This is a genomic window from Glaciimonas sp. PCH181 (assembly GCF_003056055.1).
Taxonomy (GTDB): Bacteria; Pseudomonadota; Gammaproteobacteria; order Burkholderiales; family Burkholderiaceae_D; genus Glaciimonas.
The window spans coordinates 2306727-2364397 of sequence record NZ_PYFP01000001.1 but is presented as its reverse complement, the minus strand read 5'-3'; the positions used below and the strand labels follow the sequence as shown (position 1 = coordinate 2364397).

Annotated in this window: 49 protein-coding genes (2 of these 49 cut by a window edge); 16 read left to right on the top strand and 33 right to left on the bottom strand. The window is 51.1% G+C overall.

Going from position 1 to position 57671, the window contains the following annotated elements:
• Positions 1 to 2155, top strand: partial view of a heavy metal translocating P-type ATPase gene (locus C7W93_RS10805; RefSeq protein WP_108440008.1) — the 3' portion only. It extends 266 nt beyond the left edge of the window; only the last 2155 of its 2421 coding nucleotides appear in the window; its start codon lies beyond the left edge, outside the window; it ends in the stop codon at positions 2153 to 2155.
• A 94-nt stretch (positions 2156 to 2249) separates the two neighbouring features.
• Here the strand turns inward: C7W93_RS10805 and C7W93_RS10800 are convergent, their stop codons facing one another.
• From C7W93_RS10800 to C7W93_RS10790, 3 genes are all read right to left on the bottom strand, one after another.
• A complete protein-coding gene (locus C7W93_RS10800; protein WP_108440007.1) occupies positions 2250 to 2480 on the bottom strand; it encodes an RNA-binding S4 domain-containing protein in 231 nt (76 codons plus the stop codon).
• A 53-nt stretch (positions 2481 to 2533) separates the two neighbouring features.
• Positions 2534 to 2926 carry an MAPEG family protein gene (locus C7W93_RS10795; RefSeq protein WP_108440006.1) on the bottom strand — a complete coding sequence of 131 codons (393 nt, stop codon included), beginning with the start codon at positions 2924 to 2926 and terminating at the stop codon, positions 2534 to 2536.
• A gap of 108 nt (positions 2927 to 3034) precedes the next feature.
• A complete protein-coding gene (locus C7W93_RS10790; RefSeq protein WP_108440005.1) occupies positions 3035 to 3916 on the bottom strand; it encodes a neutral zinc metallopeptidase in 882 nt (293 codons plus the stop codon).
• Between the two features lie 608 nt (positions 3917 to 4524).
• On the opposite strand from C7W93_RS10790, the gene C7W93_RS10780 reads away from it, so the two are divergent.
• Positions 4525 to 7044 (top strand): acyl-CoA dehydrogenase, encoded by a 2520-nt coding sequence (locus C7W93_RS10780; RefSeq protein ID WP_108440003.1) that lies wholly within the window; start codon positions 4525 to 4527, stop codon positions 7042 to 7044.
• Between the two features lie 125 nt (positions 7045 to 7169).
• Entirely contained in the window at positions 7170 to 7706 is a 537-nt protein-coding gene (gene speG / locus C7W93_RS10775) for a spermidine N1-acetyltransferase (protein WP_108440002.1), read from the top strand.
• A 168-nt stretch (positions 7707 to 7874) separates the two neighbouring features.
• On the opposite strand, the gene sbcB is transcribed toward speG, so the two are convergent.
• On the bottom strand, positions 7875 to 9308 hold the full coding sequence (gene sbcB, locus C7W93_RS10770) for an exodeoxyribonuclease I (RefSeq protein WP_108440001.1): 1434 nt from the start codon (positions 9306 to 9308) through the stop codon (positions 7875 to 7877).
• 253 nt (positions 9309 to 9561) lie between these two features.
• Here sbcB and C7W93_RS10765 point away from each other — a divergent pair, with 253 nt between their 5' ends.
• A complete protein-coding gene (locus C7W93_RS10765; RefSeq protein ID WP_108440000.1) occupies positions 9562 to 9798 on the top strand; it encodes a DUF3563 family protein in 237 nt (78 codons plus the stop codon).
• Between the two features lie 156 nt (positions 9799 to 9954).
• Here C7W93_RS10765 and C7W93_RS10760 read toward each other — a convergent pair whose 3' ends face one another.
• Positions 9955 to 10257 (bottom strand): antibiotic biosynthesis monooxygenase, encoded by a 303-nt coding sequence (locus C7W93_RS10760; RefSeq protein WP_108439999.1) that lies wholly within the window; start codon positions 10255 to 10257, stop codon positions 9955 to 9957.
• Positions 10258 to 10529: 272 nt separating this feature from the next.
• Between C7W93_RS10760 and C7W93_RS10755 the strand changes: the two genes are divergently transcribed.
• The 3 genes from C7W93_RS10755 (at position 10530) to C7W93_RS10745 (ending at position 13348) form a co-directional block, all read left to right on the top strand.
• Positions 10530 to 11171: an FMN-binding negative transcriptional regulator gene (locus C7W93_RS10755; RefSeq protein ID WP_108439998.1), complete on the top strand. Its 642-nt coding sequence runs from the start codon at positions 10530 to 10532 to the stop codon at positions 11169 to 11171.
• A gap of 111 nt (positions 11172 to 11282) precedes the next feature.
• The gene (locus C7W93_RS10750; RefSeq protein ID WP_108439997.1) at positions 11283 to 11801 is read left to right on the top strand and encodes a DUF1269 domain-containing protein; all 519 of its coding nucleotides are present in this window, start codon (positions 11283 to 11285) and stop codon (positions 11799 to 11801) included.
• Positions 11802 to 12049: 248 nt separating this feature from the next.
• Complete coding sequence (locus C7W93_RS10745; RefSeq protein WP_108439996.1) at positions 12050 to 13348, top strand: solute carrier family 23 protein; 1299 nt, start codon at positions 12050 to 12052, stop codon at positions 13346 to 13348.
• 183 nt (positions 13349 to 13531) lie between these two features.
• Here the strand turns inward: C7W93_RS10745 and C7W93_RS10740 are convergent, their stop codons facing one another.
• The 6 genes from C7W93_RS10740 to C7W93_RS10710 all read right to left on the bottom strand — a co-directional run bounded on the left by C7W93_RS10740 (position 13532) and on the right by C7W93_RS10710 (position 20233).
• Positions 13532 to 14752 (bottom strand): ABC transporter substrate-binding protein, encoded by a 1221-nt coding sequence (locus tag C7W93_RS10740; protein ID WP_108439995.1) that lies wholly within the window; start codon positions 14750 to 14752, stop codon positions 13532 to 13534.
• A gap of 225 nt (positions 14753 to 14977) precedes the next feature.
• Entirely contained in the window at positions 14978 to 15769 is a 792-nt protein-coding gene (locus C7W93_RS10735) for an SDR family NAD(P)-dependent oxidoreductase (RefSeq protein WP_108439994.1), read from the bottom strand.
• On the bottom strand, positions 15770 to 16939 hold the full coding sequence (locus C7W93_RS10730; protein WP_108439993.1) for an acyl-CoA dehydrogenase family protein: 1170 nt from the start codon (positions 16937 to 16939) through the stop codon (positions 15770 to 15772).
• 39 nt (positions 16940 to 16978) lie between these two features.
• The gene (locus C7W93_RS10725; RefSeq protein ID WP_108439992.1) at positions 16979 to 17374 is read right to left on the bottom strand and encodes a DUF6285 domain-containing protein; all 396 of its coding nucleotides are present in this window, start codon (positions 17372 to 17374) and stop codon (positions 16979 to 16981) included.
• Positions 17367 to 18431, bottom strand: a complete 1065-nt coding sequence (locus C7W93_RS10720; RefSeq protein WP_201747189.1) for a phosphotransferase family protein — start codon at positions 18429 to 18431, stop codon at positions 17367 to 17369. Before C7W93_RS10720 ends, C7W93_RS10725 begins: the two co-directional genes overlap by 8 nt.
• Before the next feature lie 356 nt (positions 18432 to 18787).
• Positions 18788 to 20233 carry a chitinase gene (locus C7W93_RS10710; protein ID WP_108439989.1) on the bottom strand — a complete coding sequence of 482 codons (1446 nt, stop codon included), beginning with the start codon at positions 20231 to 20233 and terminating at the stop codon, positions 18788 to 18790.
• Between the two features lie 445 nt (positions 20234 to 20678).
• Between C7W93_RS10710 and C7W93_RS10705 the strand changes: the two genes are divergently transcribed.
• The 8 genes from C7W93_RS10705 (at position 20679) to C7W93_RS10670 (ending at position 31409) form a co-directional block, all read left to right on the top strand.
• Entirely contained in the window at positions 20679 to 22505 is a 1827-nt protein-coding gene (locus C7W93_RS10705; protein ID WP_108439988.1) for a CHASE domain-containing protein, read from the top strand.
• 4 nt (positions 22506 to 22509) lie between these two features.
• Entirely contained in the window at positions 22510 to 23151 is a 642-nt protein-coding gene (locus tag C7W93_RS10700) for a response regulator transcription factor (protein ID WP_108439987.1), read from the top strand.
• Between the two features lie 331 nt (positions 23152 to 23482).
• A complete protein-coding gene (phaP, locus tag C7W93_RS10695) occupies positions 23483 to 24037 on the top strand; it encodes a TIGR01841 family phasin (RefSeq protein WP_108439986.1) in 555 nt (184 codons plus the stop codon).
• A gap of 132 nt (positions 24038 to 24169) precedes the next feature.
• On the top strand, positions 24170 to 24910 hold the full coding sequence (gene phbB / locus C7W93_RS10690) for an acetoacetyl-CoA reductase (RefSeq protein WP_108439985.1): 741 nt from the start codon (positions 24170 to 24172) through the stop codon (positions 24908 to 24910).
• A 151-nt stretch (positions 24911 to 25061) separates the two neighbouring features.
• Entirely contained in the window at positions 25062 to 25430 is a 369-nt protein-coding gene (locus C7W93_RS10685; RefSeq protein ID WP_146177546.1) for a hypothetical protein, read from the top strand.
• Positions 25431 to 25784: 354 nt separating this feature from the next.
• Positions 25785 to 28292 (top strand): EAL domain-containing protein, encoded by a 2508-nt coding sequence (locus tag C7W93_RS10680; RefSeq protein ID WP_108439983.1) that lies wholly within the window; start codon positions 25785 to 25787, stop codon positions 28290 to 28292.
• Positions 28293 to 28305: 13 nt separating this feature from the next.
• On the top strand, positions 28306 to 29178 hold the full coding sequence (locus C7W93_RS10675; protein WP_108439982.1) for a phosphate ABC transporter substrate-binding protein: 873 nt from the start codon (positions 28306 to 28308) through the stop codon (positions 29176 to 29178).
• The gene (locus C7W93_RS10670) at positions 29175 to 31409 is read left to right on the top strand and encodes a diguanylate cyclase domain-containing protein (RefSeq protein WP_108439981.1); all 2235 of its coding nucleotides are present in this window, start codon (positions 29175 to 29177) and stop codon (positions 31407 to 31409) included. Before C7W93_RS10675 ends, C7W93_RS10670 begins: the two co-directional genes overlap by 4 nt.
• 109 nt (positions 31410 to 31518) lie before the next feature.
• Here the strand turns inward: C7W93_RS10670 and C7W93_RS10665 are convergent, their stop codons facing one another.
• The 20 genes from C7W93_RS10665 to C7W93_RS10565 all read right to left on the bottom strand — a co-directional run bounded on the left by C7W93_RS10665 (position 31519) and on the right by C7W93_RS10565 (position 52824).
• Complete coding sequence (locus tag C7W93_RS10665; RefSeq protein ID WP_108439980.1) at positions 31519 to 32190, bottom strand: DUF2076 family protein; 672 nt, start codon at positions 32188 to 32190, stop codon at positions 31519 to 31521.
• 1180 nt (positions 32191 to 33370) lie between these two features.
• Positions 33371 to 33886 (bottom strand): type II secretion system protein N, encoded by a 516-nt coding sequence (locus tag C7W93_RS10655; protein WP_108439978.1) that lies wholly within the window; start codon positions 33884 to 33886, stop codon positions 33371 to 33373.
• Positions 33887 to 33919: 33 nt separating this feature from the next.
• Positions 33920 to 35140 carry a type II secretion system inner membrane protein GspF gene (gene gspF, locus C7W93_RS10650; RefSeq protein ID WP_108439977.1) on the bottom strand — a complete coding sequence of 407 codons (1221 nt, stop codon included), beginning with the start codon at positions 35138 to 35140 and terminating at the stop codon, positions 33920 to 33922.
• 4 nt (positions 35141 to 35144) lie between these two features.
• Positions 35145 to 36590 carry a type II secretion system ATPase GspE gene (gspE, locus tag C7W93_RS10645; protein ID WP_108439976.1) on the bottom strand — a complete coding sequence of 482 codons (1446 nt, stop codon included), beginning with the start codon at positions 36588 to 36590 and terminating at the stop codon, positions 35145 to 35147.
• Positions 36587 to 38734, bottom strand: a complete 2148-nt coding sequence (gene gspD, locus C7W93_RS10640; RefSeq protein ID WP_108439975.1) for a type II secretion system secretin GspD — start codon at positions 38732 to 38734, stop codon at positions 36587 to 36589. The genes gspE and gspD overlap by 4 nt, the downstream gene beginning before the upstream one ends.
• Positions 38731 to 39516, bottom strand: coding sequence for a type II secretion system protein N (locus C7W93_RS10635; protein ID WP_108439974.1), 786 nt, complete (start codon positions 39514 to 39516; stop codon positions 38731 to 38733). The genes gspD and C7W93_RS10635 overlap by 4 nt, the downstream gene beginning before the upstream one ends.
• A 90-nt stretch (positions 39517 to 39606) precedes the next feature.
• Positions 39607 to 40125, bottom strand: a complete 519-nt coding sequence (gene gspM, locus C7W93_RS10630; protein WP_108439973.1) for a type II secretion system protein GspM — start codon at positions 40123 to 40125, stop codon at positions 39607 to 39609.
• A complete protein-coding gene (gspL, locus tag C7W93_RS10625) occupies positions 40122 to 41447 on the bottom strand; it encodes a type II secretion system protein GspL (protein WP_108439972.1) in 1326 nt (441 codons plus the stop codon). The genes gspM and gspL overlap by 4 nt, the downstream gene beginning before the upstream one ends.
• A 14-nt stretch (positions 41448 to 41461) precedes the next feature.
• Positions 41462 to 42433 (bottom strand): type II secretion system minor pseudopilin GspK, encoded by a 972-nt coding sequence (gene gspK / locus C7W93_RS10620; protein WP_108439971.1) that lies wholly within the window; start codon positions 42431 to 42433, stop codon positions 41462 to 41464.
• Positions 42430 to 43098, bottom strand: a complete 669-nt coding sequence (locus C7W93_RS10615; protein WP_108439970.1) for a type II secretion system protein J — start codon at positions 43096 to 43098, stop codon at positions 42430 to 42432. Before C7W93_RS10615 ends, gspK begins: the two co-directional genes overlap by 4 nt.
• Positions 43088 to 43489, bottom strand: a complete 402-nt coding sequence (gene gspI / locus C7W93_RS10610; protein ID WP_201747188.1) for a type II secretion system minor pseudopilin GspI — start codon at positions 43487 to 43489, stop codon at positions 43088 to 43090. Before gspI ends, C7W93_RS10615 begins: the two co-directional genes overlap by 11 nt.
• Positions 43490 to 43963 carry a GspH/FimT family pseudopilin gene (locus C7W93_RS10605; protein ID WP_225869804.1) on the bottom strand — a complete coding sequence of 158 codons (474 nt, stop codon included), beginning with the start codon at positions 43961 to 43963 and terminating at the stop codon, positions 43490 to 43492.
• 62 nt (positions 43964 to 44025) lie between these two features.
• Positions 44026 to 44469: a type II secretion system major pseudopilin GspG gene (gene gspG, locus C7W93_RS10600; RefSeq protein WP_108439968.1), complete on the bottom strand. Its 444-nt coding sequence runs from the start codon at positions 44467 to 44469 to the stop codon at positions 44026 to 44028.
• A gap of 45 nt (positions 44470 to 44514) precedes the next feature.
• Positions 44515 to 45609 carry a hypothetical protein gene (locus C7W93_RS10595; protein ID WP_108439967.1) on the bottom strand — a complete coding sequence of 365 codons (1095 nt, stop codon included), beginning with the start codon at positions 45607 to 45609 and terminating at the stop codon, positions 44515 to 44517.
• Between the two features lie 108 nt (positions 45610 to 45717).
• A complete protein-coding gene (locus tag C7W93_RS10590) occupies positions 45718 to 47463 on the bottom strand; it encodes a hypothetical protein (protein ID WP_108439966.1) in 1746 nt (581 codons plus the stop codon).
• 819 nt (positions 47464 to 48282) lie between these two features.
• Positions 48283 to 49881, bottom strand: coding sequence for an alkyl hydroperoxide reductase subunit F (gene ahpF, locus C7W93_RS10585; RefSeq protein WP_108439965.1), 1599 nt, complete (start codon positions 49879 to 49881; stop codon positions 48283 to 48285).
• An 88-nt stretch (positions 49882 to 49969) separates the two neighbouring features.
• The gene (ahpC, locus tag C7W93_RS10580; protein ID WP_108439964.1) at positions 49970 to 50533 is read right to left on the bottom strand and encodes an alkyl hydroperoxide reductase subunit C; all 564 of its coding nucleotides are present in this window, start codon (positions 50531 to 50533) and stop codon (positions 49970 to 49972) included.
• A gap of 298 nt (positions 50534 to 50831) precedes the next feature.
• Complete coding sequence (locus tag C7W93_RS10575) at positions 50832 to 51308, bottom strand: nuclear transport factor 2 family protein (protein WP_108439963.1); 477 nt, start codon at positions 51306 to 51308, stop codon at positions 50832 to 50834.
• A gap of 38 nt (positions 51309 to 51346) precedes the next feature.
• The gene (locus C7W93_RS10570; RefSeq protein WP_108439962.1) at positions 51347 to 52033 is read right to left on the bottom strand and encodes a glutathione S-transferase family protein; all 687 of its coding nucleotides are present in this window, start codon (positions 52031 to 52033) and stop codon (positions 51347 to 51349) included.
• A 167-nt stretch (positions 52034 to 52200) separates the two neighbouring features.
• Positions 52201 to 52824, bottom strand: coding sequence for a flavin reductase family protein (locus C7W93_RS10565; RefSeq protein ID WP_108439961.1), 624 nt, complete (start codon positions 52822 to 52824; stop codon positions 52201 to 52203).
• 211 nt (positions 52825 to 53035) lie between these two features.
• Here C7W93_RS10565 and C7W93_RS10560 point away from each other — a divergent pair, with 211 nt between their 5' ends.
• Positions 53036 to 53749 carry a haloacid dehalogenase type II gene (locus C7W93_RS10560; protein WP_108439960.1) on the top strand — a complete coding sequence of 238 codons (714 nt, stop codon included), beginning with the start codon at positions 53036 to 53038 and terminating at the stop codon, positions 53747 to 53749.
• Between the two features lie 7 nt (positions 53750 to 53756).
• On the opposite strand, the gene C7W93_RS10555 is transcribed toward C7W93_RS10560, so the two are convergent.
• Both C7W93_RS10555 and C7W93_RS10550 read right to left on the bottom strand, forming a co-directional pair.
• On the bottom strand, positions 53757 to 57008 hold the full coding sequence (locus C7W93_RS10555) for an EAL domain-containing protein (RefSeq protein ID WP_161539918.1): 3252 nt from the start codon (positions 57006 to 57008) through the stop codon (positions 53757 to 53759).
• Between the two features lie 587 nt (positions 57009 to 57595).
• Positions 57596 to 57671: the 3' end of a DUF1993 family protein gene (locus tag C7W93_RS10550; protein WP_108439958.1), read on the bottom strand. Its footprint extends 434 nt past the window's final position; only the last 76 of its 510 coding nucleotides appear in the window; its start codon lies beyond the right edge, outside the window; its stop codon occupies positions 57596 to 57598.

Here is a 57671-nt window from a genome sequence, read left to right as displayed (position 1 = left end):
CAGCGCTGAAGCCGTATTTTTGATTCAAAAGATGGATTGTCCGACAGAAGAAAAGCTGATCCGTGATCGCTTTAAAAACATGGCCGGAATTGTCGGGATGCAATTCAATCTGATTCAGCGTGAACTGACCGTACAGCATCATCTGAATTCTGTAGAAACGATCATCAGTTCGCTAAAAGCGCTGGATCTTGATCCTGCATTGAAGTCAGATTCGCTGACCGGCGTGGTCGGTTTGAGTGCTGAAAACGGCGACGGTGCTTTCAAAATTGCGCGCAGCAAATGGCTGTTGATAGGCTTATCCGGTCTGGCTGCCATTGCCTCAGAAATCGTGGCGTGGACCAGCGGTAATGAAACGTCGTGGCTGGTGATTGGGTTAGCATTGCTGGCAATCGCTACAGGTGGTCTGGATACGCTTAAAAAGGGTTGGATTGCACTACGTAATTTCTCCCTCAACATGAATTTTTTGATGTCGTTGGCCGTCATCGGCGCAGCGATTATCGGCCAATGGCCGGAAGCGGCGGTGGTGATTTTTCTGTTCGCTTTGGCAGAAATGATCGAAGCGCTATCGCTGGATCGCGCACGCAATGCGATCAAGGGATTAATGGCAATGGCACCGGATCAGGCGACTGTGCAAAAGGCGACAGGAGAATGGCGTGAAATCCCCACGGCGCAAGTTGTTCTGGCGGCGTTGGTGCGTGTCAAACCGGGCGAACGGGTGCCATTAGATGGCGTTGTCGTGACCGGCCAGACAACGATTAATCAGGCCCCGATTACTGGCGAAAGCATGCCGGTGGTGAAGCAGCCTGGCGATCAGGTGTTCGCTGGCACGATCAATGAACGCAGCGCATTTGACTATAAAGTCACGGCTTTGCAAGCCAATTCGACCTTGTCGCGGATCATCAAAAGCGTACAACAAGCGCAGGGCCAACGCGCCCCGACGCAGCGCTTCGTCGACGAATTTGCGCGCTACTATATTCCGGCAGTTGTATTGATGGCGGCGCTGGTGGCAGTCTTGCCACCGTTGATAATGGGCACGGCATTTTATCCCTGGCTTTACAAGGCGTTGGTGTTGTTAGTCATTGCTTGCCCTTGCGCCTTAGTCATTTCGACGCCGGTCACAGTGGTCAGCGGACTTGCCGCAGCGGCGAAGCATGGCTTGTTGATTAAAGGTGGCGTCTATCTGGAAATGGGCCGGAAGATAAAAGCGTTAGCGCTGGATAAAACCGGAACGTTGACGATAGGCAAGCCGGTTGTTACTGATATGCAATTAGTTGAACCGGAAGAGGCAGCAGGAAATTTATTGCCATACCAGCGTTACGCAGCCAGTCTCGCGCATCGCTCAGATCATCCCGTATCCACCGCAGTGGCCGCAGATTGGCAAGCGACTAAACAGCTCGGCGATTTACGCGATATCAGTGATTTTGAGGCGTTGACAGGTCTTGGCGTAAAGGGCCGCATCGACGGCGTACTTTTTTACCTTGGCAATCACCGCATGGTCCACGATATGGGCATTTGCAGCGAATCGCTGGAAGCTCGTCTGGACGCGTTAGAAATACAAGGAAAGACCACCATCGTATTATGTTCAGCCACGGCGCCGTTACTGATTTTGGCGGTTGCTGACACAGTGCGCGATACCAGCGTTGAAGCGATTGCGCAATTGCAAGCGATGGGTATCGCAGCGGTGATTCTGAGCGGCGATAATCCTCACACAGCGCAGGCGATTGCCGACAAAGTCGGTGTGACCGATGCGCGTGGCAATCTGTTGCCAGAGGATAAACTTACCGCAGTCGATGATTTGATTCGGCGCTATGGCTACGTCGGCATGGTGGGCGATGGCATTAACGATGCCCCGGCATTGGCTAAAGCGAATATCGGTTTCGCCATGGGCGCAGCAGGTACCGATACCGCGCTAGAAACTGCCGACGTGGCGTTGATGGATGATGACTTGCGCAAGATCCCGGATTTCATCCGACTCAGCAAAAAGACCCACAACGTGCTGATGCAAAACATCACGCTGGCGCTTGGTATCAAAGCAGTATTTTTGGTGTTGGCATTGACCGGCGAAGCAACCTTGTGGATGGCTGTATTTGCCGATATGGGGGCGAGTTTACTGGTGGTGTTTAATGGCTTGCGTTTGTTGCGGGCATTGCGCTAGGAATTATTTTAAGAGCAGCATAATTATATTAAGATGCAATATCCGCCTCACAGAATCATGCTGATTGCAGTTTCGGTGAAGCGGATTGCGCAAATCAGGATGCGTTCTCTGGACCCGATACCCGGATTTTTACGTCGCCCAGTGTGACGACTTGGCCAGCGCGGATTTTGCAGGTTTTGCGTAGCTCTGTTTTGCCGTCCACTTTCACTGCGCCGCTGGCGACGATGGCTTTGCCTGCGCCACCGCTATCACAAACCCCCGTAAGTTTAAGTAGTTGGTTCAGTTCGACGTATTCGCCGTCAATATTAAATTCAAGTTGTTGCATTCAGCATTCCGATACTAAAAAAATTAAAAATTGTGTGGCAAGTCTTCAACGCATCAATGCGCTATCGGCGTAATTGCCGCGAGCACAAACAGCGCGATAACGGCGACATAGCCGATGATCCATGCCATCGAGCGAAACGATGGTTTGTTGGCCAGATAACAAAAGGTATATAGCAGACGTGCTGCAATGAACACCAGCGCCAGTGTGTTCAATGTAGTTTGCGCGGCATGCACCTGATGCGCAATGATGACGGCAGCGGCAAAAAAAGGCAGCGCTTCAAAATGGTTGCGATGCGCATAGTCGGCGCGACGGCTTAAACCTGATTGCTTATCGAGCCACGCGCGTGGTTCGCTATTGTCGTAGTCACGCTTTCCCCATTTGGCGACGGCGATAGTCATATAAGGCAATAATCCTGCAATTAGTACGCACCAGTAAGCAAGTGTCATGGGTGTTCCATCATCAAGTGAGAGTGTTAAATAGTTCGAGTTGCGTGGTCGTTATCGTTGGCGATTAAGATCACCAATACAGCTACATTCAAATACGTCTGCGGCAGGTTACAGCATTTGCGCATCAAAAGTATTGCAGGCGGCAACCTGCCCGTTGGCAATACCCTGTTTGAACCAGCGTACGCGTTGCGCCGAGGTGCCATGCGTGAATGAGTCCGGCACCACGCTGCCTTGCGCTTGCCGCTGGAGCGTGTCGTCACCGATGGCATTGGCGGCATTTAGTGCTGCCTCAACATCGCCTTGCTCCAGAATTTTTCGCGCCTGATTGGCATGAAATGCCCATACGCCCGCCAGACAATCAGCCTGCAATTCCAATTTGACGGACAAGGCATTCGCTTGCGTTTCTGATGCGCGTCGTCGGGCTTTATCCACCTTGGCCATGATTCCCAGCTGGTTCTGGACGTGATGGCCGACTTCATGCGCGATAACGTAAGCCTGAGCAAAATCGCCCGAGACGTTAAAGCGCTGCTTCATCATCTGGAAAAAAGACAAATCGATGTAAACCTTTTGATCGCCGGGGCAATAAAACGGTCCTGACGCTGTTTGCCCGGTGCCGCAAGCGGTTGGTGTTGCGCCAGAAAATAGCACTAGTTTTGGCACGACATAGGTCTTACCACTTGCGCGGAAAAGATCGGTCCAGACATCTTCGGTATCGGCCAATACGGTCGAGACAAATCTGGCGGTTTGATCATTCGCGGGCGGCGCGTGGGATGGGGGTTGTTGCTGAGTTTGCAGCGGCGCACCACCGCCACTTAGCAAATTGATCACAGTCATGGGATTGACGCCAAAAAAATACGACGCCACCAGTGCAATGACGATAGTGCCCAAGCCGATTGCGCCACCGCCCCCAAATCCACCACCGCCACCGCCACCGCCTTCACCGCGACGGTCCTCGACATTGTCACTTTCCCGATTGCCGTCCCATTTCATCGCATCTTCCCCCGGTTGAATATGCCGTCGATTCTAACGGAATACGGGTAGATCGAGGGTCAGAAAAAGGATGATGATTCCTTTTTAGTAATGTTTATTTACAATCTAATCGTTTTGCCGTGCTGGCAGGAAATGTCGTAGTGGGGGAGTTATTAAACCGGACGATGTCGATATTTTTAACGTCATAAATGCCCCAAACTATCTCACTACCAGCTCCTATGCGCAAAATTTGAAGCCAGTGCCGCTCTAGAAACGTAGTGAAAAGCGCATGATGAAAGGCAATTGGAAAAACCAAGACTAGAAGAAACCTTATCTTTTCTGCATTTAATAGCGTTTTCGACTTATCCGTCGTAACGTAGCTATTATCGTGAATTAGAGGAACATAGTTTGTTTTTGTTGAACTTTTGCCTATCAGCAAGAGACCAATGTCTATAGCAATGCAGTGGCTGGAGCCCCCCATTCCGCTACTAATTGGAACTTGTTACAGTGCCGAAAGTGACGTTGCCGCTAAGTGTTATAGCCACAGCATCGCCTTGATTTCATCAGCGCGGTGCCTATAACAGCATCAGACGTCAGGCAGGTTCTTAGAACATCAACTAGGAGAAAGTATGTTTTATTGGATCGCAGCGCTCATCATCGGTGGTGTCGGCCTGATGACCTTGCGCGTTAACGCCTGGGTTTGGCTGGTCGCATTCACGTTATGGATAGCAGCCGGTTTTCAGTTAGCGGGGATCGGCGCATTGGCAACTATTTTGCTAGCGTTGCTGCTGTTGCTACCCGCGTTAATCGTCGCCATCAAACCATTAAGAATGCGCTTATTAAGCAAGCCGATTCTGGCCATTTTTAAACGTATTCTCCCGCGCATGTCACAGACCGAGCGCGATGCGATTGAAGCCGGAACGACTTGGTGGGATGCTGAATTATTTTCGGGTAAGCCGGATTGGCGCAAATTGTTGTCGCTGGCACCCCCAACGTTAAGCGAAGAAGAGCAGTCGTTTCTAGACAACGAAGTGGAACAGTTGTGTGGCTTGATTACCGATTGGGAAACGACTGAAGTCTGGCAGGATTTGCCGCCGCATGCGTGGCAGTTCATCAAGGATAAGGGATTCCTAGGCATGATCATTCCCAAGCAATATGGCGGCAAGTCGTTTTCAGCTTATATGCATTCGCAAGTAATCATGAAACTGTCGTCACATTGTTCGGCGGCCGCGATTTCGGTGATGGTGCCAAATTCGTTAGGACCGGCCGAACTATTGTTGGAATACGGCACCGATGCGCAAAAAGATCATTACTTACCGCGTCTGGCGGCAGGGCAAGACATTCCGTGTTTTGCATTGACTAGTCCGTATGCCGGTTCCGATGCCGCGGCGATTCCCGATGTTGGCGTGGTATGCCGAGATGTCTATGAGGGGCAGGAAACACTGGGATTTCGCGTCACGTGGGACAAGCGTTACATTACGCTGGGACCCATTGCAACCGTGCTAGGTTTGGCGTTTCGTGTGCATGATCCCGATGGATTACTTTCTAGTGACGGCACGTTTGAGGTGCACGGCGAGGGCGACCTCGGCATTACTTGTGCATTGATTCCAACCAACCATCCCGGCGTGATAACCGGGCGTCGGCATTGGCCGCTGGATGCGGTTTTTCAAAATGGTCCAACCTCCGGTAAAGATGTTTTTATTCCGCTCGATTGGGTCATCGGCGGGCGGGCGCAGATTGGCAAGGGCTGGCATATGTTGATGGAATGTCTGGCCGCTGGTCGCGCCATTTCATTGCCATCGTCGACCGTTGGTTTTTCCAAAATGGCAGTGCGTGGCACCAGTGCCTACGCCGCCATGCGGCATCAATTCAAGATCCCCATCGGTAAGTTTGAGGGGATACATGAAATGCTGGCGCGGATGGGCGGCAATCTGTATCTGATCGACGCCACCCGCAGACTATCTGCGATGGCGGTTGATAGCGGCGAGAAGCCGTCGGTTATTTCGGCAATCTCAAAATATCACGTGACCGAACGTGGCCGGATAATTGTCAACGCTGGCATGGATATTCTTGGTGGTAAGGGAATCTGCATGGGGCCGAATAATTTTCTGGCGCGGACTTACCAGCAAGTGCCGATTGCGATTACTGTCGAAGGCGCAAATATACTCACGCGTTGCCTGATTATTTTCGGTCAGGGCGCGATACGCTGCCATCCGTATGTGCTGAAAGAAATGACCGCAGCCGCTGAAGAAGACAATACCAAAGCGCTGCATGATTTCGATCAGGCATTTTTTGGTCATGTCAGTTTTATCTTCGCCAATATTGCCCGGACCTTATTAGGCGGTATCTCGGCAGGATCGTTATTAGCCGCACCCAAAGCCGCACCGGTTGAGTTGCGGCATTTTTATCGCGCTGTAAATCGCCTATCGACGGCATTTGCGTTGCTTAGTGATGTGTCAATGTTTGTGCTGGGCGGTTCGCTTAAATTTCGTGAGCGGATTTCGGCAAGACTTGGCGATGTACTGTCGCAGTTGTATTTGATATCGAGTGTGCTGAAGCGCTATGAAGATGATGGTCGTCAAGCGGACGATTTGCCGTATGTGCATTGGGCTGCGCAAGACGCGTTGCATCAGGCGCAAGAAGCTTATCTTGCGGTGTTGGCGAATTTTCCAAATCGACCTTTGGCCTTTTTGCTGCGGCTGCTGGCATTTCCATTTGGGCTGTCGTATCACAAACCGTCCGATGCCCTCGACAGCACGTTGGCGCGCGCGATGCAGACGGATGGTGCCAGTCGTGATCGGTTAATTGCCGATATCTATCTTGCCAGTCATACGCTTGCGCCCACTGCCTACGGCGAAATTGCGTTCAAGCTTATCCCGCAGGTGAATGCGATTGAAGCGCGTCTGAAGCCAGCGATTAAAGATGGCAGTTTGCCGCCGATTCCGCAAAGTCTGATTGAAATGCAGCACTGGATCGCCGCCGCGCTGGCTGCTGGCATGATCACCGCGGAAGAAAATCAAGTTCTCAGCGATTTTGCCCATTGTGGTGATATCAGCGTGCAGGTCGATGATTTTCCGCAGGATTTGAACCGGCAGGAGGCGTTGCAGAAAAGACGCCAAATGGATCAGTTACAACAATATTATCAGTAACAACATCCAGTTATATGGCAATACAAACGAAGGGATCATAATACTAAAACCGGCATCATCGATGCAAAGATACGATCAGAGGAAACACAACAGAAAGCACCTTCAGGATTTTTGAATAGAAAACTATGACTACACTTACCAAGCCAGGCGTTAGATTACGTCCATTAGAACGCGACGACCTGCATTTCGTCCATAAACTCGACAACAACAGTCACATCATGCGGTACTGGTTTGAAGAACCGTATGAAGCTTATGTCGAACTGGTGCAACTCTACGATCAACACGTTCACGATCAGGGCGAACGGCGATTTATTCTGGAGAGCGATGCGGGCGAAATGGTGGGATTGGTTGAGTTGGTCGAAATTAACTACATCCACCGACGTGCAGAATTTCAGATTATTGTCGCGCCGATTGCACAGGGTAAAGGCTATGCCGAGCTGGCTTCACGCTTGGCGATTGAATATGCGTTTTGTGTACTCAATCTCTATAAGCTTTATCTGTATGTCGACAAAGAGAACCACAAAGCCATCCATATCTACGACAAATGTGGGTTTGCCTTAGAGAGCGAATTGCGCAGCGAATTTTTCGTCAACGGTGTGTATCGTGATGCGATTCGTATGTGCATGTTTCAACCGGAATATCTGGCGAATCTCAAAAATTGATGTGGTCAATGCATCGATAAATAAGCACGTAAAAACAGCGGCAATTGCCGCTGTTTTTACGTGTTTTTTATTGCGGGGGATACTTGCAGAAAATCCATCAAGATTGATAGCCTGTGGTTGTCTGCGGGGTTTGTCCCATCACTTTTTGCATACTAATTTTTAATCACTTTAATCACGTTGCGGTGCGATCATTTCCACATACTCATACAACTCCCCCAGAATTTCCTCGCCGCGCTCATCTGCCGTTTCAGACAGCGCATCAATCGATGCAAAGAAATCGTCGATATTGCGGGCACCGCCCAAACCGTCAAACAGACGCGCTGCGCGGTGATCTTCCCAGCGTTGATTTTCTTGTTCGGACAAGGTTTGCGGAAAATTGCGCGCACGATAACGGAACAGCAATTCTTCTAATCGTGTATCTGCGAAAGCAGGGCGTGCATCGCTGAGTTGTTGCGGCGACATGGCGCGCAAGTCAGCCAATGTGCGGCGGTCGTCATTGCTGACAAAACCGCCATACAGATCCTCATCCACATCGATCGGTCCCTCCGCCGGACGCTGGAATACTTGCCGCCATAACGTCGTCAGATCGGGTGCTTGCGCCGCGATGTCGGCGTGTTTCAGCGCCAATTCACGGTCCAGGCCCCATTTTGCTGCCATCTCGGGCGCTAAGGTTTTGAGGTTGCCGATCACCATCGGCGATTTGTTCAGATGAATTGATTTCAACGGTAAGCGTGTCATCCCTTCCGGCAGATCGGCCGTTTTGCTAAACAAACGAGTACGGACGGTTTCTGGTGTCAGAGCAAATAACTCGCTCGGGTCAAACGCAAGGTTCCATGCCAATATCTCGTTTTTATTCGTTGGATGTACGGCTAACGGCCACATCAACGCGATACAGCCTTGTTCAGCGGGGAACATGCCGGAAATATGCAGAAACGGTTTTTTTGCGGGCAAGCCTAACTCGACCGTGACGCGCTCTTTTTTATGTAATGCCAGGCAAAAATCGAACAGTTTAGGTTGCTGCTGGCGGATCAATCGGGCCAGCGCGATGGTGGCGCGTACGTCCGACAGCGCATCATGCGCCGCCTCGTGGCTGAGGCCGTTAGCGGCCGTCAGATGTTCAAGTCGGAAACTTGGACGCCCTTCGTCGTTAGTCGGCCACTGTATGCCGTCAGGACGCAGCGCATACGCGGTACGCACCACATCGAGAATATCCCAGCGGCCGCAGCGATTTTGCCATTCGCGTGCATACGGATCGATCAGATTGCGCCAAAACATGAAGCGCGTGATTTCGTCATCGAAGCGAATCGTGTTGTAACCGACGCCGATAGTGCCTTCTTGAGAGAAGGCTCGTTCTATTTCAGCCGCAAATTGATATTCGGGTATACCGCGCGCCAGACATTGCTGCGGCGTAATGTGGGTAATTAAACAAGACTGCGGGTCTGGCAAAAAATCGGGTGCGGGTTGGCAATACAACATGATTGGCGCGCCGATTTCATTCAATTCTGCATCGGTGCGGATGGCCGCAAATTGCGCCGGGCGGTCGCGTCGCGGTTGCGCGCCAAAAGTTTCGTAGTCGTGCCAGAGAAAGGTGTGATTGGACATCGATAGCGTCGTTATGGAAGGAGGGTTGATCCGAAATGGTGCAGTTTATCGCTATATTTCAGTGCGGTATTCAGTTTTTGCACAACTGAGGAGCGCTACTAAAAAGGTCAAAAAAGGGTCTTAGCCCCCGGAATTCATCAAACTAATAACTGCTATGGGGATTCGAAATTGGTACTTTTTCCTAGAAAAGCTATTCTGATTGTGCGCCGCAGCAATGTACCTCAAAGCGGTAATTATTGAATAGGAAAATATCATGTCTACATTGACACTTAATAGCAATACCCGTACCGCCGCTAATACTCAATCTGCCGGTTTTTTCAGCACAGTTTCATCTTTTTTCAAACGCATTGGCAACGCCTACGAAATGTCGGAAGCCGCACGTAAAGAAGCGTATCTGGCCGAAGCAGCTGACTTGTATGATCTGGAATATCGTATTCGTCAATTGGATCGTGAAACAGTTCAGTCCGCAGCATGGATGAAGGGCTATTAATTTAGCGATGTTGCAAGTGTAGTTCAATTGTTGTTTCACGACAGTCGATCGCGACTGCGCACCCCAGCATCGGATTTGGATGCATTTATTGGGGCACGCTGCTGCTGACCGCCATCGCAATAGCGATGTTTACATCGTGATGTTTTACGCTAGACTTTAGTTTGATTGTGCCAACAGCGAGAAATGCTCGACTGTTGGCGGGACGGCAAAAAATGGTCCCACGATGCCACGCCACTCGGCAAACGCAGCAGATTCACGAAAATCGCCAGTGTGATTTTCCAGTGTTTCCCACAAAATCGTCAGCACATAACGCTCTGGCGACTCAATTCCCTTATGTATCTTAAAACCGGCAAAGCCCTTGGCTGTGCTGATTGCTTCTGCAATGCCGCGTTGAATCGCTACATCAAATTCAGCTTGTTTACCGGGTTGAATGCGAATGTCTGCTAGTTCGAGAATCATGTTGGTTCCGTTTGGTAAGTGTGATCAGGCCGTAATTGTCGCATTGGATGGACAATCTTGGAGGAAAGCTGGCGTTGTATTCAGGTGAATTACTTAAGTCTGCTAATGCCGGCTGTTTCACCTGAATGACGACTCAGCATAATAGCTGCTTACGGCTTAATCTGCCCTGGCACGCTTACTTCCGACCACCGGCAAAAAGTCAGCGATTATCTGACAATCACCCTAGCAAGCTGCATAATTGGTGATATTCCATCTTTTATCAGGCAATTCTTATGTATCTCCCCAAGCACTTCGACGAGCCGCGGATTGACGTCATGCATGATCTGATTCGGGCCCATCCACTGGCGACACTGATTACCACGACCACCGACGGTATCGAAGCCAATCACATTCCTTTATTGCTAGCCGATCAACCGGCACCTTTCGGGACGCTCTTCGGCCATGTTGCAAGGACCAATCCGCTATGGCGCGAGGCGCAAAAAGACAGCGAAGTGCTGGCAGTATTTAGTGGCCCGAACACCTATATTTCGCCTAATTGGTATGCGACCAAAAAGCAGCATGGCAAAGCCGTTCCCACCTGGAATTATGCCGTCACGCACGCTTACGGCAAGTTGCGCGTTATTGATGATCCGGTGTGGTTGCGGCAGCATTTGGGTGCGCTAACCGCCCATAATGAATCAAATCAGCCCGCTCCGTGGGCGGTAACCGATGCTCCGCCCGACTATATTGACAAGATGATTACGGCGATTGTCGGCATCGAAATTACGATTACACGCTTGATCGGGAAATGGAAAGTAAGCCAGAACCAGCCTGCCGAAAATCGGGCCAGCGTGGTGCAAGCCCTGAATGCGCGTGGCGAAATGCAGGATGCTGCGATGGTAAATTTAGTGCTTGGCGGCAATAAAACAGACTAGCCGGCATTCTGTGCCGCCCGAAATCCCTAGCGTCCAGCAAAACATAAACTTTGTCTAATCCTGCTGCATTGTCTATGCTGTATTTAATCAGCATAGATGGAGGAGATTGTTATGTTAGCCCGACAAAGACTATATTTCATGTTGCCCGACGTCGTCAGTGCGCGCGGCATGCTGGACGAGCTGTTGCTGGCCCGCATTGACATTGGGCACATGCATTTTTGGGCGGCCGATGGGACTTTGCCTGATGATATGCCCGACGCGAATATCTGGCACAAAACCGATCTGACCCACGGTGCGCAAAACGGCATGATTATGGGCGGCGTGATGGGCTTTATCGGGGGTATCTGGCTAGTGTATTTTCCACCTGAATGGATACATCTGAATATGCTGGCAATCGTGGTTGCCACCGTTGCCGGGATTATCCTCGGCGGCTGGATGTCCGGTATGGCGGCAGCGGCACTGCCTAATTCGCGACTTGAAAATTTTCAGAGCGATATCGCCAACGGCAAAGTGTTACTGCTAGTCGATGTACCGTTCAAAAGGGTGCAAGCGATTGAAGCATTAATCGAAAAGCGCCATCCTGAGGCAAAATTCGGCGGCGTCGAGTCGCATATTCCCGTCTTTCCTTAGGGCTGCGATATAGCTTCGTTGAAGAATGCGATAGAAAAATCCCGGACACAGCTCCGGGATTTTTTTTGCCTTACCAGCATTCAGAATTATCTGTAGCGAAATGACGAATGTCGATTGTTATTTCCGGTTGGTCTTCGTACACTACTCCCCAATCAAAATTCAAATAATGCAACGGTTTTCTGCACGCGTTTTAGCCCAACTAGCGAATAACGCCCAATGTAGGAAACCGAACTTTCAGGGAGAAATACATGGCAGGTTCTTATTTCCCGCAGTGGCGCTTGCGTGCTGCTGCGGTTGGCGGGCAGGGTCAAATTATCTCTACCGATGAACGCTTGCCTTGGCCGCAGACGATGGCGATGGGTGTGCAGCACGTGGTCGCCATGTTTGGTTCGACCGTGTTAGCGCCATTGTTGATGGGTTTCGATCCCAATTTAGCCATTTTTATGTCCGGCATAGGAACGCTGCTGTTTTTCGTGCTGGTCGGTGGCCGCGTTCCCAGCTATCTAGGTTCCAGCTTCTCCTTCATCGGGCTGGTTATCGCCGTCAGCGGCTATAGCGGCACCGGACACAACGCCAATCTCGGGGTTGCGCTGGGCGGCATTATCGCCTGCGGTGTGGTCTATACCTTGATCGGTTTTTTGGTCATGTTAGTCGGCACGCGCTGGATTGAAAAATGCATGCCGCCGGTCGTCACCGGTGCGGTGGTCGCTGTTATCGGGCTAAATCTGGCACCGATAGCTGTCAAGGGTGTGAGCGGTAACAGTTTCGACGCCTGGATGGCGCTGGGCACCGTGTTATGTGTGGGCGCGGTCGCGGTGTTTGGACGTGGCATGGTGCAACGCTTGCTGATTTTAGTTGGCCTGCTGCTGGCCTACGTGATTTATGCGGTGCTCACCAACGGTGCAGGTCTGGGCAAGCCAATCGATTTTTCGATCGTCGCCAATGCTGCTTGGTTCGGCATTCCGCATTTTTCGGCCCCTGTATTTCAACTAAACGCGATGGCTTTACTGGCCCCGATTGCGATTATTCTGGTGGCAGAAAACCTCGGTCATATCAAAGCGGTCAGCGCCATGACGGGTCAAAATCTGGATAAATATATGGGCCGCGCGTTTGTCGGCGATGGATTGGCGACGATTCTCTCCGGCAGCGTCGGCGGTACTGGCGTGACCACTTATGCAGAAAATATCGGCGTGATGGCGGTGACTAAAATTTACTCTACATTGGTGTTCGTGGTTGCAGCTTGCATCGCGCTGATATTGGGTTTTTCGCCCAAGTTTGGTGCGGTTATTCAGACGATTCCAGCGGCAGTATTGGGCGGTGTATCGATCGTTGTGTTTGGTTTGATTGCCATTTCCGGTGCCCGTATCTGGGTTGAAAACAAAGTTGATTTTTCTAACAATCGTAATCTGATTGTCGCCGCAGTGACCTTGGTTTTAGGTGCGGGTGATTTCACCTTAAAGCTGGGCCAATTTTCGTTAGGCGGTATCGGTACAGCCACTTTCGGTGCGATTATTTTGTACGCGCTGCTCGGATTAAAGAAGTCGTAATTGGTCGCCGGTGGAAAGGCTTGCACCCACCAACATTGATCGTGTCGTAATTGCCCGGTCCGCGCCACGTAGTGCAACGCGACGTCGGAACAAAAAAAAGCGACGTGCAATTGCACGTCGCTTCTGTAAGAAATCTTAAAACGTTTTCAGTATTTACATCCTATTTGACAATGCAGTGGTGGCCTATTTCCAAAGTGCGCATTTGGATTCGGCCTTGGTGGTATACGCCTGATCGCCAGGAATCGTTGTTACAACTTTATAGTAATCCCACGGATATTTTGACTCTGCCGGTGTCTTGACTTGCATCAAATACATATCGTGCACCATCCGGCCATCTGGGCGGATGGTGCCATCTTTTGCGAAGAAATCGTTGACCTTGGTTTTCTTCATTTGCGCCATTACCTTTTCGCCATCATCCGTGCCTGCCGCTTTCACCGCATTCAGGTAAAACATCGTCGCGGAATAATCTGCCGCTTGCAGCGATGAAGGTTCTTTTTTCTGTTTGGCAAAGTATTTTTTAGCCCATGCACGGGTCTCTGGATTTTGATCCCAATACCAACTATCGGTCAGATACATGCCTTGCGTCAGATTCAATCCTAACGCATGCACGTCGTTGATAAACATCAACAGCCCAGCCAGTTTCATGGTTTTTGTCAGACCGAATTCGTTCGCGGCCTTGATCGAATTAACCGTATCGCCACCAGCATTCGCAATACCTAAAATTTGTGCCTTGGAGGCTTGCGCCTGCAACATAAAGGAGGAAAAATCGGATGCCGATAGCGGATGTCTGACTTCACCCAATACCGTGCCGCCACTGGCCTTGATGACCGCTGCCGCGTCTTTTTCCATTGATGCCCCGAACGCATAATCCGCTGTCAGGAAATACCACGTTTTGCCGCCTTGCTTGACGATTGCTGATCCCGTGCCCTTTGCCAGTGCCACTGTGTCATACGCGTAATGGATCGTGTACGGTGTGCAATCTTCATTGGTCAGGCGTGCGGTGCCTGCGCCGATGGCGATGAACGGTTTTTTCTTTTCAGCAGCAATTTTAGTCATTGCCAGACTGGTCGCAGAATTAGTGCCGCCCAGCAGCATATCTACGCCTTGCTGGTCAAACCATTCGCGTGCTTTACTGGCGGCGATATCGGCTTTGTTTTGATGATCAGCTATCACCAGTTCGATTTTTTTGCCATTCAGCGTACCGCCGAAATCGGCAATCGCCATGCGCACTGCCTCAACCCCGCCAGCACCGTCAATATCGGCATAGACGCCCGACAAATCGGTAATAAAGCCAATTTTTACGACATCACCTGAAATTTGCGCTGAGGCCGTTTGGTACAACCCCGTTGCCGTCAGTGTAATGATGGCAGCGGTCAGCGTTTTTATTGTTGTATTGATTTTCATGTCTTCTCCATTGGATGCAAAAACAGAATAATGCGAGGAATGCTGGTAAAAATGTTTGCTTGTTAGTCTTGTTTTTATACCCGCAAGACAGTGTGTAACAGCAGACTCCCCGGCGTCAACTGCGCCGTAGAAAACGCCTGAAAACTGTCGTAATTTCGGGAGGGCGGGTTTGAACGTGACCTATAAGCCATGCTATAAACCGCGCTATGGGTCCGCTGTAGGCTGCTATAGGCTGCTACATAAATGGCCGCCATCCACTACGATTTCTGCGCCCGTCATATACCGTCCTGCATCCGAAGCTAGCAATAACAATGCCCCATCCAGACTGGCAGCTTCACCAAAAGACCGCGAAGGGATGCGGGACTTCAATTGATCCCCGGCGGCGCTGCCCAGAAACTCTTCATTTAACTCGGTGACGATATAGCCCGGCGCTATCGCATTCACACGGATGGCGTAGCGCGCTAGTTCCAAGGCCATCGAGCGCGTCAGGTGACTTAACCCGGCCTTTGCTGCAGAGTAAGGGCCGACGCCGCCAGTCACGCGCCGGGCCAGAATCGAGCTGACGTTGATGATGCTGCCGCCGCGATCAAACGTCAGCATGCGTTGGGCCGCCTCTTGCGTCATCATCCAGGCGCCTTTTAAGTTGGTATCGAGAATCGCATCCCAATCGTCATCGTTATACTTCAACACGTTTTTAGTGTCGCTGATACCGGCATTGTTGACGATAATATCCAGGCTGCCGCAGGTCTGAATTGCCGCATCCAGGCAAGTCTGGATGGCGGTGCGCTGGGTCACATCAAGCGCCATCGCGTGGGCTTTGCCGCCGCTAGCATGGATTTCTGCCACTAATGCATGTAAGCGATCGACGCGGCGGGCAGTGACCACGACTTCTGCGCCTGCCGCTGCCAATGTCAGGGCAAAATGGCGACCGATACCGCTGGATGCGCCAGTCACTAGCGCCGTGCGGCCCGTCAGGTCGAAGATGGTGAACGCAGGATTATGCGAAGGGGAGGACATTTACATCTTCTTGGTGCGTGCCATGATTTTTTTAGCCAGACTCATCCGATGGATTTCGCTCGGACCGTCATAAATACGAAACGCACGCACATCGCGAAAAATACGCTCCACGATGGTTTCGCCGGTCACCCCCTGACCGCCCAATATTTGTACGCAGCGATCTACCACGCGCCAGATCGCCTCAGAACTCAGCACTTTTGTCATGCTGGATTCGACATTGCCGTAGCCGCCTTGATCGAGAATGTCAGCGCAATGCCAGATCGCTAACCGGGTGGTATGCATGTCCATTTCGTTGTCAGCCAGCATGAAACCGACGCCTTGGTGATCGCCTAGCAATTTGCCAAAAGACTGGCGGCTGCGAGCATAGTCGCAAGCAATATCGTGGGCGCGCCGCGCCGCGCCCAGCCAGCGCATGCAATGGGTCAACCGGGCCGGGGCAAGACGTATCTGGGCATAGCGAAAGCCCTTGCCGATCTCACCCAGAACATCGGTCGCCGGGATGCGCAGATTCTCAAACCGCAACACTTGATGGCCGCCGTTAAAACAACTATCCAGCGAGTCCATATTGCGCTCAATGATAAAGCCGGGACGATTGGTATCAGTCAAAAACATGGTGGCCGAACCGTCTTCCATTTTTGCCATAATGATCGCAAAACTGGCCCCATCAGCGCCCGTGATAAACCATTTTCTGCCGTTGATAACGTAGTCGTCACCGTCGCGCACGGCGATGGTCGCCAGCATTTGCGGGTCTGAGCCAGCGCCGTTATCTGGCTCGGTCATCGCAAAGCAAGAGCGTGTCCGGCCTTGCACCAATGGCACCAGCCAGCGCTCTTTTTGCGCTGCTGTCGCGACCACCTCCATCAAATGGACATTGCCTTCATCCGGCGCATGAATATTTAAAGCGACCGGGCCTAGCGGTGAATAACCGGCTTCTTCAAACACAATCGCTTTAGCGACATGCGACAGGCCAAGGCCGCCCATCTCAGTGGAGGCGTGCGGCGTGACTAAGCCTTGCACGCGCGCTTTGGCGATCAACGCTTGGCGCAGTTCTTCGCTGGGACCGTGCGCCGATTGGCGAGGATCGCGCTCCATTGGAATCACTTCGTCGGCGATAAAGCGCCGTGTCTTTTTCTGTAAGGCCAGCAAATCGTCGGGAATGGTGAAATTCATCGAAATAACCTTATCTAAAATGCGGGAAAAGTGCCTGCCTCAGACGGAAGGAATGGCGCGTGGATTGGAGATCGCTAGTTGGCGACGCGTGATCTCGGTCAGCGCTGCGAATAGCGCTTTTTGTTGTGCGCCCGCAGCATCGAATTCACCATCCCGTATGGCGATGCTGAGGGAGCGCCGTAGCTTGATAATTTCTTCTGACACCAACCCTGTATTGTCTACTGCGCTAGTATCGCCAAGCAGTTGACGCAGTGTCGCCAGTTCCAATTGTTCAGTCTGTGCCGCTAGCGTCAGTTCGCGACTTGCTATGAGCATCGCGTTAGCAATCATTCTGGCTTCATACCGCAGCGTCTCGGGCAGCGCAGGCAGCAAGTGTTGCAGCAATGCCTCGCGCGCAGTTTTCAGCAATTCTTTGCCATCGACTTGTTTATGCATAACATTCACCTTTAGTCAGGGCCAGAATTTCAATTTCCAGCTCAGGCAACATGCGCCCGGTCAGTGCTAGTTCCAACGAGGTTTGTTGCCCTGACAAATGCCGATCTGCTTGTTGCAACGCAATAATTGCCCACCGCAGATGCGCCATCACTTGCCAGAAAATCAGATCGTGGCGCGTGATTACAGCGTTAGAAACCGTTGCATAGCCATGGAGAAAATCGTCGATTTCGCCAATACCGCCGGCTTCGCGACGGGGACCTGCAAAGCGCCAGCAGCGCGCCGTGAACCAACCGATATCTTCACGGGGATCGCCCCAGCCAGTAAATTCCCAATCCAGCAGGCCGCTCAGATGCCCGTCGTGGATCATGTAATTTCCCGTGCGGTAATCGCGGTGCAGCAAACAGGGCGAGGTTATTTCAGGCCGATGTTGTTCGCACCAGCGCAAACCCCATTCCAGAACCGGTGCAGCGACGTCCAGCGCATCCAGATAGCCGCGATAGGTCATCACGCTGGCAAGTGCCGGGTCGGCAGCAGGTGGTGGTAAAAAGGATAGAGCGAGATGGGGCGGCTTTACGGTATGCAGGCGCGCCATGTTGGCACCCAGTTCCGCGACTAAGGCAGCCCGATCCGGCGTCAGAGCATCATCGTTGGTAATCCGATGTCCGGCGGCGATTCCGGGAACGCATTCCATCAGAAAGAAATCGCGTCCGAGGATGGCGCGATCCTGGCAGCACCACAATACTTTCGGTGCTTTGACACCTGCGTCATACGCGACCCGCAGCACCGCAAATTCCTGTGCCCGACTCAGGCTGACAGGCACGCTGGAAAGTGCATCGGTGCGCAATACCCAGCGTTGCGCACCCTGATAGGGTCCATCGCTGACCTGTACAACCATCAGCCAGTTTTCTTGAATTGCGCCACCGGACAAACGTTGGAGTATTTCGATGTGAACTTCTTTTGCTGTCGTGACTAACCGAAGATAGCTTGTCAGTGCGTCGCGGTAGGTGCTGATGTCGCCTGTCATTTCAGATTCCGTCGTACTGGTGTTACTTGTCATGTTGTCTGCACTCACTTTTCCTAAATTCAAATTTTTAGAATTCTTAAGGACTGCCATTGCAGAATACGTTTTTCTGAGCCAATGGGGTGACTTATATCGGCAATTTTGGCGTAACCAAACCTTGTATGCACGTATTGCGAATAAAGATGCACCTACTTTATGCGACATATATTAAACAGATGTTCACGGTATCGCTGAATTAATTTTTTTAATTGAAGGATATATTTGTGTTTTGGTACTGTATTAACAGTTCTGCCATTGAAAAAGCCGGTCATTTGGAGGAAATGACCGGCTTTTTACGCTATTACCAAGCTATTGACATCACCAAAGTCGGACTGGTGATGGGTGTTAGAAATTTATTTCGTGCTTTTCCGATCATCAACGATCTCGAAGTCGGGATAGTTATGGGCAACGCAACGGGCATAATCACCATTGCCGTATTGACCGCTGCTGCCATCGCGGATCGCTGTCCAAGGCATTTCCCAATGGACTAGTTTGCATGATGGTGTGTCGCTCCATGTCGTATCCCAGTAAACATTTGCCGAAGCCGCACCGCCGCCAGGATGCTGGTTCGAGATCGTCATTTCGTTGCAGAGCAAATTTTCTGCGGCAATATCAACGCTCAATAATTCAGCAGTTTCAGCGTAAAACTGAGCGCGTTTTCCTTGCGCTGGAAGCACATTTTTAGCGCCGCACTCAAATTTTCCGTGAAGCATATTGGTTGTCAGGCCAAAGCCGGGAATCCAACCTTGTGCCTGATCGACAGCATTTGGCTTCCAGCTACCGTCAATGATCTGAATGATCGACGGTGTTGATAAGTTCGGCATATTGACGAACGAGAATATAGCGCTGCCAAAATTTAGCCATGTATCAGCCACCATCGCAGGATTGTTTAGCAATACTTTCGCGTCACCAAACACCGACAACGAGAATGGCGCGTAATTATAGTAATAAGCGAGTTGGCTACTACCGCGACCGAAATAATTTTGGAATTTACCATTTTCCATGACGCCGCATGACCAGTCCGAAGTGTAAGCGGGAGGGGATTCGCCGGGCGCACAGCCCCATACATACATTCCGTAATCGACGTTTTCTAGCGCCGGTTCGCCGCGCATTTTTTCACGCAGCAGATTTAGCGATTGACGTGCTTCAGGCACTGCATGATTGGCATCTTTCAGACCGGAATCTTGTGCGAAATGGGCGAATAATGTGGCGACCGTTTTGCTGCAAATGGCGCCAGCGTCACGGCCATCGTCATAACTACCGCAAAATGCTGGGTACTTTGCCACGCCTTTGAGGAAATTAGCGTAGTTATAGCCTTCATGACGCAGTTCCGGATCAGCCAGCTGGTCGAACATTTGTTGATCAACGATAGACTCAACCCGACGCACATTGTCTGGATTATTCGGATTTAACGGCGCGACCAATGAGACTTCTTCATTTGTGATCGTGCGTGCGACTGCTTGGTACTCCTGAATCCGTGGGTCATCCGATAAACGCTTTTCTTCCGCAAGCAATTCGCTCAGCGCTAGCTGTTTTTCGGTAAGTTTAACCTTGCATTGACCTAAGTCCTGATAGCGAAAGGCGTGACCGGCATTATCCGGTGCAGCGTTCCAAAGTTTATTCTGCACGTTCGATAGCGTGTAAAGATTGTTTTTGTACACGACTTCCTCGCCACTATTGATGATCAGCGAAGGGGTCCATTCCACTTTATCGGTACAGTTCACTGCCTGGGCTTGTGGGCTCACGATCGCCATGTATGCGGCCGTCACTGCGATGAAGATTTTGGTTTTATTTAACATGCCACGGATTTCCTATAAATGTGAATAACGGTTCTCAGCATCGAGGAAAGGTTTTCTGAGGGGATACAACATCTCAGTCTTTTATCAAGACGTCAGAAGGGCTTTGCGCGCTCTGGAAGCAGAATGTCTTGAAGCTGCTTTATTGTAGAAATACCGTGTGGTAAAAAATACGAGAGGCTTCTTTTTATGCGCCAGATTTATACGGAAATGTAGGCAGAAAATTCTGGGGCAGAATAATGAAGATTTAATAGCCGCGCATAATCCCGTCGTGCACAGGGCTTTATCCCTGCTTAGAATAAGTAAAAATTAGTTATCCTTTTGCCCGTACGGGGTTAAAAGTATCCTGCGGGCAATATTTCGTAATGCGCATAACAATATTTAAATCTTACATAATGTTTTGGATGGTTTATGATCGAGTCTTTCATGCCGATATGGGCGAGATCACATGCATCGCGGTCGCCAATTCTTTACCTTAAAGTTGTCGGCAAGTTGTATATTGGCGTTTGGCCTGATAGTTTCTTTTACCCTTTTTTTCTGGGTCTATAGCCAGGAACAGGATAATGAGCGGATCGCTTTCGAGCGACGTGCGCAATTTCGCGTGGCGATGGTCAAGCAGGGCGTGGCCAATGCGCTGGAAGCATTGCGGGTGGTAAATCAATTATTTGCGACCAATGGTACGGTGAACCGCGAGCAATTTCATTCTTTCACGCAGCCACTGCAATCACGTTATCCGTATATAGAGGCATTCGGTTTTCATCGTCTGGTCTCTCAGCAACAACGCTCCGCGTTTGAATCGCATATACAAATACATTCGCCGGGTTTTACTATCGACGACATGGTGAACGGCAAGCGCGTGGTAGCACCTGTAAAACCGCGTTATCGGGTGGTGGAATATATTGAACCGCTTGAGGGCAATGAAGCAGTGTTTATTCTGGACGCATCTTCTCTGCCCTATCAGGATGAGGCGATTCAGCGCGCCGCAGACACTGGCTTGCCATCGGCTACTGGTTTGTTTCGATTCTTTAAGGCGACCGGCGAAAAGCGCGGCTTTCATATCATGATGGCGGTGTACAAAGGCGGGCCTGTGCCCCAAGACGTCAACGCACGTCGATTGGCTGTGATTGGTTATACCGTGGCGATGTTACGGGCCGATGATCTCTTTGATAAAATATTTGCACCGGCCGAAACGATAATCACTACTGGGCTGGATATCAGCGTGTATGCAGCCGCATCGGCCGATGACAGCAAGCTGGTTTACGGACCTACGGGTACGGCAACGCTTAACAACGCCCCTGACCTGCATTTTCTCTGGTATTTCGGAGTGGCACCGCGCCCCTTTTTCTATAATATTGATATTGCCGGTACGCGTTGGCTGATGCGTATTTCGGCGCTTCCAACGCCATTTTTAGCTGCGCACAGCGGCGCATTGTTCTCTTTATTACTGGGCTTGCTTGCGACCATAATAGCGACCGCTTACTTGCAGACAAGCGCCCTGCGTGCGCAACGTGTGCAGCGTTTAGTCGCACAGCGCACGGATGAACTTAAGCAGGTAAATCAGCTTCTGATCAACGATATTAAGGCGCGCAAACGGGCCGAGGAAGATTTGCAGGATTCCCGTTCAACCTTGCGAAAACTGGTCGATCACCAGGAAAGTATCAAAGAAGACGAACGCAAACGCATTGCCCGCGAAATCCATGATGATTTGGGGGGTGTATTGACTGGCATCAAGGCAAATGTTTCGGTATCGATCGACCGGACATTGCGTGCGGGCCAAGTCGCTGACCCTTTATTGGTTGAAGCTGCGGAGCAAGTCGATACGGCGATTGAAACCGTGCGCAGAGTAATTTCCGATTTGCGGCCCAGCGTGCTCGATCATTTGGGTGTATGGGCGGCATTGGAATGGCATGCCGGGCAAATTGAAGAGCGGACCGGATTGCAATGTATTTGCAACATTAGTGAAAGTGCGTCAATGATCGATCTTGATCCCGAGCGCAGTACGATGCTGTTTCGGGTGGTGCAAGAGTCGCTCACGAACGTGGTGCGACATGCTGGCGCTTCTCAAGTAAAAATTGGAATTTTGCGTCATAAAAATGCGATCATTGTCGATATTAGGGACGACGGCAAAGGCATTGATGCGCAGCAACTGCTCAATGGTGAGGCATGGGGTATTCTCGGCATGCATGAGCGCACTCGTCATTTTGGTGGCGAGCTTAAAGTAAGTGGTATCTCAGGTAAAGGGACGGCAGTGTTATTGCGCTTGCCGCTAGAATAGAAACATGCAGAATAAAAAAATTAATGTATTGCTGGTCGACGATCATGCAGTTGTGCGCAACGGTGTGCGATTAATGTTGAGCGTTGCGCCGGATATTGTCGTCACCGGCGAGGCTGAATCCGCAGAAGAGGCAGCGCGACTGGTGCGCAAGCAAGAATTCGATGTAGCGCTACTGGACATCGCACTAGCTGGGCAAAGTGGGCTGGATCTGCTGAAGCGATTACGGATCGAAAAGCCGAGTCTGGCGGTACTGATATTGTCGATGTACTCGGAAGAGGTGTATGCGGTCAGGGCGCTAAAATTGGGCGCGGCTGGCTATTTGACCAAGAGCAATTCGGCTACGACGATGATTGAAGCGGTGCGCAAAGCCGCTGCTGGCGGCAAATATCTCAGTCCGACATTGGTAGAGCGTCTGGCCAACATGATTGGCAATGAGCAAGTCATTCCGCATGAAGCGCTGTCGGATCGCGAGTTGGAGGTATTAAAACTGTTGGCCTCAGGCGAAAGTCTGGTGAAAATCGCCCAGAAACTTCATTTAAGCCCCAAAACGGTGACTACGCATCGCACCCATATTTTGGAAAAAATGGGGATGACAAGCAACACCGCGTTGGTGCGTTATGCACTGGAAAATGGCCTTTTAGTCTGAGTTTTGCTTAACCGTTAGTCGAGTGGCCTTTTTCCTTGTCTGATCATTAGATGATCCGAAGTAATGGCGCGCGCAATGCGTGCCAATTTGAGTCGGGTCACCGACTTTTTGCAAGCCACCTACCTGCACGCAATATTCGCGGCAATGTCGGAAACTTCCGAAAGCGGCAGTCAGGTTTTCCCCTATAGAACAAACCGCGTTCCCCCGATAGTATCTAGGGAGCCGTTTGCGCATACTAAGCGGTGTTGCCGCGATTCTAACTATTGGCCTTAAACCAGTAACAAGAATTGTTTCGTTATTACTGCTCGGTTGCCCTTTAGGAGAGAAACAAATGATGCTTTCAAATGGACTCTATTCCGCCGCAATAAAGGATTTTTTCGAATCTCAATATGCGTTATCAAAGACCCTTACCGAAGCGACCATGGGTTGCGCGGAAGAAGTCATCGCATTGAATATCCAAGCCGTCAAATCACGACTGGCAGATACCACGCAGTTTACGCAAGAGTTAATGGCCGCCAAAGACCAGCAAGAGCGCCTGACATTAACCACGGCCCGTTTGCAAGGTCGCGTAGAAAAAACGTTGGCCCTTGGCCGACAGATGGCAGCTGCCACGACCAAAGCCCAGACTACATTCAGCAGCGAAATTCATCGCTACGTTGAAGAGTCCAAACGATCGGTCGGCAGCATGATGGAGCATCCGGATAACACCGCTTCTGAAGGTTTTCAAAGCGCTTTGGGCGTCATGAAAACAGCGATGGAAACGGCGCATAACGGCGTTGTTCAATTCAATCAGGCGACCCGTGAAGCGGCCGGAAAAATGGCTAGCGTTGCCATTGTATTTTCGGTTGTCCCTGAAGCTGAAGACACCGCGATCAACAAAAAATAAGCATTCTCAGCATCAATCCCGCCACGTTTTGCATCAATCATCTGCGTCGTGGCGGAGCGTAAATAAGTCGCAAGTAGTCTTACAACGACAACATCAGCGACAACGATATCTAAAAATGAGACAGGACAAAACATGAAACGCATTGCATTAGTAACAGGTGGTATGGGCGGTTTGGGCGAAGCGGTGTGCATCAAACTGGCAGCATTGGGTTATCAAGTGGCGACGACCTATTCGCCGGGCAATACCAATGCTGAGACATGGATGGCAGCGATGCGCGTGAAAGGATTTAACTTTTGCGCCTACGAGTGTGATGTTTCCGATTATGAATCTGCCAGAGAGTGCATCAGAACCGTCCAGCGCGAACTTGGTCCGGTTGACGTGTTGGTTAACAACGCCGGTATCACGCGGGACATGACGTTCAAAAAAATGGACAAAACGAACTGGGATCTGGTGATGCGCACGAATCTGGATTCAGTTTTCAATATGACCAAGCCGGTATGCGATGGCATGGTCGAGCGCGGTTGGGGCCGGATTATAAATATCTCGTCAGTCAATGGACAAAAGGGTGCGTTTGGACAAACTAACTATGCCGCAGCGAAGGCCGGAATGCATGGTTTTACCAAAGCGCTGGCATTGGAAGTGGCGCGTAAAGGCGTGACCGTCAATACGATTTCGCCGGGTTATATCGGCACCAAGATGGTGATGGCAATTGATCCAGAGGTACTCGAAACCAAGATTATTCCACAGATTCCGATGGGGCGTCTGGGCAAGCCCGAAGAGGTTGCTGGTTTAGTGGCTTATTTGGCGTCGGATGAAGCAGCCTTCCTCACTGGGGCAAATATTGCAATCAATGGTGGTCAGCATATGTCGTAAAAATGTTCGCTGAGGAGTTTAGATAACGTAACAAGCATCATTTCTTTGTTCATGTAAATAATCACAAGGCACTTGCGTGATGCAGACACCGAAACATCAGGTTTGCATCATGCAAGCACCACATTTAAAAAAGCATTTGTGCAACATCTGAGTGATCTCGGAAAAAGCGAATGAGGACATTATGGAATGTAGTGCTGAAACAAATAGTCACGCGATAGAAACCGGACAACTGCAACCTGCCTTATATGCCGAACTCACGCGATTGCGTGTGTGTGACGACAGTGAGTTTGAAGGCAGTTTTAAAAAATTTGTCAGCCATCTCGAACAGGATTTCTTTGAAAAAGAAAAGTTAATCGGCACCGAAACCGGCAGATACGTTAAGAAGTATCGACAGACCCATGCAGAACTGCTGATGCTGTTGCACCACGCCCAGGCGCGGGTGATGCAGCAGGATCATCATTTGGGCCGAAAAATAGTCGAGCTTTTGCCGCACTGGTTCCTACGCAACAGTCTTGGCTGACGTTGGGCTGACTTACAGCAAAAGGTTCTGAGCTTAGATAGTCGTACTGTCCATACGCGCGCTGCATACGCCTTACCTAAGCTTTGCGGCGCGTGCATCCATTGCAAGAGAGGCATCGTATGCATAGCACTGACGGCCCTCTTAAACGGAACCATTCGATAAAAAATGCACGCTTGCACCACATAATCGCACGCGCCCGAATAATCTACTTATCAGCGTTAAGAGGTTATCTGCGGATGCAGTTGCGTTTGAAATCAAAGGATATATCACGCTAACAACAGCATAGGCCTATCAGTCAGGTGAGCCGCATTGCGCACCCCACAAGCATTATTTCAACTTTAAGGGGATTCTGTAATGCCGATTTTCTGGAATGGCTACTTGATAGCGCTATCAATTATGATTGCCATGTTTGGCGCATTTTCAGCTCTCGCCCATGTCGAAAATATGCGCGAAAGTACCGGGAAAGCGGCATTTTTATGGATGATCTGCGGTGCCATCACGCTCGCGATGGCTATCTGGGCGATGCATTTTATCGGGATGCTGGCCTTCCACTTACCCATAGCGCTTTCTTACGATTTTGAACTGACTGTGCTCTCTATCGTGCCAGCTATTGCAGGCACATTAGTTGCCTTCATTTTGCTGCAAAATCATAGCCTCCAATTTCAGCGAATTGCAGGCGCGGGCATTGTGATGGGGCTGGGCGTGGCAGCGATGCATTACTCGGGCATGGCGGCGTTGGAAATGACGCCTGCAATTCATTACGATCCGCTGATATTTTCGCTTTCAGTTCTCATCGCTATCGCCGCTGCGACCGGCGCGCTGTTAATCGCATTTGGCGGCGAAAAAGCTAAGTTGCTGTCGCTGAGGAAGCAAGGATTTGGTGCAATGGTGATGGCCTTTGCAGTTTCTGCGATGCACTATACGGCAATGGCGGGCACCAGTTTTGCTGCCGACAGTTTTTGCACCGTCGGTGGCGTCAGCATCGATCGCACTTTGCTGGCGCTGGTCGTCGCGTCTTTGGTCTTGATTCTGTTTAGCATCGGTTCGCTGATCAGTTGGTTAAACCGAGGGATTGTGTTGGAGCGATTGCGATTGGCACATACGGATTTGAAGGCGACTAGCAAGCAGTTACATCAGGTTGAAGATAAATTATCCGGTATTTTGGAATCGATGCCGATGGTGGTCTGGTCGGTCACGCCAGAGCTTGTGCTTTTGTATCTGAATCCTTTTGCGGCGATTATTTACAGTCGGCCAGTCGCTGATTTTACTGCCGACAAAAACATCTGGCAGCGGGTAGTGCATCCAGATGACTACGCGATCGTGGAAGAATGGCTGGCGCGTGTATTGGCGGGGAATCCGCAAACGTTGCAGTACCGCGTTGTCCGTCCGGATGGCGAGATACGTTGGCTTGAAGACCGGGCCAAAACGGTACGTGATGTCAATGGGCAGGCGCTGCGTATTGACGGTGTTGCAGCAGATATTTCTGAGCGCAAGGCCAGTGATGATCGCAACGAATTTCTGGCGAACTATGATCCTTTGACCGGGCTGCCGAACAGAAACTTTTTTATGAATCGGTTAGAGCAAGGATTAGTGCAGGCCCGCCGGTCGCAACGCAAGCTAGGATTGTTATCGCTGGATATTGATCGGTTTAAAAGTATTAACGAACATTTCGGCCGCCCGTTTGGCGATGATCTATTGTGCGAAATTGGGGAAAAGCTGCAATCGGTATTGCGCGCCGGGGACACTGTAGCAAGGCTTGGCGATGATGAGTTCGTCATCGTGCTATCTGAAATCCGCGAGGCCGAAAACGCAGGTCAGTTTGCGATGCGCGTGTTGAAAGTATTTTTGCTGCCATTGATGGTGCGGGGACATGAACTGAACATCAGCATTAGTATTGGCGTCAGCGTATATCCCGACGATGGGATTGAAGCCGCCACCTTGCTGAAGCATGCCGATGTCGCGATGTATCGCGCGAAAGACCAACAAGGCGGCAACTGTTTTCAATCCTATACGCAGGAGATGGGGACCAAAGCAATGGAACGCGTGCGACTTGAACATGCTTTACATCACGCGCTGCAAAACGACGAATTCGAACTGCATTATCAGCCCCTGATTGACCTCAAAACCGGACGTATAAAAAGTGTCGAAGCGCTGCTCCGCTGGCATCATCCCGACCTTGGCTCTATTGCGCCAGGGCGATTCATTCAGTTGGCAGAAGACACCGGTTTGATCGTTTCAATCGGTGAATGGGTTCTGAAAACTGCCTGCGCGCAAGTCAGTGCATGGATTCAAGAAGGATTTCGCCTGAATGTTGCTGTCAACGTTTCGGGACGGCAGCTACAGCAAAAAAATATGCCGCTGATGGTTCAATCCGCGTTGGCAAGCGCTGGACTGGACCCGGCGTGCCTTGAGTTAGAGCTGACCGAAAGTATCTTAATGAATGATGCCGAGGGGACTGTTCAAATTCTGAATCAGCTTAAAACCATCGGCATAAAAATGTCGATAGATGACTTCGGCACGGGCTTTTCAAGTTTGAGTTATTTGAATCGTTTTCCTGTCGACATCATCAAGATCGATCAGTCGTTTATTGCCGATCTGGATAAATCGCCCGAGGCTGGCTCGATTATTCTGACCGTCATTGCATTGGCAAAAGCGCTCGACCTGAACACCGTTGCAGAAGGCGTTGAGACTGCCGAGCAGCTCGATTTTCTATATCTGAACGGCTGTGACGCGTTGCAAGGCTTTTATTTTAGTCGCCCTTTACCGGCCGTTGAAATGCTGGCGCTGTTGCGTCGCGGAACAAGTCTGGATCTTGAAAAAATTGCCCCTGTCAATCCATTGCTGCACATGCTTCGACATTAAGGGATAGATTTCAATGCGGTATTCTCGAATCCAGCCGACTTTGGCGGCGCTGCTGGCGTGCATCTCACTGGCTAGCTGTGATGATCACAGCACAGATAATCGAAACGATAAGGCGGCGACCGTCCCAGCCGCTGCCGTGATGGCGAATCATCTGAAACTGACCGGCGCAAGTACCACCGCAGCATTGATGAAGCCTATCGTGGAGCGCTATCAGGCGCTACATCCAGAGGTCAGCATCACCATCGAAATGGGCGGTGCCGAGCGCGGGGTTAACGATGCGCGTAACAACATGGCCAATATCGGTATGGTGTCGCGTTTGATCACCGACAAAGATCAAGATATTAAAGGCTTTCCCGTGGCACGGGATGGGGCGGGATTATTGGTACACAAAGACAATCCGGTCACCTCGCTTTCCTCTGCTCAGATTGTGGCCATTTTTACCGGCCGCATCGTTAATTGGAAAACGGTTGGCGGGCGCGATGCGCCGATCATCGTGATCAAACGCGAAGAAGGGCGGGGTACTGTCGTTTTATTCATGCACTACTTTAAGCTAACCTACGCTGACATAAAAGCGCGTGCAGTGTTAGGCGAAAATTCTGCCGTGATCGCCGCGGTGGTCGCGCAGCCGAATGCGATCTCGCTCATGTCGGTCATCGTCGCTGAGCAGGATAGTCGCAACGGCGTGCCCATCAAGCTGATCGCGCTCGACGGTATTGCGGCAACACACGGCAATATCCTTAGCGGCGACTATCCATTGGCGCGCCCATTGACATTAGTCACGCGGGGACTTCCAGAGGGCCTGTCGAAAAATTTTATAGCCTATTCGCTCTCACCGCAGGTCGCCGATATTGTTGAGAAATTGGGCTTCGTGCCGTACCAAGAATGATTACCATCCCAACAAATTGCACGCAACTATGGCAAAAAATCCGTGCGCTCTGCACTTTTCCCGCAGTCAATCTTCGGCTTTCTTTGATCATTGGGTTTGGGGTTGTGTTGGGCTTGTTTACATTAGTCGGCCTGCTGGGGATTATCGGTCAACGCACGACGGTTGGCGAATTCAATAAATTGCTGGCCGTCGATATTAAAACCGCCAGCCTCAGCCAGCGCAGCGTCGTGGCGATGATGACGGCGCGTCGCTATGAAAAAGCGTTTCTGATGACGTATCACGAGTTCGGTTTTGATGAAGCAAAATCGCGCTATGTCACGCTGTTGCAGGCCAATCTTGCCGATGCCCGTCAAGCGCTGGATGAGATGCGGGTACTCTCGGGAAGCATCGAGGCGACCAAGGAAATCGGCGAAGCTGTAATCGCCATCGACAGGTATGAAAAGGCCTTTCTCGCGGTGGTTAATCTGCATGGAAAACTGGGCTACATCGATACGGGTCTGGAAGGTGAATTTGGTAATAAGGCGCGCCAGATCGAAGCCTTGCTGGACCATGCTAAAGAACCCGCGCTGTTCGTCGATTTATTGACGATACGCCGCGAAGAAAAGAATTATTTGTTGCGCGGGCGCGATCTCGATAACCAGGCGACCCAAGGAGCCATTACCCAATTTAAGCGCGATATCGGTGCAAGCGTTGTCGGATCCAGGCGCGCTAAACTGATTGAACTGGCTGATTTATATGCGCTTCGATTTGGGGAATATGTCGAAACGATGCACCAGATTGGTCTGCAAAAGCGCAGCTATCTTTCTGCCGCGCAAATGGTAGAGCCTTATCTGGAAAATTTGCTGTCTCGTGCATTGGCAAAAAGTGATGCTGGACGCGACGCCATCCGAAAAAAGGCAATCCGTACCGAAGCAATCATCGAAGGAGTTGGATTTGCCACCATCTTGCTGGGCATCCTGATTGCATGGACAGTATCGATGCGTATCACGATCGCGATTCGACAGACCATCGCGTTCGCAAAGGGCATAGCCGCCGGCGATCTGCGAACGCGTTCCAGTTATGTTGGAAATGATGAATTCGATGTTCTCGGCCGCTCGTTGAATCGCATGGCAAGCGCGTTGCAAGACGCCATTCAGTCTCGCGAGCAACGCGCCTTTGAGTTGGAAGAAATCAACGGGATGATGGAAAAAGAAATCGTCGCCCGCAAGCAAGCAGAAAAGGATATTCGCAAAGCCAACGCCGAGCTGGAACAACGCGTCATGAGCCGGACCGCAGAGCTAGCCAAGAGCGAAGAGCGGTTTCGGCGGTTGGCCGATCTATCCTCAGACTGGTATTGGGAGCTGGATGAAAATTTCCGTTTTATCGCACTCACTGACGGCATTACGAAACGTAGCGGAACCCATATCGAGCATTACATTGGCAAGACACGTTGGGAAATGCCGATTGCATTGACGCCGGAACAATGGGCATCGCACAAGGCAATATTGCAAGCCCATTTGCCGTTTTCAGATTTCGAATTCATGGTCCAATTCGACAACGTCGCGCCGGAATGGATGAGTGTTTCAGGTGAGCCGCAATTCGATCTGCAAGATGTTTTTACCGGCTATCACGGCATCGGAAAAGACATCACAGAGCGCAAGCAGAATGAAGAGCGGATAAGGCATCTTTCCTTGCACGACGTGCTGACAGGCCTGCCTAATCGGGCGTTGTTACAGGATCGTTTGAAACAAGCCCTGACGTATGCAGCCAGATATTCGCGCATAGTCTGGGTCTTGTTTATGGACCTTGATGAGTTCAAAGGCATCAATGATACATTCGGCCATAAAGCTGGCGACAAAGTACTCAGCACAATGGCCAGGCGCTTAAAAGCCGCTATTCGCGAAAGCGATACCGTAGCCCGGTTAGGCGGAGACGAGTTTGTGATGGTGCTGGCGGAACATGTCAACGGCAGTGATATTTCGTCCGCCGTAGAGCGCATTATGAAAGAAATGTCGCGACCACTGACAGTGAACGGCACAGAGGTATATATCGGTTCCAGTATTGGTGTAGCGACCTTTCCGAAAGATGGCACAGACGCCAATACGCTGATTGAATGCGCCGATGCGGCGATGTATCAGGCTAAGCAAAGCGGACGTAATAACGTTCAGTATTACAAAAGGCCGCAAGAAGGCATTGTGCTGAGTGGCGATGAGGGAAGTGTGAATGGCAAGCTAGTCTTGCTGCAATCCTGATAGACGTGCGAAACGCGTTATTTGGCAATCGACGCTATTTGCTCAGCATCGATTGCCATATAAAGCCGCTAAAGAGGGCTTTGTAGGGGGTACTAACTAAATAACAGAATCAAATGACAGAATCGTCATCGCTGTTGTCATTGGACGCTACAGTGTTATTGCTTTGATCGTCATCATTCGATGAGTCGTCGTTGTAGTAATTATTAATAGTCGTATTTTCCACCGGCGCAGCAGAGGTCGAGGGCGACATTCCGTTTTGGTTCATGAATCCAGAACCGCCACCGCTGTTCGGATGCATCATATGTTCAATCCCCTGAAATAAGAAAGCGCCGCCCGCCACGCCCGCTGCCGTAGCCGCAACCGTGCCAAGCACATTTCCCATCCCGCCGCCAAAAAATCCCGGTGCTGCCGCTGGTGCTTGCGTTTGCATCGGAGGCGCTTGCATAGGCGCAGACGGTTGCATCATCGGCATTGCCGCCGGACGTGCGGGGATGCTTTGTGAGGGCGTATTGCCCCAAGCATTCTGGTCTAGAAAACTACTAACAGGCGCGGGCGCTGCCTGTGCCTGAATTTGGCGCTGAAGCGTCGCAATTTGCGCTTTTGCCGTATTGAGTGCCTGATCCATCAACAGCGCACGCTGTACTAAAAGGTAGGCAGCATCCGGTTGCTGTGCTACGGCACTGTTAATCAGCGCATCAGCTTGCGGGTCTTTTGGAACGCCGCGCACTTGCACCAATTGGGTCAAAAAGTCTTGCAGTGGCTGGGATTCTTGCGGGGTCATATTTGTTGCTCCTATAGCAGCGAAAAAGAATGCATTTCAATGATAACTAGAGCGATATTATGCACGGGTTTCTGGGAGTCGTAGTGCGTCTGAGAGACTGTTGCCCAAAGGAAAAATTGCCATAAATGTACGTTGAAAAAAGGATAATTGCGATTGTAGTGCTGCACCATCACTGGCGGAGGATAAAGCGTCTCAATGATCTGAGATTCGTTGCCAATCTATCACTGTTAGCGGGCTTATCGCAGAGATCAAAAATACTGGACGTCAGGCTTTTAGGGGAGGGCATTGCAGTATTTGGCAGCGTTTGTAGAACTGCGCCCGTTTGAGCCAATACAATGAGGTACGGCTATCGGCAGAATCCTTTATTGCCTGTGCCGGATCTTTGCGTAGCATCTCAAGGCTAAATTCAATATGGGTTAATGCTTCGACAAAGCCTGTCTGATCAGCATAAGATTCCCACCATGTGTCGGCTGCATTATCTGTGCCTGTACCGACAATTTTTTAGGGGCATTATCGGCTTCAATTAATGTGGTCGAAAAGGCGGGGGCAATGAATGATGCGATTAAGCCTATTGCTAGTAAAGAACGCCTGTTTAAATATGGATATTTCAACTATTACTCCCTCAATTTTTGTTACCGCTCGTCTTGTATCGAATATGAATAAACGCATAAATTTTGTCTATTGCCGATAAAACTATGGCGAGCTTTACGTAATCATAAAATTGGATAAAGTCGGTCCTTAACTGAGAGTTTTCTTTTTTTTTGCCGCCGGAAAATCGGGGCATGTTGAAGTTATTTACGTTTGATTAGAGACTACTGCGCAGGAGATACCTGGAAGCTAATTGACAGGAGCGGCGTACCAATAATCGATGCTGTAAATTTCTTGGAATACATATTTTCTCTAAAGGACCTGCGCCCTGCGATGTCACTGATGGAGGTCATGATCAGTCATCAGGCACGATGCGCAGATTAAGGGAGCGCAGCCAGATCAGGCGTATCAGCACAGCCTGATTCACACTATCTGGCGCCGTGCCAGTCTTTGGTAAGCAGAAAATGCAAGGCCATCAATTGTCAGTTGGATTTGTATTTGGCGCAGTTGATGGTGCAGTTTAATGAACTGCGCCACTGACAGAATTGCTCACCATTCGGTGGAAATTAAAAAAACTGACCGACGGCCGAGTTTAAAATTTGCGTTCCCCGGGTGCGGCGGGAACTTCTGTTGTTGATACAGTCGTCAGCTCTAACTTCGCGGCTGCATCATTGGGGAGCATTACCCGTTTTGAAATCCCACCTTCAGACACTAGTACATAGTTCGCGTGCACTTCCTGGATAATAACTCCCGGCAACAGTTCTTTGCCTTGCATAACTGCTTGCGGCGGCTTGCCATCGACGCTGAGTATTGCACTACTTTCCGCAGCTATTTTGGCGACGACTACACCTGTTAATTGGTAGTTGCTGATGATGGTTGCGGTGCCTTGTGCGCCGAACAATCGCATTCCTTGTGAGGTGTCGATCTGCGCGATATCAGCTGTTGGTGCGGCCGTGATGGCGCGTACTGGCGGTTTAATGAATTGCATCATCCAATAAGCGATACATGCGCACAACAGCATAAATAAAATCAGACTCACTAATCCGGGTAAGCGCTTGGAATAACGTCGTAGCGCGCTATGGATATTTCTGTCGAGAGAGTTGCTCATATATTTGGGGGCGGTCTTAAACGTGGCAAGTTTTTAACGTACCAACTGGTTGATTTCAATGATTGGCATCAGCACGGCTAATACGATCAGCAGTACCACGACGCCCATCGCCAGAATTAATGCAGGCTCTAGCAAACCGGCAAGCATCATGGCGCGCCGTTCCAGGTCTTGCTCTTGTGCGTTGGCGGCGCGGTCTAGCATGGCGGGTAATTCTCCGGTGGCTTCGCCCGCTCTGATCATGTGAATCAGCATCGGTGGAAAGTGCTTGTAACGCGCTAACGCCTGGGCCAGACCAACCCCTTCGCTGACGTTGGCGGCCGCAGTATCGACTTGTTGCCGCATGGCGACGTTGGATAAGGTATCGCGACTGGTTTGGAGTGCCTTCAGAATCGGTACGCCGGAGCCTGTGGTAATGGCAAGCGTGCTGGCAAAGCGCGCCGTATTGAGGCTGCGTTCAAATCTTCCGTAAAGCGGCGCACCCAATAACCAGGTATGCCAACGCATTTTAGTCTGCGGATTTTTTAATGCCGAGCGCCAGCTGAAGACCGCAGCGATGACTATTGCCAATACTATCAAGCCGTAATGTCGCACAAAATCGGAGACCGCCAGCATTAATATCGTCAGTAACGGCAGCTTCTGTTTGGTGTTGGCAAACACGGCCACAATCTGCGGTACGACGTAGGTCAATAGAAAAATCACAATGACAAAGGCGACCACGGTGACGATTGCCGGATAGGTGAATGCCAGTTTTATTTTTTGTACCAAGGTATTACGTCGTTCGATGTAATCGGCCAGTCTGGACAAGACGCGTGACAGTTGACCGATTTGCTCACCCGAGGCGACTAGCGCCCGATAGATGTCGGCAAAATCGCGCGGATGCGCTGCCAGTGCTGCCGATAGCGACGCGCCGCCAGTGACATCCGAGCGAATCGAGGCGATCAGATCGCGCTGATAGGTGCGTTCGGCCTGTTCCAGCAAGGCAGTTAAGGCCTGTTCCAGCGGCAGCCCGGCTTCGAGTAAACTTGCTAACTGACGTGTGAATAGGGCGATTTCGATGGTCGACAGGCGCTCACCAAAACCACGCCGTTGCGGGTTGCCTGTCGCATCAATTTGCTGGGCAATCGCATCGACCGAAATTGGCAACAGGCCTTGCGCACGCAAATCGATTCTGGCCGCTTTTGCGCTGTCGGCGTTGAGTACGCCTTTGATCGTGGCACCGATGGCGTCGACCGCTTCGTAACGAAATGCTGGCACGCTGTTACTCCTTGGTCACACGTAGCAACTCGGCTTGCGTGGTGGCACCGTCAAGCAGCCAACGTTCGCCGTCTTGACGCATGGTCTGCATGCCGTTGCGTTGTGCGGCTTTCTGGATATCGGCTTCGGATGCGCGGTTATGGATCAACGACTGAATGTCATCGGTGGCAAGCAACAGTTCATAGACGCCGACGCGCCCTTGATAGCCGGTATGGCCGCATTGTTCGCAACCGACTGCTTGCCATTGTTGTCCGTCCTGGCGTCGACAATGCGTACACAGTTTGCGTACCAGACGTTGCGCTACTACCCCGAGTAGAGAGGACGATAACAAAAACGGTTCAATCCCCATGTCTAGCAAGCGAGTCACAGCGGCGGCGGAATCGTTGGTGTGCAGTGTTGCCAATACCAGATGACCGGTCAGTGAAGCCTGCACGGCAATTTGCGCGGTTTCCAGATCGCGGATTTCTCCAATCATAATCACGTCAGGATCTTGCCGCAATATCGCGCGGAGTGCTTTGGCGAAGCTCATATCGATGCGCGCATTGACCTGAGTCTGACCGACCCCCGCCAAGGCGTATTCGATGGGATCTTCGACCGTCAGAATATTCACGCTATTGGTGTTGAGTTGCGCCAGCGCGGCGTATAAGGTCGTAGTTTTGCCGGAGCCGGTTGGTCCGGTTACTAATACGATGCCATGCGGTTGCGCCAGCAGTTGGCTGAAGGTCTGTTGCATGTCATCGCTCATGCCGAGATGCTGCAGGTCTAGCTGCGCAGCTTCTTTGTCCAGTAAGCGTAGGACGGCGCGTTCGCCGTGGCCAGTTGGTAGCGTGGAGACGCGGACATCCACGGGCTTGCCACCAACACGTAGCGTGATGCGGCCGTCTTGCGGCAATCGTTTTTCTGCGATATCCAGTTGCGCCATGATTTTAATGCGAGAAATTAATGCAGCGTGGATGGCTTTTTTAGGTCGCACCACGTCCCGCAGATTGCCATCAATCCGAAAGCGTACAACCGAAATTTGTTCAAAAGGTTCTATATGAATATCCGAAGCGCCTTCACGCAGCGCCTGTGTTAATAGCGCATTGATCATGCGGATCACCGGCGCATCATCGGAGGATTCCAGCAAATCCTGAATGGCTGGTAAATCCTGCATCAGCTTGGCAAGATCAAAATCGGTCTCAATGTCATCCACCACCTGTGCTGCATCGCCACCGCCACCGGCATAGGCTTTGGCGATAGCCGCATCAAGCTGATCGGATGGCATGGTACGCATGCGGATTGGGCCGAACAGTCTGCCGACTTCTGCAATCGCGCTGGTCTGTGTATGCGCTGATACCAACAGTTCAAGCGGGCCTTCGAGTCCGGCCGGATGATGCGCGAGCAACGAGAATTTACGCGCAAATGCATAAGGTAACAATCGGCTATCTGAAGCTGCTGGCGAAAATGTCATGGCGTGTTATCCAACACTGGTTGGGTGGATTTTGGGGGCAGCTGCATAAAAGGGCCACCCAAGTCTTGCGTGGGCACGACGGCTGAACCAAAATCCTTTAGCAGGCTTTTTTCCGGTTCCGCGCTGATTTGTGCCTGACGCATGTAGTCGTAGCGGTTTGCTACTACCGTGCCGCTTTGATCCTTGTTTCGGATCACGGTTGGACGTAAGAAAATCATCAGATTGGTTTTGGCTCTGGAGCCACTTTGATATTTAAAGAAGTTGCCGATAAAGGGCAGATCGCCTAGCAATGGTACTTTTTGTACCGAGCCAGATTTGTTGTCACCGATCAGACCGCCGAGCACAATGATTTCGCCGTCTTCCATCACGACATTGGTATCGAGCGAACGTTTATTGGTCGTCAATCCTGCCGCATTCGTCAGACTGGTCGGGTCGACGCTGGACACTTCTTGCGAAATTTCCATGCGGACCGTGCCGCCTTCCGAGATATGCGGTTTCACGCGCAACGCAACGCCGACATCTTTGCGCTCGATAGTCTGGAACGGATTCTGTGCAGCGCCGCCTGAATTGGGGACGTAGGAGCCGGTAATGAACGGGACATTCTGACCGACAATAATTTTTGCTTCTTCGTTGTCTAGTGTCAGCAAATTAGGCATCGATAAAACGCTGCTGCCATCTTTGCCATCAAGCGCATGGGCTAGCGCACCGAGGCCGATTTTTCCAGCAATCTGTCTGAATATGCCTATCGTTAAACCATTGCTGGGCGGTACTGCAGTGGCCGTGCTTGCGCTTAGTGATAATGCCTGATTCACGATATTGTCACCGCCGGTGCCAAAACTGGTGCCACCGCCGACGCGATACGCGCTGCTGCTGTTGCCGCTTAATCCTAGCCATTGCACGCCTAATTGCGCGGTTAGCGTGTCGGTTACTTCAACGATCAATGCCTCGACATAGACTTGCGCACGGCGCGTATCGAGTTGGTCGATGACGCCGCGCAGATTACGATACACCGGCTCGCTGGCGGTAATGATGAGGGTATTGGTCGTCTCATCCGCTTGAATGAAACCAGCACCGTGCGCGTCCGTTGCTTGCGAAGAAGTGCCGGAATTTGCAGTGATGGCAGATGTTGATCCACCTGTCGATGTTTGTAGCATGCCGCCCGAGTTCGAGCCTGAGTTGGGGGCGGCAGTCGATGCTGAAGCGATCGTCGCGGAAGTCTCGAGCGTCACCATATTGCGCAGCGTGCGTGCCAGTTTTACCGCATCGGCATTGCGTAGATAAACGACGTGAACGTTACCGACTTGTGCGGTCGGTTGATCGAGCTTGGCGATCAGCGATTTTGCCAGATTAGCGCGGCCACTTGATGGTGCACGAAGGATCACCGAGTTGGTTCTGGAATCGGCCAGAATAACGATGCGGCCGTCGCTGGCACCGCCACCCGCCGACGCAGTTGCGCCGGTATCCAGTAATTTACTCACCATCACTGCTATATCGCTGGCGACTGCATAGCGGATCGGAATGACGTCCAGATCACTGACTGCTGGCACATCGAGTGCCGCGATCATTTTTCCCAGTCGCTGTAGATTTTCGGCATAGTCGGTAACAACTAAAGTGTTGTTGCCCGGATTGACATTAATCGTATTGTTGGGTGAAATCAAGGGCCGTAGAATGGGCAAGATATTGTTGGCCGATTCATAATTCAATGAAAAAATACGGGTAGCGATCTGATCGCCCTTGATGGGGACGTTACTGCTGGCTGGGAGTTGTAACTTGGCGTCTACCTCTGGCACGACCTTGGCAAAACCATCGCCACGCACGACGGCATAACCTTGCAAGCGCAGGGTGGATGCCAGCAATGCAAATGCATCGGCTTTGGTTAACGGCTTTTCGGAAACTAAATTGATGGTTCCTTTAACTCTTGGATCGACTATAAACGTGGTATTCGTGTACAGCCCGACAGCTTTGATCACCGATACTATATCAGCGCCAACGAAATTCATGACGGCCTGGCCGCGAGCATTGTCGTCGCCGTTTGCTGCCAGTGACGGCTGTGCTGTAATGAGCGTAAAGCAGGTGGCCAGCGCGATCGCAGCGGCCTTGGCATTGCGTGCTGAGGAGTATGTGTGACGGGTTATGTTTTTCATGATTTGAACTCTAGTCCGATAATTTTTTTGCCATCTACCCAGCGCGGCTGACCTAAAAATCCCAGTAAGCCTGCGAGTGTTTCTTCCTGCCCTGCCGCCGCTTGCGCGGTCCCGGAAAATTGAAAATGATCCTGATCGATGCTGCCGTTCCCGGCCAGCACCAGTGCGCCGTTCAATGTTTGTAGCGTCATTCCTGCACGCCTGCCTTGCCAGTTAAGTTTGAGGCGATAACTCCCCAGCGGTGTGAGCGGGGTTAAACGGGTTGTCATTGTCAGCATATCGAGCATCATGTCGCCATAACAATCAACTCCATCCGCCTGCCGTGCAAGCGTGAGTTGCGCCCAACTTAAGCGCAGTTTGCCGGATGGTTGCAACGTATTTAACGGCGCACCCAATGCCGCCAATCGTTCGGCTGGCAATGCCATGCTGGAGGCAGTGATGGTCCACTCATGCCAGTTGCCACGGATGCTGACCGGTTCCGAGAGTACCTGCGGATTTTCCAGACGTGCGTCTACTCGGCCGATCAATACCAGCGGCGTAAGACGCCAGTTAAAGCGACCCGGCAGCAGCGGCATCACCGCATCTTTGCCGCTGGGCGCGGCACCGATAAAGGCCGAACCGCGCCACAAAGAACCTTGCGCATCGCCCAGCGTGATTCTGCCGTTGGTGGCGTTTTCTGCCAGCGGTGCCAGCCATGCCGCTGGCAGAAAAACCAACACGCTTAGCAATACGCTGAGCACAGCAGCACCGGTCCATATGCCTGCTTTAATGAACGTTCTCATCACGTGCGCACCGACCGCATTAGCATCGAAATAGTCCGCTGAAAATCACTGCTATTTGATCCACGCAAGGCTTGACCCGTACTCTGCCGATTATTCATTAGATTGCCGCGATAGCGTGACGGTGGCGTTGACGCTATCTGGTTGCGTTGTTGCGCCGCCGGACGCGTTGATGCTGGCATCGACAACCTTCCAATGTTCGGTTTTCTGCGCTTCGTTAAGCCAGTCAAATAAAGCCGAAAAAGCGATACCCGAAAAGGTCAGCTTGGCGCTGTCGCCACTCACCGCGATGCTTTGCGGCTTTAGGCCTTTGCTGCTGAGCAATGCTGTCAATCCTTCTTTTGGAGGTGGCGCTGTGCCTGGCGTCTGAGGTGGCGGTAAAGCTGCAGCCTTGACGATCAGTGCCTGCAATTGCGCCGATTGTTGACGCAAATTGGGCAATTCTTTTTGTAGTCTTGTACGCCCTTGCAGTGCTGGATTGATACCGACCAGATAAATCAGTACTAGCACGATGATGACACTTGCTGAACGAAGCAGGCGTCGTTCGCGTTGGTCGCGTTGAGACCAGAACGCATTTAGCGAAGCCCGCAATTTTTCTGTTGTTCGCATCATGGGTTGATTCCGATTTGCAAGGCGGCTGCACTTGGTTTTGATAGCCTGAACTGCTTGGTGTCGCGGACTTTTTGCAGGCCGGCTTCAGCGGCGTCGGCATCCGCAGATGTTTTAAAATGCACGAGTAATTGTTGATCTCGGTATTCGAGACTATCAATCGTGCCATGCGCGGGATTCTGTGGCGCGGTTGCCAGGGCATCGGCCAGATTAGCTGCAAGGGCGACAAAATCGTCCGACGCAACATGTCCGTTATCGCTTCTGGCAGCGCTGATTTTTTGTTGCATTTGTGCGATGGGGTCGATGATGACGGTCGCACTTGGATTGGCGATGCGGTAGCTTTGCAGCATGCCAGCGCGTATGCCGCGGGCTTCATATTGCATCTGCCACCATTCCACATTCAGGCTGATGATATTGATTAATAGCAGTAGCGTTGCCAGTACTATCGGCCAGCGCCAGCGACGCCAACTCACAGCAGTTGTGGCGGCTTGCGTGTTGAGTCCTTGCATCAAATCGAGGCCACCGTCGCTGATCAATTTTTGTGCGCCGGTAATCCAGAGCGACCAGTCATCCTCACGCACGCTGACTTGTCCTGCAGCAGATTCCTGATAGGCCGAAACGCTTGATGCCGGGACATATAGCGTTATGGCGCGTTGCGGCAAAATAGCGGTTAAGCCATCGACTACTTCTTGCGCTATCGGCTGGCCGGGCACGCTAGATGCCAACCAGCCGCATCCGTCATCAGCCGCAATCCGCAGTGTGATTTCATTTACGTCACCTCGATCGGACACCGCAGCAATGGCAGCACCGACATCATCAATGGGCAAACAAAGTTGCGCAGGCACTGTGTGAAGCTGATGCCCTCCGAGGGCTTGCACTGTCTGGACCAGCAACGTCAGCCAGTCGCGCTGCACGACACCGATTAGTCTTCTATTGTCGGTTGCGGTGATGTTTGCATTGGGTGCTGCATTTTTTTTCTTACGCGCAGCGACAATGATGCAGTCGCCGGGATCTACCAGCAATTGCTCCTCTATCAGATGGGGCAGCGCCATCTTGAGTTTGGCGTCCGACATTGGCGGTACGGGCATTTGTAATAAGGTGACATCAACCGCAGCCAGGATTAGCACGACGCGTGTGGATGCGCTGATTTCTTCGGCTAAACCGGATAGTTGTTTATTGCCAGAGCGGATTATGCTGCTCTGCCTGGAAATCAGGGCGTAACTACAATCTGGCAGAGACGGCCCTGCGACGGCGTGAAATGCATCGATTGGATGACATGAATTAAGCGTGGCCCGTGCTGGCAGCCGAATAAATAAGGTACTCACAGCGAGTTGTCCATTTAATAGTCCCTGACCCAGACAATGCTGGTATTTGTGCGGCTATTGATGCGTTGGATCAGGGCGGTGGTGTTGAGCGTAGCGCGACCCATACGAACCTTGCCATTGACCAAAAAGTAATTACTGGATAGGCCCACATTGGTGATGTCGGTCAAATCTTGGCCGAACAGTGCTTTCATTTGCGCGGACAGATTCGGGATATCTCTGAAGGGGACGCTACGACGAAGAGCGACTAAGGCAGTGGCCTGCGCCAAAGATAATGTGGCAAAACGTGCCGCCAGCAATTCTGCCGGGGCCGTATTGACGTTGATCATCGTTACTTCCGGCAGAAACACGACGAAGTCGCGTAGTTGACGCAGTATTTCGGTGTTGAAGCCCGGCAGCGACAACAGATCGTCCACTTGCATCATAGGCAGAATAGCGTTGACGGACGAGGCTGGCGTTACTTGCGCCGATGATGTGGACGGCGCTGTGGCTTGAGATTTGGCGATGCTTTGCGCCGCGACTGCTGCCAGATTAACCGGCAAACGTAGATTGATGAGCAGGCGTCCAAAAATGGCTAGTTCAACCGGATTGACAACGCCGTTCAGGCTTAGGTTGTTCAGATTGTAACGAGATTGCGCGTCGACGATATTGCCGGAAAGGACCGCATCGCCGACATGATCGCTGGACTGGTTCTCTTCAACATATTGGTCGAGACGGGTTTCCGCCAACGGTGTGGCCCATGGCTGACCTAAATCATCGATTGATGATTGACGTCCACCGGCGCTTAAAATCATGCTGGCCCAATCCAGCGCGCCACGCATTATCCATTCTTTTTGTAATTGCAGGCGCTGGTTCTCAATTGAACGCACTTGTACTTGCTGTTGCCAAAACAGGCTGGCAACAATGGTAACGGCGAGTGTGGCCAGCAACAGGGCGGTGACTATTGCCACGCCGCGTTGTGTGGGTAAGAGTTTGAGCGCGCGCGTCATACGCCGCCTAACAAGAACGTTTTGACGATATTGCCGGAATGACCGCGCAGTTGCAAAGCAACTTGCAAACCTTTCCAGTTGGTGCTGCTGTTTTGACTAGCGATTGCGTTAGCCGGACGCCAGCCTCGTGCCTGACTATCCCACAGCTGCATCTGCAAGGCTGCAATATGCGACTGTAATATGACCGTTTGCGGTTCGCTATTTCCGGCATTGTTGAGGGCAGACTGCCACATTGCATCGAGGGTATTTAAGTCGCGGGTAGGGTTGGATTCTGTGCGGGTCAGTTTGCCGTCGCGCAGACGATAGTCAACTATTTGCACCTGCATCGGCTGCTGCTCGGCAAAAATCAGGCGCACCAATAGCAGCCGATCCTGCATCGCCAGTAATAGTGGGCGTGTCGACATCAGGCTGGCGGGTGCCAGATGCGTGGCATCGCTTTGCAGTTGGGCAAAGGTCAGTTGCATGGCGCGGGTTTCTTCCATCTCTGCATTCAGTGAGACCCGGGCACGCACGATGCCGTCAAGTCCACGCCAGCCCAGCACCGCGACTAACGCCAGTATGCTGATGGCGACAATCAGTTCTATCAAGGTGAAACCACGTGTTTTATCGCGCTGAGTGCGTGCGTTGGCTGGGACGATCTGGGCGAGGAGTGGCCTAGTGTGCATTAGGTACTATTTGCGTCAGTTTGACGATGCGTTGTTGTTGATTGGCAGCGTCAAATACTGCAACTTCTACGCGGCGGAAATACGGGTTTGGGGTGCCGAATACTTGCTCCTGGCAGAGCAATTGCCGCTCTCCCTGAGGGCAGTTGAAAGAGCGATTGCCGATGGCGGGCCATTCTTGTCCAAGACGAATTTCTGTGAGACGATTTTCAGCTGACCATGTCGCCATCATCACAGCGCGCAACCCGCTGCTGTTTTGCGTCAAACTGCCGACAGCACGCAGACCGGCACCCAGTGCGGTGCAGACGATAACCAACGCTACCAATACTTCGAGCAAGGTAAAGCCCATTGGATGGCGACGGTAAGAATAGGGTCGTATCAGTGGAGCGCGCATCTATTCCACCGAGAAATGACCGATGCCGTCGGCACGGATGATGGCGCTGCTTTCACCGTTGGCTAAGGTTAAGGTAAACGGCTTATCGACTGGCTCGCGACCGAAAATTATCCGCACTGAATACGGTGCTGCGGTGGTGGTCTGCGGCGGTTGCATCAATAACTGCAGGGGAGGGCGTTCAAAGGCGCGTTGCCGCAAAATGTCATCTTGTGGCAGCAATTGCCAGCCGTTGTCTTCACGTACCAGAAAATGATAGCTAGTTGCATCTGCTTCAAAAGCGGTCGGACGGTTGCGCAAAATGGCTTCTTCACGTGTTAATTGCAGCAGAAGGGCGATTCGTTTAGCGTCACGCTGAATTGACTGGCGATCGCTATGAAATGCGGTAAACGTTACTAGCCCCAGCGTGATGCCTGCGATGACGACCACGATGAGTAACTCTAACAACGTAAAGCCGCGTATAGCGGCTGTTTGCACACTCAGTCTGTGCTGATATTGCGGAGTAAGACGACGGCATTTTTTTGGCCCCGTGACGGGCATCACAGTGACCAGGAGCCAATATCTGCATCGTTGCCTTCGCCACCAGGCAGACCATCTGCACCCAGAGACAGAACATCGCATTCGCCTTTGATCCCCGGTGCCAGGAATTGGTAGGGATTGCCCCAAGGGTCATTGGGAACTTTATCAATGTAGCCGCCGCTTTTCCAGCCATTTGCCGCGGGGCCGCTGACGGGCTTAGTGACTAGCGCCTGCAAGCCTTGCTCGGTCGTCGGATAGCGTTGATTGTCGAGTTTGTACAGCTTTAGTGCTGCCATGATGGTGGAGATATCGGCCCGCGCGGCCATCACGCGGGCATCGTCGGTGCGTCCCATCAGTTTAGGCACGACCAGCGCAGCCAATATCCCCATGATGACGACAACGACCATGATTTCGATCAGGGTAAATCCTCGTTGAACAGAGGGGTGGCGCGCTTTTTTTTGCATGAGTGTTAAGCAAACTTAATTGCCTGATTCCGATTGTGCAGATGCTTAGAAAGTCATGACCAGGCCGGTACTGACGATGCCATAATTTTTATCAAAGCGACTTGCTGTTAGCGCGTTGTAGGCAAATGGGATTTCGCCGGTAAATTGATTTGTCATGTACTGACCACGCAAAAATACACTGGTATTCGGCAGCAATTTATACATAACCTCGCCGATCAGTATGTGATTGCTATGGTAGGCAACCCCGCCTTGGCTTTTTATGAAGTCGTCGATGTGATTGCGATTGATATATTGAAACTGATAGCCTGCCCGTACTTGCCAATCATTTTCATGCCACTTCAGCATCGCGCCGGCATGGTAGAAAGTCGCGGTGTATTGCGTTTCATTGTTGACGTTGAACCCGGAACTGCTGTTTGGGATCGAGAAATGGTCAACGACGACGCTGGCGTTACATAACTGCGCTAAAGTCCCGACCGTGTCGGTTGGCCCGAACGCCACATTGTAATTACAGCCACCCCTGCTGGCGGTGCCTGTAACTGAACCCACCGTGACGCGGCTGGCACCGACTCCGCCAAACAACGTTAGTTCTGTATGTTCCATAATCTTCGACGTACCAATCAGATCAAGCTGGTATTGCACGTCTTTCGGATTGACGGCTGTGACTGAACTCAACGTTGTGCCGTTCACCGTGGTAGGCGACGATTTGGTCAGATTGTCGGCATAGTTGCCCCAAGCGCCGAGCCTGATCGCAACGTTTGGCTGGTAGCCTGAACCTTCAAATATTTTGTACTGCCCGGCCAATTGCCAGGTATTGATTTTGGCGACGTCTGGTTTGTACTGAATACGTCTTTCCCAAAAGCCGGCATCAAGCCACAGCCTGGAAGTGACGGCAACACCGACGCGTATATGTCCGCCATGATAGTCACCCACATTGGTGCCGCTATAGGTCGTATCTTTGCCCCTCAAATTGAAGACGTCGACAGTGCTATTGACCATGTCATACGCTGCTTCCACCTGGACTTCGCCCGGGGTGCTGCTTTGATTTGCAGACAAAAATGCATCCATTGGCGCTGCTACTGCTAAAGACGCCAACTGCGTGCTGCCAACTAGCAGTGCGATTGAATAACATAGTTTTTTCATACGAGCGGCTTCATATAAATGCTACGGAAAATCGACGAGAGACCAATTTTTTGCGAAAAAAAACAAGGGCGTGAAAAACTCTGCCCTTGTTTCTTCGTGTAAAACGACTTATTGCACCGTTACAATTCCTTGTACGCCTTCACCGCTTACTGCCGGTTGACCTGCGCCAGTGACCAGAATCGATGCGGCCGGGGTAGGTGTGCCATTAGACGTACGCAAATCCAGTGTCGACATAACGAACTTAACGTTCAGATTGCCTTTTAGATTTTGCAGGTCGGTCAATACCGCGTTCTGAGTTGTACTGGCAATTTGAGAAAACAGTCCACCCATATTGAAACTGATCGTATTATTCGCCCCGGCGGTTACCAAAGTAGCGGCAGGATTGCTCAATGTCAGATTCGCAGTGACACCGCTGCTGGTTTGTCCAAAGACGTATATCTTGGCACTGGCAGGAACCGATGCCGATAGCTGACCATTTGCATTGAGCGTTACCGTCACCGTATCAATTGCTACTTGTAATAAACGGTTGGTGGCGGCTGTATCCTTCAATTCCAGCGCTACCTTGATCGTTGCAGTTTTAATCCCGTTAGCATTCGCTGGAATCGGCGTTCCGTTGATGCTTAGTGGAAGTGCAAATGTATCGACAGAAGCTACCTTTGCGCTCGTGACAATGACACCGCTGGTCAACTGGGTGAGAGTGTACGTGGTGCCATTAATCGCGATTTGGTCGTTGGTTATCGCCAGATAGTTGGTTGGCGCACTGAATTTGGTTGCGTCAACAGTCTGGCCTACGGCACTTGCCGCAGAATTTAAGCTATTTGCTGCAGCGGTTTCTGCTGCAAGTGCCGCTTGTGGTGATACATAGATTGTCGTATTCGCCGAGGCTAAACCACTCAATGCACTGGCGAACGTTGTCAGAGGCTGTGTGTTCGTTGGGAGCATTAGTGGCCCAACGGCATTCACTGCATTTGCGATGGTGTTATCTGATTGCATCGCCTTAGTTAATGTTAGCGAATTTGTGGTTGTTGCCAGGGTTTGTGCCTCTGCGGTGATTGCCGCCGTGGCTACCGCTGCAATCCTGCTCGGGCTAAAGGTAGCAACAATGGTTTTTACGTTGACGAGCGTTGGGTCTGATGACGTTGCGACGTTAGTGACTGATTGCTGGACTACGTTGTTTACTAATCCGCTGCTGACATTGCCACTTGCATCGATCAGGGACGCTGTCGGATTGGCGACAAGGGCTGCTGTCACGGCTTTTACCACATTAAGATAAATAGCCTGGAGTGCTGCTACGGTAGTATTTCCACCCAGCGTTGCGATGGTATTGGTCGTTTGCTGAATGATTTGTTGTAGTGCCAGAGTTCTCTTTAGGGCGTCTGGATTATTCAGCACACCATTGGTAGTTGCCGATGGATCCAACTTGGTTGGATCCGTGCCGACTGGAAGGCCGAGAAATGCAGCAACCTGTGCATTTGTCAGACCGGCATCCACCATTAAACTTGTGATCGGTGTTGCAACAGTGCTGCCAGCCGTCGTTTTAAGAACGCCGGTAAATGGTAGCCCTGTGTCGATATTAGTACCGCCTGATACAACGATGTTGCTGGCGCAAGCTGTGGTGAATGTGAAATTACCTTGTGCATCGGTCAAGACAACTGCTTCGCCAGTGTCGGCCACGCCGTTTTTGTTGGTATCGCAGAGAACCGCAGAACCGCTTAAATAGCCATCAACTGCCTTACCTGAAGTAGTCGATGCAGCTGTTGGGGTTGGGGTCGATGTCGATCCGCCGCCGCCGCCGCAAGCTGCCAGTGCCAATGCAACGGCAACAGACAATAATGTATTTTTTTTATCGATCATTGGAAGCTCCATTTAGGCTTATTGCCGGTAAAACGTTTGATTAAAGGTAGGTGAAAGTCAACTAATTTCCAAATAGTAACACCAGGAAAATCAATTATTTGCATATTGGTTATATTTATTGAGTGCAAATAGAATGAAAAAACACGAAATAATGGAGGGATAAATATCAATATAGAGTGAAAGGGTGTAACAATTTGTTGCAAAGTGGGGAGATTTTTGGACTAACTGAGTGTTGTATTTCTGCTCTTTTCCCCTCCCTTTCTTAGCCATTTTCGATTATTCAATTAACTTTTAGATAATTTTTTCGCCCGATCGAAACTAGCGTGTTAGCGATAGGAGTCGTGTTTGGCTTCAGTTACTCTTCGAAACTTGAGGGCAGACACAAAAACGTGCCGATGTTTGATGTTGGGATGTGAAAATTAATAAAATAAATAAATCCATATTTGGTGCAAGACATAATTTTTTTTGCTGTGTTATTACATTAACCTTTTCTACCGTTTCGGCCTTTGCCTCTTCAGCTCATACGCAATCAATGTGATTTTTATGGGATTGTCGAAACCTGTGTCGAAAATCTGACGCATGCTGATGCGGCTGGAAATTCAGTAAATGCACTCAGGGAACATTGTTATCGCCAGCATGGCAGGGATAGGACTGAACTGAACTGAACTGGCGTGGTGGCAGGCGTTTGGAAGTGTTCTGATGTTTTGATTACGTGTTTTTGTCTTACAATTTTTTGCGCAATCCGTGCGATATAAAAAAAGGGCAGCCTATGTGGCTGCCCTTTTTATCCAACTGATTTCTCAACTTTATTTTGTTAGCTTATGCTGCAACAGCAATTTTCTCCACTGGCGCTGCGACTTCTTCATCGTCAAACGACGAACGGATCAAGTGATCAAACGCGCTTAGTGAAGCTTTTGCGCCTTCACCAACAGCAATCACGATCTGTTTGAACGGCACAGTTGTGACGTCGCCTGCTGCAAATACGCCTGGGATGGATGTTTGTCCCTTGGCGTCGATTTCGATCTCGCCGTGACGCGATAAAGCGACCGTGCCTTTGAGCCATTCGGTGTTCGGCACTAAGCCTATCTGAACGAATACGCCTTCCAGTTCGACTTTTTTGCTGTCACCAGAAACACGATCTGTGTAGCTCAATCCATTGACCTTTTTGCCGTCGCCATGAATCTCGGTGGTTTGGGCTGAGGTATGAATAGTCACATTTGGCAAGCTCTTCAATTTGCGTTGCAGCACGGCATCGGCGCGCAGTTCTGCACCGAATTCAATCAACGTTACGTGGGCCACGATACCGGCAAGATCGATCGCTGCTTCCACTCCGGAATTGCCGCCGCCGATGACCGCAACGCGTTTGCCTTTAAATAGCGGACCGTCGCAATGCGGGCAATATGCAACGCCGTGGTTACGATATTGTTGCTCGCCGGGGACGTTGATTTCTCTCCAACGTGCGCCGGTCGCCAGAATCACGGTTTTGCTTTTTAAGATCGCGCCGCTAGCGGTTTTAATTTCAATTATCTTGCCCGCTACCAGACTTTCAGCGCGTTGCAGATTCATGATATCGACTTCGTAGGATTTGACGTGCTGTTCCAGCGCGACCGCAAAATGCGGTCCATCGGTTTCCTTTACTGATACGAAATTTTCAATCGACAATGTATCCAGAACTTGGCCTCCAAAGCGCTCAGCGACGACGCCGGTGCGAATGCCTTTACGTGCTGCATAAATTGCCGCCGCCGCGCCAGCAGGGCCGCCGCCGACGATTAGAACGTCGAAAATTTCTTTAGTGCTAAGTTGTGCTGCCTGACGGGCGCTGGCACCGGAGTCAAGTTTGGCAAGAATTTCTTCAACGCCTGAACGGCCTTGACCGAACACTTCACCATTCAAATACATCGTTGGCACGGCCATGATTTGGCGTGTCTCAACTTCTTTTTGAAACAGCGCACCGTCGATGGTGACTGTGCGAATACGTGGGTTGATGATCGACATCACGTTCAGTGCCTGAACGACTTCAGGGCAGCTTTGGCAGGATAGCGAAATGTATGTTTCAAACTGATAGTCGCCATCCAGATTGCGGATTTGTTCGATCACCGCATCGTCTAGTTTGACCGGGTGGCCGCCGACTTGCAGCAGCGCTAATACTAATGATGTGAATTCGTGGCCTAACGGAATACCGGCGAAACGCACGCTGATATCGGTTCCTGGGCGGTTAATGCTGAACGATGGCTTGCGCTCGGTATCGTCAGTGCGCTCAACTAGCGAAATACGCTCGCTCAACAGGAGGATTTCCTGGAGCATAGCCTGAAGTTCGCGAGATTTGTCGCTATCATCGAGAGACGCGACGATCTCAATCGGCTGCACGACCTTTTCTAAATAGGTTTTCAACTGGGTTTTGAGATTTGCATCTAGCATGATGTGCTTTCCATTCAATTTTTTTGTGAAGCCGGTCAGGACAATTCCCGACCGGCGTCGGTATTACTAAAAGAATCTTTTCAGATTCTTAGATCTTGCCAACCAAATCCAGCGATGGTGTCAATGTTGCTGCGCCTTCAGTCCATTTTGCCGGGCAAACTTCACCTGGATGTGATGCGACGTATTGCGCTGCTTTTACTTTACGCAGCAATTCTGAAGCATCACGGCCGATGCCGTTGTCATGGACTTCCAGAACCTTGATTTGACCTTCTGGATTGATGACGAAAGTACCGCGCAGTGCCAGGCCTTCTTCTTCGATCAATACTTCGAAGTTGCGTGACAGAACAGTAGTAGGGTCACCGATCAGTGGGTATTGCACTTTCTTGATGGCTTCTGATGTGTCGTGCCATGCTTTGTGCGCGAAATGGGTGTCGGTCGAAATGCCGTAGACTTCAACGCCCAGTTTTTGGAATTCAGCGTAGTTATCAGCCAAGTCTTCCAATTCTGTTGGGCAGACGAATGTGAAGTCAGCTGGGTAAAACACAAAAACTGACCATTTGCCCTTCAGGGACTCTTCGCTCACTTCGATGAATTTACCGTTGTGATAGGCGTTTGCTTTGAATGGTTTTACTTGTGTATTGATCAGAGACATTGTGTTGTTCCTTTTGGGTGGTGAGTAAGTAAGACTGAAGTTTAGGGATTTTCAATTGATATGTAAAATTGATTATTAAATAGTATTCAATAAATTTTAACTATCATTGATCCTCGGTAGCGCATAAAACTATCTATAGAAGAGTAAATTTCCTTTCATAGGCTTGTTTAGAAAGTCCGTGGACATCGATAGACAGCGGCTTTTTTAAAACGTCACCCGCTGCTGTCATAAAAAAGCCGTTTCCTTTGGGTTGGAAACGGCTGTGTAGAAAATGCCGATATAGCAGAAATATAACTTTTTACAATCCGAGATCACTCAGGCTGGCATGGTTATCAGGGCGACGTCCTAATGGCCAGTGAAAGTGGCGATCGGTTTCTTTGATCGGCAGATCGTTGATGCTGGCATGGCGTATTGCCATCAACCCATCGGCGTCAAATTCCCAATTTTCATTGCCATAAGAGCGAAACCAGTTGCCTGCGTCATCGTGCCATTCGTAAGCAAAACGGACGGCGATACGATTGTCTGTGAAGGCCCATAGTTCTTTGATCAGGCGATAGTCTAGCTCACGATTCCATTTACGCGTTAGCAGATCGACAATCTCGTTTCTGCCGGTGATGAATTCTGCCCGGTTGCGCCATTTGCTGTCGACTGTGTAGGCTAGTGATACGCGCTCGGGATCGCGGGTGTTCCAGCCGTCTTCGGCGGCACGTACTTTTTGCCGCGCGGTTTCTAGTGTGAACGGTGGCAGAGGTGGTCTGGTTGCGTTTTGTGTCATGGATAACCTCGATCAAATGTGTGCGAATGTGATAGTAATCAGGCCACCAAACGCGCGTTTTGCGGGAACATTTGTTTGCGGGCTTCCTCGTCCATTTCAGTTTTGAAGGTGAACTTTGTTTTTAGTGCTTCGGCGCGCTGGGCGGCGGGGCGGGCGTTAATTTCGTCAAAGTGACGTTTTAAGTTTGGTAGCGTGGCCCAGGCATCGGGGCCGAGTATGAAGGGGACTGCGCGGGCCCAGCCCCAGACGGCCATGTCGACTAATGTATAGGTGTCGCCTAGCAGATAGCGGTGTTTGGCTAGTTGCGCATCGAGGATGGCGTAATGGCGTTCGGCTTCGAATCCATAGCGATTGACGGCGTATTCTTTTGGTTCTGGGGCGAAGTGTTTGAAGTGGACTGCCTGGCCGGAGTAGGGGCCGATGCCGCTGGCAATAAACATCAGCCAGGAGAGCATTTGGCCACGTGCCGCCGGGGTGTTTTCTGGTAAGAATTGACCGGATTTTTCCGCTAAATAAAGGAGGATGGCGTTGCTGTCGAATACTGTTGCGTCGCCGTCTACTATGGCGGGGGTTTTGGCGTTTGGATTGATTTGCAGGAAGGCAGGGAGGTGTTGTTCGCCTTTGCGGGTGTCTACTGGGATTGCTTCATACGGGAGGCCGGATTCTTCCAGGAAGAGTGCGACTTTTAGTGGATTTGGGGATGGGTGGTAATAGAATTTGATCATGCTGGGGATCCTTTTACAGTCTCTTTTACGTGGTGTTAAAAACCGTGTCTGCTGATAATACACTTATCCTCTGAATCGTTCAGGGGGGCATTGTTATTTAATACGGCTTGCCTCTACGGAACAAAATCCGTATTAAATAACGGTAAACCCAAATCCAATTAAACCTATTAACCCCTCGGCCGATACATCCGAAACAAACCCTCAGGCAGCGCCTGAAAATAATCCCCCGGCCCACCACCCCGCAAGATAGGCTCAGCCCCAGCGGTATCGTAAATCCCCTCACGCAACAAGGATTTATTAATATGCACGCCAACCACTTCCCCTAACACAAGCCAGCTTTCAACAGCCGTCCCCTCCGTATTACGCAACTGTACAATCTGCGTCAATTTACATTCAAACGAAACCGGGCTTTCCCCAACGCGCGGCGGTCGAACAATAGTTGAGCTGACCGGCGTCAACCCCGCTAGCGTAAATTCATTGACATCGGCCGCAACGGCAGCACAACTTTGATTCATCGCCTCCGCCAACGGACGCGTAACTAAATTCCACACAAACTCACCCGTAGCTTCAATATTATTCAGCGTATCTTTACGCCCAATACTAGAAAAACCAACGATAGGCGGAATGTAATTGAACGCGTTGAAAAAACTATACGGTGCCAGATTAAGTCCACCCTCCGCGTTCTGCGAGGAAATCCATCCAATAGGGCGGGGCCCGACAATCGCGTTAAACGGATCGTGCGGCAGGCGGTGGCCTTGCGACGGCTGATAAAAATGAATGGCGTCTGACATGGTGATGGAGATATTTTGATTGGAAAAGTTAAGAAAGCTAAGGCCAGCATCCGAATAATTGCAGCGTCAAATGAATGATATTGCGCAGCCGTCAGCGTACCAGCAATCGACTTATCGCGAGAGCCGGGTCGCATTTGCGCGTGATCGCCATAATTCTCAAATTGCGGTGATACTGTCAACACCGATCCGGCCATTTTTTTGGAAATAAATAATGTCATCCCTCACATCCTTACCTGCATTGCCCCTCAAACTCCCGAATATCCGGGCTTGCGTTTTCGATGCTTATGGCACCCTGTTCGATGTCAGTAGTGCCGCCGAACAGTCGCAAGACGTGCTCGGTGAAAAATGGCGACCGCTGGCCGACATGTGGCGCAACAAACAATTGCAATATGCCTGGCTGCGCAGTCTGAACGGGCAGCACGCGGATTTTTGGGAGGTTACCGGGAATGCGCTCGACTTTACGCTAGAGAGTTTTCAGCTGGAAGACCCGCAATTGCGAGAGCGCTTAATGGGACTGTATCTGAGGCTGCACGCCTATCCCGAAGTTGACACGGCGTTATCTGCGCTGAAAGCCAGCGGTATCCAAACCGCCATCCTTTCGAATGGTTCGTCGGCGATGCTGGCCAGCGCGGTAAATAATGCCGGTATCGCTCATCTGCTCGATGCCGTGTTGTCGGTGGACGATGTGGGAGTATTTAAGCCGCATCCGTCGGTGTATCAATTGGCGGTTGATCGATTTGGAGTGCGGCCTGAGGAGATATGTTTTGTGTCGTCGAATGGCTGGGATGCGTATTCAGCGAAAGCGTTCGGTTTTCGGGTGGTATGGTGTAATCGATTATCTCAAGCTGCCGAACGTATTCCCGCGACGCCCGATGGCGAGATCACTAGTCTTGCGGAATTGGTCGCGATTGTCGGCGCAAAATGATGCAGTTTTAATGCACGGTGGGGGCACTGGAATGGCCGCTATTAATTGAATGCACGTCTCGCAGATGCAGCGATTCAAACTGCTCTAATGGTAACGGGTGACTAAACAAGTAGCCCTGATAGGCGTCGCAGCCGTTGTTGGCAAGGAAATCAATCTGCGGCGCGGTTTCAACTCCCTCGGCGATGACCGACAAGCCCAGGCTTTGGGCCAGCGCTACGATAGTGCGCACAATGGCGGCATCGTTCGGATCGGTGAGAACGTCTCTGATGAAGGTTTGATCTATTTTGAGTTGATCGAGAGGCAGGCGTTTGAGATAGGACAGGGACGAGTAACCAGTCCCAAAATCATCGAGCGAGAAGCGTACGCCCAATGCTTTTAGCGCGCTCATTTTGATGATGATGTCTTCCACATCATCCAGCAACATACTCTCGGTTAATTCCAGCTTCAGCTTGCGGGGATCGGCTCCGGTAGCGTCGAGCAGTTCGGTGATCTGTTTTACAAAATCCGGCTGGCGGAACTGGCGCATGCTGACATTGACAGCCAGCGTCAGATGCGACATTTCAGGTCGGCGCGCCCACGCGGCAAGTTGTACGCAGGCGGTTTCCATTACCCATCGACCCAAAGGCAGGATCAGCCCGGTCTCTTCTGCGGTGGAAATAAATTCGGCTGGCGGGACCAGACCGCGCTTCGGATGTTGCCAGCGAATTAAAGCTTCGGCCCCGGTCCAGTGACCGGTACGATCAACTTGGGCCTGATAGTAGAGAATAAATTGCGCGTCTTGTTGTCCGCGTCGCAGATCGATTTCCAATTCAGCGCGTGCCATAACGGCGGCTTGCATGTCTGGCTCAAAAAAGCGCAAGGTGTTTCGGCCCGCCGATTTGGCTTGATACATGGCCAGATCGGCGCGTTTCAGCAGGTCGTCTGTAGAGACTACGCGACCGTCGAATAACGTGATGCCGATACTGGATGTGCTGCGATAAACGTGCTCCGCCAATTGATAGGGTTGGTTGAGCAGGTTAAGTATTTTGCCGCCGATACTTTCTGCTTGCAGCGCGGCTTTCTCTTCGTCGTGGCTGAGTTCATTGACCATGACGACAAACTCATCACCGCCCTGGCGCGCGACGGTGTCTGCGGCCCGCACGCAGCTGGATAGACGAATGGCGACTTGTTGCAGCAGCAGATCGCCTTTGTCATGACCGAGCGTGTCGTTAATGGTTTTGAAGTTATCAAGATCGATGAAAAATAATGCGCTGTGTTCTTTGTGACGAGAATTTCTTGCGATAACCAGTTGCAAGCGATCGACCAATAGTCGTCGATTGGGTAATCGGGTGAGGGGGTCGTAAAAAGCTAATTGCCAGATTTCGTCTTCCGCCGCTTTACGTCCGATAAATTGGCCGATTTGCAAACCGATTGCGCGTGCTACAGATAATAGATCGTTGTCTTGGGCGCGAACATCGCGGACATAAAATTCCATCACGCCGTAAGATTCGGCCCCGATTTTGATGGGAAAGCCAAACGCCGCGCGCAGTCCTGCTTTTGCGGCGACGGCAGCGCGTAAAACGTCCGAAGTTTCGGACGATGCCGCGTTTGCAAATGGCATGAGTTTTGAGACAACATTTTCGATCCAGACAGGTTCGCCACTGGTCCAGACGCATTCTATTAATTCCTGCGCTTCTGCGGTTGGGCGATGCTGGTTGCCTGTTGATACAAATGCGGCGATCTCTGGCAATCCGATACTCCATGCGTCGTCGCGCTGAAAGAGTTGCTCTGTTTTGTCCCAGTGCCAGCAGACACCGCAATCCCATCCCAGCGTTTCGCACATGGTTTGTATGATTTTTGGCATGGCGACGTTAAGGGTTTCAGATTCGGCAAGCAATAGCGTGACCGCGAACTCCATGGCCTGACGCTGCTCAAGCTGCTTCTGCGCGCTGATATCTCTGCGGATGCCGACTATACCGCCGCCACGTGTATGTTGTTCATTCACTTGAAACCAGCGGCCATCGGTGAATTGCAAAATAGACGGCTCTGGGACGGGCGCACGATGGCGGCGGATGCGTTCTGTGACCCAGGCTTCGGTATCGCCCTTGAAGGCGGTCTCGATCATTTCCCCTTTGGTCAGTGACATGCGCACCAAATCTTCAAATTGCAGCCCCGCAACATCTTCGAAGCGATTGAAATACGTAAAATTGTGGACGTACTTACGGTTGCATAAGACGAGTCGATCGGTTGCATCAAACAGACCGAAGGCATCGTTCAGACTTTCGATGGCATCGACCAGTGTGGCCCTTGCCGCCGATGCTTCGTCGTGTGCCAAAGTCAGCGCTTCTTCTTGCGCAATGCGGGCAGTGACATCCATGATGGTGCCGTGCAAGAACGTTGCGCGACCATCGTCAGAGCGGATCGGCTTTCCCAGTACATGCACCCAGCGCAGTTCGCCATTGGGTCGGGTGATGCGAAACTGTGTATCGACGTCGGTGATGATCGTATCGCTATCGGACAAAATAAGGGCCATCAGCGCCTTGTAATCTGCACGGTCTTCTGGGTGTACGCGCTGCAAGAAAGGTGCACCTATCAGGGCCGGTTCTGCCGGATCAATGTCTAACAGGCGATAGGTCTCTAGCGACCAGACGGCAGAACCCTGCGCCAGATCAATCGACCAGTTGCCTAGCCCGGCCATTCTTTGCGCCTGTGCCAGACTTGATTCACTGGCCTGAACCCGTTGCAATACGCCTGCTAATTGGGTGTTGCTTTGACGCAATTGTTTGCGCAGTCCGCTGATAAAACCGCCCATCATGGCGAACCACGGCAAGGTTAGCGCAAGCGCCAGCCATTGCAACAGCTCCAATTGCAGATTGAGCGTGTGTGGCTTAAAGTGCTGTAACAAGCCGATCACTGCGGCATAGCCAGCCAAGATGCCGCCCGCGCATTGCAGTAACGTGCGGCTCGGCAGCTGTAACACACTGAACAGAAAAGCCATCAACAGCATGATAACGAACACGGCCCGCCCGCTGTCTGCCACGTACATGGTGTATAGAATCACCAGCGTTGTCACCGACATTTGTGGAATGGCCAGATTAGGATCGCTGAACCGCAGATTGTATCCACTGCGGAACATGCTGTAAAAAATCAGCATCGCCAGCATCGCCAGAGCCGCGCTTTGCTGGAAGGCGCTCATGGATAAAACGCCTTGAAGATAGCAGACAAACATCAGGCAAATCGCCAGAAACGAAGTACCGGCGGCCATGAAATAGCGCTGCATGCGGAGCGCCTGTTTGGGATCGTCTGTTTGCACAATAAGGTCTAATATCGACCTCGAACGGAAGTTAGGTCGCGGCTCGTGCGTGGCCAGGTTTTCCATTGCGTCCGGCCGCTCCAGAGCCGGTTCGTTTAAAGGAGGGATCGTGTTATTCAAGATATCCTACAATCCAGTTGGAAAGTGCCGTCGGAAAGTACAATCGAAAAGAGTGGGACCGCCATTATCGTTGGTCGTCATGTGGCGGCGACCTTCGGGGAACTGATCAGGCGGGTATTTGGGTGCGCTTGGAGCCTTTTACTGTCGGTGCGTGAGGCTGTTCAGGGGCATTTTATAAGTGTGCGTGCGCATTGAGCGCTCCTTGATGGTGTTGCTCATCGGCACATACTACAGTTTTATTAATCTATCGTCATCAGAAAAGTGAAGGCCGTAAATAGGTCGCAATTACACAACGATAAGTTGTTATATTTATATTTTTTATGGCGATAAAAAAGCTACTTACCGATGGTGAGGCAAAAAAACGCGACTCAGATAGAGTCGCGTTTTTTGAGAAATACATAACGTTTTTTAAGCGTTATCGCATCCTGTTCAGATTAATACGCGCCCATAAAGTCACGTTTACCGATTTCCACGCCATTGTGACGCAGGATGTCGTAGCTGGTGGTGACA

Excerpts from the sequence above, each read along its gene's own strand:
- C7W93_RS10800 (WP_108440007.1), bottom strand. The coding sequence starts at position 2,480 with ATGCAACAACTTGAATTTAATATTGACGGCGAATACGTCGAACTGAAC.
- C7W93_RS10795 (WP_108440006.1), bottom strand. The coding sequence starts at position 2,926 with ATGACACTTGCTTACTGGTGCGTACTAATTGCAGGATTATTGCCTTAT.
- C7W93_RS10790 (WP_108440005.1), bottom strand. The coding sequence starts at position 3,916 with ATGAAATGGGACGGCAATCGGGAAAGTGACAATGTCGAGGACCGTCGC.
- C7W93_RS10780 (WP_108440003.1), top strand. The coding sequence starts at position 4,525 with ATGTTTTATTGGATCGCAGCGCTCATCATCGGTGGTGTCGGCCTGATG.
- speG (WP_108440002.1), top strand. The coding sequence starts at position 7,170 with ATGACTACACTTACCAAGCCAGGCGTTAGATTACGTCCATTAGAACGC.
- sbcB (WP_108440001.1), bottom strand. The coding sequence starts at position 9,308 with ATGTCCAATCACACCTTTCTCTGGCACGACTACGAAACTTTTGGCGCG.
- C7W93_RS10765 (WP_108440000.1), top strand. The coding sequence starts at position 9,562 with ATGTCTACATTGACACTTAATAGCAATACCCGTACCGCCGCTAATACT.
- C7W93_RS10760 (WP_108439999.1), bottom strand. The coding sequence starts at position 10,257 with ATGATTCTCGAACTAGCAGACATTCGCATTCAACCCGGTAAACAAGCT.
- C7W93_RS10755 (WP_108439998.1), top strand. The coding sequence starts at position 10,530 with ATGTATCTCCCCAAGCACTTCGACGAGCCGCGGATTGACGTCATGCAT.
- C7W93_RS10750 (WP_108439997.1), top strand. The coding sequence starts at position 11,283 with ATGTTAGCCCGACAAAGACTATATTTCATGTTGCCCGACGTCGTCAGT.
- C7W93_RS10745 (WP_108439996.1), top strand. The coding sequence starts at position 12,050 with ATGGCAGGTTCTTATTTCCCGCAGTGGCGCTTGCGTGCTGCTGCGGTT.
- C7W93_RS10740 (WP_108439995.1), bottom strand. The coding sequence starts at position 14,752 with ATGAAAATCAATACAACAATAAAAACGCTGACCGCTGCCATCATTACA.
- C7W93_RS10735 (WP_108439994.1), bottom strand. The coding sequence starts at position 15,769 with ATGTCCTCCCCTTCGCATAATCCTGCGTTCACCATCTTCGACCTGACG.
- C7W93_RS10730 (WP_108439993.1), bottom strand. The coding sequence starts at position 16,939 with ATGAATTTCACCATTCCCGACGATTTGCTGGCCTTACAGAAAAAGACA.
- C7W93_RS10725 (WP_108439992.1), bottom strand. The coding sequence starts at position 17,374 with ATGCATAAACAAGTCGATGGCAAAGAATTGCTGAAAACTGCGCGCGAG.
- C7W93_RS10720 (WP_201747189.1), bottom strand. The coding sequence starts at position 18,431 with ATGACAAGTAACACCAGTACGACGGAATCTGAAATGACAGGCGACATC.
- C7W93_RS10710 (WP_108439989.1), bottom strand. The coding sequence starts at position 20,233 with ATGTTAAATAAAACCAAAATCTTCATCGCAGTGACGGCCGCATACATG.
- C7W93_RS10705 (WP_108439988.1), top strand. The coding sequence starts at position 20,679 with ATGCATCGCGGTCGCCAATTCTTTACCTTAAAGTTGTCGGCAAGTTGT.
- C7W93_RS10700 (WP_108439987.1), top strand. The coding sequence starts at position 22,510 with ATGCAGAATAAAAAAATTAATGTATTGCTGGTCGACGATCATGCAGTT.
- phaP (WP_108439986.1), top strand. The coding sequence starts at position 23,483 with ATGATGCTTTCAAATGGACTCTATTCCGCCGCAATAAAGGATTTTTTC.
- phbB (WP_108439985.1), top strand. The coding sequence starts at position 24,170 with ATGAAACGCATTGCATTAGTAACAGGTGGTATGGGCGGTTTGGGCGAA.
- C7W93_RS10680 (WP_108439983.1), top strand. The coding sequence starts at position 25,785 with ATGCCGATTTTCTGGAATGGCTACTTGATAGCGCTATCAATTATGATT.
- C7W93_RS10675 (WP_108439982.1), top strand. The coding sequence starts at position 28,306 with ATGCGGTATTCTCGAATCCAGCCGACTTTGGCGGCGCTGCTGGCGTGC.
- C7W93_RS10670 (WP_108439981.1), top strand. The coding sequence starts at position 29,175 with ATGATTACCATCCCAACAAATTGCACGCAACTATGGCAAAAAATCCGT.
- C7W93_RS10665 (WP_108439980.1), bottom strand. The coding sequence starts at position 32,190 with ATGACCCCGCAAGAATCCCAGCCACTGCAAGACTTTTTGACCCAATTG.
- C7W93_RS10655 (WP_108439978.1), bottom strand. The coding sequence starts at position 33,886 with ATGAGCAACTCTCTCGACAGAAATATCCATAGCGCGCTACGACGTTAT.
- gspE (WP_108439976.1), bottom strand. The coding sequence starts at position 36,590 with ATGACATTTTCGCCAGCAGCTTCAGATAGCCGATTGTTACCTTATGCA.
- gspD (WP_108439975.1), bottom strand. The coding sequence starts at position 38,734 with ATGAAAAACATAACCCGTCACACATACTCCTCAGCACGCAATGCCAAG.
- C7W93_RS10635 (WP_108439974.1), bottom strand. The coding sequence starts at position 39,516 with ATGAGAACGTTCATTAAAGCAGGCATATGGACCGGTGCTGCTGTGCTC.
- gspM (WP_108439973.1), bottom strand. The coding sequence starts at position 40,125 with ATGATGCGAACAACAGAAAAATTGCGGGCTTCGCTAAATGCGTTCTGG.
- gspK (WP_108439971.1), bottom strand. The coding sequence starts at position 42,433 with ATGACGCGCGCGCTCAAACTCTTACCCACACAACGCGGCGTGGCAATA.
- C7W93_RS10615 (WP_108439970.1), bottom strand. The coding sequence starts at position 43,098 with ATGCACACTAGGCCACTCCTCGCCCAGATCGTCCCAGCCAACGCACGC.
- gspI (WP_201747188.1), bottom strand. The coding sequence starts at position 43,489 with ATGCGCGCTCCACTGATACGACCCTATTCTTACCGTCGCCATCCAATG.
- gspG (WP_108439968.1), bottom strand. The coding sequence starts at position 44,469 with ATGCAAAAAAAAGCGCGCCACCCCTCTGTTCAACGAGGATTTACCCTG.
- C7W93_RS10595 (WP_108439967.1), bottom strand. The coding sequence starts at position 45,609 with ATGAAAAAACTATGTTATTCAATCGCACTGCTAGTTGGCAGCACGCAG.
- C7W93_RS10590 (WP_108439966.1), bottom strand. The coding sequence starts at position 47,463 with ATGATCGATAAAAAAAATACATTATTGTCTGTTGCCGTTGCATTGGCA.
- ahpF (WP_108439965.1), bottom strand. The coding sequence starts at position 49,881 with ATGCTAGATGCAAATCTCAAAACCCAGTTGAAAACCTATTTAGAAAAG.
- ahpC (WP_108439964.1), bottom strand. The coding sequence starts at position 50,533 with ATGTCTCTGATCAATACACAAGTAAAACCATTCAAAGCAAACGCCTAT.
- C7W93_RS10575 (WP_108439963.1), bottom strand. The coding sequence starts at position 51,308 with ATGACACAAAACGCAACCAGACCACCTCTGCCACCGTTCACACTAGAA.
- C7W93_RS10570 (WP_108439962.1), bottom strand. The coding sequence starts at position 52,033 with ATGATCAAATTCTATTACCACCCATCCCCAAATCCACTAAAAGTCGCA.
- C7W93_RS10565 (WP_108439961.1), bottom strand. The coding sequence starts at position 52,824 with ATGTCAGACGCCATTCATTTTTATCAGCCGTCGCAAGGCCACCGCCTG.
- C7W93_RS10560 (WP_108439960.1), top strand. The coding sequence starts at position 53,036 with ATGTCATCCCTCACATCCTTACCTGCATTGCCCCTCAAACTCCCGAAT.
- C7W93_RS10555 (WP_161539918.1), bottom strand. The coding sequence starts at position 57,008 with ATGCAGCGCTATTTCATGGCCGCCGGTACTTCGTTTCTGGCGATTTGC.